We start from the raw sequence: 56,418 nt of genomic DNA, 5'->3' as shown, positions 1-56,418 counted from the left end.
GCCGGGTCACCGGGTCGTGCATCTGGAGATGGCGCAGCCGGTCCTGGAGCTCGCGCCGGTCGCTGATGTCCGCCACCGTCAGCAGCACCCGCGCGGGCTCGGCCGCCGAGGTCCCGGTCATCGGTACGACGGTGACCTCGGCCCACAGCGTGCGCCCGTCGGGGTGCTTGAGGCGGCGGGTGCAGCGGAACCGGGAGCGGCGGCCCTGGAGCACCTCGCGGTAGGCGTGCCAGGTGCGGTCATCGGACGCGAGGTCGACCAGCTCGGAGGCCAGCCGCTCGGCCAGCGCGCCGGGCGTCGCGCCGAGGAGGCCGCCGAGCGCCTCGTTGGCCCGCACGACATGGCCCCGGCCGTCCACGACGGCCATCGGGAGGGTGGCGGCGTTGAAGGCGGCGCGGTGGTCGCGCAGCTCGGTGGCGGCGGTGTCCGCCGCGCTCCGGACCGCCCCCGGGGATCGCGCCGGATGTCCTGGCGCCGCCCCCGGAGGTCGCGCCGGATGTCCTGTCGCATGACGCTCCGTGACCGGCGCGGGTGCGGCATCCGGGGTCGTGCCTGCCGGGGCCCTCGGCCCTTCGGACGTTCCGCTCACCGCTCGCTCCCGCTGTGAAGGTTGTCGTGAACAGGTGGGGTCGGACAGGGCTCCGGGTGGCGAACCCGTGAAGGGGCCCGATCCACGCGGGAAAGCGTGGTGAAGCATAGAGGGTGGTGCGTCGGCCGTTCCAGCTCGCATCCGGCCACAGGCTCCGGCGAGGTCATCCGAACGGCCGGTGCCCGGCGTTCCGCTTTGCCCGGTCCTGATCGTATCTGCGCGCATATGTCGGGGCAGGGTGCCACTCCTGACCGATGGTGACTTTCCGTGAAGGTGTGGGGTGTGATGTCGGGGCGGCGGGCCGACCCGTGTGACCGGAGGGGCTCACGTGACCCGAGTGGGGCAGCACAACAGGGCGGATCGCCATGAACCGGCACAGGGTGAACGAGACGTACCGCGTTTCCCCACCCGGAGGTCGATGTGCAGCGTCCGCTCGGTCCCGGTGCCGACCCTGAGGGTGTAGGCGGTCCCGGTGGCGACGCCGGGGGAGTGCGCGGTCCCGGCGGCGGCCCCGACGGCGTACGCGGCCATGGCGCCGACCCCGAGGAAGTGGAGCGGCCGAGGCTGCGCAGCCTGGCGGCCGCGCTGACCTCCCTCCTCGCGCTCGCCGCCACCTCGCTCGTCGCGGGCCCCGCCGTGGCGGCCGCACGGGACGCGACCCCGTGCGCCCTGCCCAGGACCGCCGCACACCACTCGCTGGGCCTGGACAGCTGGAACGGGGCCTACCCCCGCCCCGACCGCCGTCTCGACGCGGTCATGATCTTCCTTTCCTTCCCGGACTCCGAGCCCACGGTCACCCCCGAGACGCTGACCGCCGACCACTTCCCCTCGACCACCGACTTCTTCGAGCGGGCCAGCTACGGCAAGTTCACCCTGCGCCCCCACCCGCAACGGGCCTGGACGCGGATGCCGCGCGACTCCACCTGGTACGGCATAGAGCGCGACTGGAACCCCGAGCGGCGCACCGCCTACCTGCGCGACGCCATCGCCGCCGCCGACCCGGAGGTCGACTTCTCGGCGTACGACATCGTCTATCTGGTCGCGGACCCGGACGCCCCCGGCGTCGACTCCGACGCCACCAAGGTCGTCAACTTCGAACGCCCGCTGCGCGCGGACGGCTCCGACATCCGGCGCGTGGTCACCGTCTTCGAGCAGCACCCGCCCGACCGCAACGTCCTCGCCCACGAGACGGGGCACGTCTTCGACCTGGCCGACCTCTACCACCGGCCCACGGACGGCAAGGGGGACTGGGACACCCATGTGGGCGACTGGGACGTCATGGGCAGCCAGTTCGGGCTGGCCCCGGACCTGTTCGGCTGGCACAAGTGGAAGCTCGGCTGGCTCGACGGGAACCAGGTCGTCTGCGTCCAGGGCTCGGCCGACCTCACCCTGGAGCCGATCGCCGCCGCCCCCGTGCCCGGGATGTCGATCGGGACCCGGCTCGCCGTCGTCCGCACCGGCGAGGGCAGCGTCCTGGCCGTCGAGGCCCGCAGCGCCACCGGCAACGACCGGGGGACCTGCACCGAGGGCATCCTCGTCTACCGGGTCCGCAGCGGGACGGTCTCCGGCGGCGGCCCGGTCGAAGTGGTGGACACCCATCCGGAGACCGGCTCCTGCTGGGACCGCTCGGTCTACCCGCCGCTCGCCGACGCCCCGCTCACGGTCGGCGAGACCTTCACCGTGCCCGGCGAGCGCACCCGCGTGGAAGTCGCCGACCGCACCCCGTCCGGCTCCTGGACGATCCGGATCACCGCCGGCGTCTGAGCCGCGTACGCCCGCGTACGGCTTCGCGCACGTCCTCGTACGTCCGTGCACACGAAAAAGCCCCCCGCTTCCGCGAGGGGCTTTTCCCGTCTGTGCGCCGTCAGGGACTCGAACCCCGGACCCGCTGATTAAGAGTCAGCTGCTCTAACCAACTGAGCTAACGGCGCCTGCTGACGTCGTAGACATTAGCACCCTGATCCGCCCGGGGAAAAATCGAATGCCCGGCCGCCTGGGACGCCGCCGACCTGCTCACCCGCACACACGCCCAGAGCAGCACATCGGGGCCGGGCAGCCACGGGGTCCGGGTGTCGGGGGCCACCAGCCAGCGCGGCCCGGAACCACTGGACGGGCAGGTCAGGGGCGGTACGGTGACGGCGTCGCCGGTGCCGTGACAGAGCAGCGGCGGGACCTCTTCCCGCTGGGTGCGGGACCGCTCGCCGCCGCCGGATCCCCACTCCTCCCAGGCCAGCAGCGAGGGCAGCCGCTGGGCCGTTCCGGGGGTCGCGAAGAGCAGCATCCGGCCCCGGTGCACGGCGACGGGACCGGTGCCGGGGCCCTCGGCCCAGAGCCGCTCCAGCATCCGCCGCCCGAACAGCGCGGGAACGTTCACCACGTCGAACGCCGAGCCGCACGGCAGCACCCCCGGCGACGCGGGGCGCTCCCGCCACTGCGTGAGGGTGGAGCGCGGGTGGGCGGAGGCCCCCGCCAGCCAGGCGGCGCCGGCGATGGTCACCTGGGCGGCCTGCTGTCCACTCTGGTCCCGCAACAGGGCGAAGATGTCGACGGCGTGGTGCGCGGCTCCACCGGCCTGGAGGGTCGTTTCGTCTTTCAGCCATGCGCTCATGGAGGAAAGGTCTACCGGGAGTGACGAAGCTGATTCCGAGAGTTGCGGGAAACCGGGACAGGGCGGGAACGGAACGGGTATCTTGCCCCGCCGGAATATGCCACCGGACCTGACCTCCGGCTTGGGAACCGGGACCCGACGTTCGGCGCGGGGCCCGGACGCGGCCTCCGGCTCGGAGCCTGGCCCTGACGTTCGGCGCGGGGCCCGGACCCGGCCTCCGGCTCGGATCCTGGACCTGACGTTCGGCGCGGGGCCCGGACCTGACCTCCGGCTCGGAAAGCCCGGACCCGGCCTCCGGGCCGAGGACCGCAGCCCCCGTGAGCCGGGTGTCAGGCGGGCGAGGAGGCGTCCAGCAGGGACCGGCCGAACTCGATCATCTTCTTGGCGTAGTCCTCGGTCCACTCCGCGCGTTCGGCCACGTCCGCCGCCGTCAGCCGGTCGAACCGGCGCGGATCGGCGAGCTGCGCCGCCGCCATCGCCTGGAACTCCACCGACCGGTCCGTCGCCGCCCGGAACGCCTGCGTCAGCTCGGTCGCGCGGGCCAGCAGCTCGCGGGGGTCGTCCATCGACTCCAGGTCGAAGAAGTGCTCCGGATCGGCGGCCGCCTGAGACGGCTCGAAGAGCAGCGGCGCGGGGCGCAGCCGCTGCCGTTCGTTCCGCTCGGACTGTGTCATGTGCTGTTCCTTCCTCGACGACCCGGACGACCCGGACGGCCACCCTCCATTGTCCAACCCCGCGCAAGAGGGCCTACGGGGCCGGGGGCCGCCACCGCACCCGGTGCTCGGAGAGGTGGGCCAGCACCGCGTGGTTCGCCTCCCAGCCGTCCGGGAACTTCACCGTGACGCCCAGCTGGACCGGCTCCGTGGACGGGTGCTCGTCCAGCAGGTCCGCCACCCCCTCCCGGCACACCACGACGCACGCGTGCCGGTGGCGGGAGGCCAGCACGCACAGGCGGCCCGTCTCCAGGTGGAAGGCGGTGGCGTCGGGGCGGCCCGAGAGCGGGTGCAGGACCACCGTGACGTCGAACTCGCGGCCCTGGAGGCGGTTCGCCGTGTCCACCGCCACCCCCGTGACGCCCAGCTCCGCGAGGGCCGCCCGCACCGCCGCCGCCTGGTCGCGGTGGGCCGTGCCGACCGCCACCCGGTCCGCCGTCACCGGCACGGGCCGCTCGGCCCGCTCGCTGGTGGCCACGCCGCCCCGGTCCAGCAGCCGCCGGACCACCAGCGCCACCGCCCGTACCGCCTCGGGGTCCGTACGCGGGGTGTGCCGGGCCGGCAGCTCCAGCAGCCCCCACCCGGCCTCGGCCGCCTCGTCCAGCACCCGGTCCGGGCCCGAGCCGTCCGAGGGCGTCCCGAAGGAGAGCTTCCGGTCCCCGTGGTCCGTACCGCTGCGGAACGGCGTGTACGGGTAGAACGCGTCCGACACCAGCGGCGCGGCCGACGCCGGGAGCCGCCAGGAGACCGGCAGCCGGTGCTGCGGCAGCTCCGGGTTGTGCGCGAGCAGCGTGGAGACCGCGCTCGCGGACGGGTCGTAGCTCAGCCCCGCCCACTGGTCCGCGCCGACGATCGAGAACGGGTCCAGCTGCCCCGGGTCCCCGACGAAGAGCGCCCGCTCGAACAGCCCGGCCACGGCCAGCAGCGCGTCCGAGCGCATCTGGTACGCCTCGTCGACGATCGCGTGCCCCCACGGCTCCACGTTCTTCACGTGCGCCCACTTGGCGGCCGTGGAGATCACCACGTCGAGCCCGGCCAGGTCCGCCGCCTTCGCCGACTTCCGTACGTTGTCGAGGCCGTCGAGCACCTTGTCGTACGGGTCGGAGTCGTTGCTGTGCAGCCGGCCCACCGGCAGCTCGGGCTCCTTCTCCGCGAGCCGCACCACCAGGTCGTCGACCTGCGCGTTGGTCTGCGCGACCACCATCAGCGGGTGCCCGGCGGCGGCCAGCTCCAGGGCCGCCCGGACCACCAGGGTCGACTTCCCGGCCCCGGGCGGGGAGTCCACGACGATGCCGCGCGCACTGCCGCGCAGGGTGTCGTCGAGGATCGCCCCGGTCGCCCGGGCCGCCTCCGCGCCGGGGTCGAAGACGACGGTCACAGCAGGTCCTCCCTGATCGCGGTCGTCACAGCAGGTCCTCCGGGGTCACGGGGTCGGGGTGCTCCGCGCGGGCGGCGGCGTCCGCGCCCGGCGGGCCGCCGTGGGTCCACGGGGTCTCCTCCGGGTCCGGGAGCTTGGGCCCGCCGCGCTGGTCGTGCTCGAACAGGGTCCAGGCGATCCGCTCACCGGCCTCCGGCAGCGAACCGGGCGCGGGCTCCTTGCCCCGGCCCATCCGGTCCATGATCCGCAGCACGAGCAGGACCTCGCCGTCGCCCGGGTCCTGCGAGGCGTACCGCACGAACTCCGCCGTCTGCGGCTTGCCGTCCAGCGAGCGGTACACCTTGGTCCGCTCGCCCAGCTGCGGTCGCTCGTCCGTGCGAAGGGTGACGAGCGGGCGCGGGGACGGACGCTTGGACTCCGTGTACGCCATCTCCACCCCGGTCACCGTGCCGAGGAACGCCTCGCCCGCCAGCCGCCGCCCCGCCAGCACCAGCGGATCGTCCAGCGCCTCCTGGGCCTCCAACTGCGCCTGCGCGGTCTCCCGGGAGGCCAGCTTCTGCGCCGCCGTCACCGCGTCGTCGCGGCGCGGCTGCGGCGGCTCGCCGGAGCGCACCCGGTCCCGGTGCGCGGTGAACGACCAGCGGTCCCGGGTCCAGCGGTCCTCCGTCCGGGACCCCTCGGGCAGCTCCCGCAGCAGGTCGAGCCCCTGCCACACCTTGTCCCAGGTCGGCAGCAGCACCTTCGCGAGCAGCGAGCGGATCTCCCGCTCGGCGTCGCTGAGGCCGCCCAGGCGCTCGTCCGCCGCGAGCCCGTCCTCGGCCGCCGCGAGCGCGGTGCGCGCCCGGTCGTACCGCTCGATCGCGGGGGCGAGGAGCCGGTTGTCGAAGGCCGGGTCGGTGGCGGGCCCGGCGGGCGGGCACAGCAACTGCCCGTCCTGGTCCCGGGCCAGCTCCGCCCGCAGGGCGGCCTCCGCGCCGGAGGCGTCGCCCGGCGGGTCGATCCAGGCCAGCAGCGCCCCCAGGTGCTGGTCCTCCAGGCTGCTCTGGCCGGTCGCCCAGTGCCGGTTCAGCAGGTCCGTGGCGGCGAGCAGCAGCGAGGAGCCGGGCACCCGGGCCCGCTCCCCGTAATGCGTGAGCCAGCGGCCGAGCAGGGGGACGCGCGCCGGGGCCGGATAGGGCGTCTCCGGATCGTCCTCGGCGGTCCGGCGGAACCGCATCGACCGGCCCAGCAGCCGCACGAACTCGATGCCCGCCCGGCTCGGCACGATCAGCTGCGGGGCCTCGACGCAGAGCTCCACCTCGACCTTGGTCTTCTTGCCGGTCGCCGGATCGGTCTCGTTGCGCTCGGCCGGCTCGACCACGTCCGCGTACGCCTCGATGTGCGGCAGCACCGCCTCCGCCAGCTCGGCCAGGAACGCGAACCGCAGATCCCGGTCGCGCGGCTGGGCCACCGCGAGCAGCCGGGGCTGCTCGCGGTCCGTGCCGATCAGGGCCCCGAGCGGGGCCCCGGCCTCCCCGGCGGTGGTCAGCGGCACCAGGACGAGCGGCCGGTCGGTGAGACGGCGGTGGCGGACGGTCGCCAGCGGCTGGGCGCGCCCGGAGTCGACCGCCTCCAGCCGGGCGAGGGTGGTGATCAGCGACATGCGGCAGCACCCTCCAGCGCGTCGGCGCGCAGAGCGGCGGCCTGGTCCCGGGCCTCTTCCAGCGCCTCGGCGCGCAGGGCCGCGGCCCGGCGCAGCGCGGCCACGGTCGGGTCGGCCGGGTCGCCCTCCTTGCCCGCGGCGGCGGCCAGCACCCCGGCCACCGTGGTCAGCCCGCCCAGCTCGCCGCGCACTCCGCGGCCCAGCGACTCCACGGCCCCCTCGGCCCGGGACCGCCCCCGGCAGTGGAAGGCCAGCTCGCAGGCGGCCAGGCACTCGGGGGCGTACGCCGCGGTCACGGAGGAGACGGCGGACTCCAGCTCCTGCGGTGAGCACGCCGGGTCGAAGGTCGTGCCCTCGGGCAGGGCGTCCGCGATGTCCTCGACGCGCGTCAGCCGGGTGAGCTGGCGGCGGGTGACGGCGCGCTGCTTGCGGACGTCGACGACGGAGGCGGTCGGCAGGTTCGAGAAGTCCTTCGGGCAGACCAGCAGCACCCGGTGCCCGACCTCGGCCCCCTCGGTCACCGCCGCGACCCGCTCCAGCGCCAGCACGTACACCGCGGCCTGCCGGGCGGCGGCCCCGACCTTCGCGGCGTCGGCGGAGGCGTCGATCATCGGGAACGACTTGATCTCGACCACGGTCCAGCGGCCGTCGGGGTGCACCACCACCGCGTCCGGCTCCAGATAGGCGGGGGAGCCCGCCACCTCCAGGGCCAGCATGGGGTGGTCCAGCAGCGCCCAGCCGCCCGCCGCCGTCGCCTCCCGCAGGGCGAGCGCGGTCCGCGCGGCCCGGCCCTCGGGACCGGCGGCGCTCAGATCGGGCGTGGCGGCGTCCTGGTCCGGGGCGGGGGAGCCGCCGCCGAGGCGCTCGTACAGCAGGCGCAGCAGCTCCGCTCCGCCGTCCGCCTTGACCTTCGCCTCGAAGGCGTTGCCCCGCATGAAGGCGAACTGGGACTGGCCGAAGGGGGCGGGGGAGCCGAGCGCGGTGGCCAGCACGCCCTTGTCCACCCCGGCCCCGTCCAGCAGGGCGCGGCGCTTGCAGCCGGGGTTGGCGGCGAGGGCCGCCAGTGCGCGGGCGTCGAGCGGGTGCGGTGCGACGGAGGGGCCGCGCAGCTCAGCGAGCCGCTGCCGGAGCGTCGTCGTTCGCCGCGGAGCCTGAACCGCCTGCGGTGTCCGGGGCGTCGTCGGCCGCGCCTGCGACGCCGGCTGGGTCTGCCCCGCCACGGGCTGCCGCGGCGTCGGCTGCCGCACCGGGGGAATCTGCGGAGGAGGTCCGCTGGCCGGGGATTCGCTCACCCGCGGAAGTCTTGCATCCGGCACTGACAATCGGGGACTTCACCTGCTCGGAGGCCGTCGCCACGGCTGCCGACGCGATCCCCAGCCGGCTCTTGACCCGGTCGGCCAGCCGGATGAACGGCCTGGTCAGCAGGGCTCCGAGCGCCATCACGGCTGCGCCCGCGACCGCGTCCAGGAAATAGTGGTTGGCGGTGCCCATGACGACGATCGTGGTGATCAGCGGGTAGGCGACGCCCGCGGCCCGCAGGAGCGGGTGCCTGGCGTGACGCCACAGCAGGATGCCGCACCACAGGGACCAGCCGACATGCAGGCTCGGCATGGCCGCGTACTGGTTGGTCATCCCGCTCAGCCCACGCGGGGCGCTCGCGCCGGCGCCCCACCAGCCGTACGCGCTGTACTGCGCCATCGTGTCGACGAAACCGTGGCTCGCGTCCAGCAGCCGGGGCGGGCAGGTCGGCGCCAGGGTGAAACCGACGAGCCCCAGCAGGGTCGAGTTCATCAGCCAGACCCGGGCCGTCCGGTACACGGCCGACCTGCGCCGGAACATCCAGACCAGGACCGCCGGGGTGACCAGGTAGTGCAGGGACGCGTACGCGAAGTCGGCGGGTATCCCCACGGAGGGCGTGCTGGTGAAGAGACGATTCAGCGGATGCTCGGCGTTGAGGTACAGCGCCTGTTCGAAGCGGAGGATCGCCAGGCCGTTGTCGACGGCCGTCGACACGTCCCCCCGCACCAGCAGCCGGCCCACCGAGTACAGGCCGTACACCACCGCGATCAGCGGGAGCTCCGTCCACCAGCGGGGCCGATGACCGGTCGCGGGCGGGGCGATGGCGTGCGGCATCCGGTGGCTCTCCCCTTGTTCGTTCGGCCGACGACGAGCGTTCAACCGTACGGCGGCTACAGGCCGTCGTGTCCCCCGGGGGTCCCCTTGCGGACATCCCGCGCGCGAGCCGTTCCGCCGCTGGCGGGTGGCTGCTGTGAGAGGGACGCCGCTACGGCCCCGAAGGTTGCCCGCGGGGCCGGTGCGGGATGATGGAAGGCCCAGCACCACCGTTCCAGGGAGAGCCTTCATGGCACCGCGCATCCTGATCGCCCGGCATGGCAAGACCCAGTGGTCGGTCCAGGGCAGGCACACCGGCAGGACGGACATCCCGCTCCTGGACACCGGCCGCGCGGGCGCGAAACTCCTCGGCGAACGGCTGCACCGGGAGCCGTGGGCGGGGCTGTCCGGGGTCGAGGTCCGCACGAGTCCGCTGGTCCGGGCCGCCGAGACGTGCGAGCTCGCGGGGTTCGGGGAGCGGGCTGAGCCGTGGGACGCGCTGCTGGAGTGGGACTACGGGGCGTACGAGGGGCTGACGCCGGCGCAGATCAAGGCGGACCGGCCCGACTGGCTGATCTGGCGCGACGCCGTCCCGGAGGGGGAGTCCCTCGCGGAGGTCACGGCCCGCGCCGACGAGGTGGTCGGCTGGGCGCGCTCGGCCGACCGCGACGTCCTGGTCTTCGCCCACGGCCACATCCTGCGCGCCCTCGCCGCGCGCTGGCTGGGCGAGGACCTGTCCTTCGGCGCCCGCATCCGCCTGGAACCGACGTCGCTGTCGGTACTGGGGTGGGCGTACGGGGTTCCGGCGATGGAACGCTGGAACGACACGGGGCACCTGGAGTACGTCTGAGCGGTCCGGCGTTCGAGGACGGAACCGTGGTCCCACGTGGCCCCGTCACGTCAAGCCGGTCCGGCGTTCGAGGACGGAACCGTGGTCCCACGTGGCCCCGTCACGTCAAGCCCGTCCGGCGATTGAGGACGGAACCGTCGAGCACGTCCGGGTGCACCGCATGGCTCTCCCGCGCAACGGGGATCCGAGATTGCCCGCCCACCCGAGCAAGGGTTCCGTCCTCAAACGCCGGACGGGCCGGAAGCGGCAGGCTTCACGTGGCCCCGGCCGACTCCCGGTGGCGCGTCAGGAACGTCGCCGCCCCCCGCACTCCACCCGGCCGGGCCTCCAGCACCCCCGCCGCCCCCGCCAGCATCCCCCGGATCCGCGAGGACTGGACCAGGTCCAGCAGGTCCAGCACCCGGTGCCCCGTCTCCGCCGCCTCGTCGATCCGCCCCGCCCGCGCCAGATCCCCCGTCAGCTGCGCCCGGTACAGCGCCAGGTTCCGGGTGAAGTGCGCGTCCTGGAGCGCGACCGCCCGCCGCCCGTGCCGCGCCGCCCGCGACCAGTCGCCCAGCGACGACCAGCACTGCGCCTCCAGCAGCTCCAGCTCCGCCTCCCGGAAGAAGCTCATCCACTCCGGGTCCCCCGCGGCCGGCCCCCGCTCGAACGCCGCGTGCGCCCGCCCGATCGCCCGGTCGCACCCGGTACGGTCCCCGAGCCCCGCCCGGCCCCCCGCCTCCCGCAGCGCGAGCAGCGCCAGCAGCCGGGGCGAGCCCAGCGTGCGGGCCGCCCGCTGCCCGGCCTCCGCCGCCCGTACCGCCTCGCGGGGCCGCCCCGCGTCCCGGGCCAGGAACGACGTGTTGCAGAACGCGTGCGCCTCCAGACCCGCGTCACCGGACAGCCGCGCCGTGGCGAGCGCCTCCGCGTAGTACGAGCGCGCGTCGTCGAAGCGCCCCGAGTCGTGGGCCAGCCACCCCACCGAGATGGCCAGCTCACCCGCGCCCGCGTGCAGCCGGTCCGCGGTGGCCCGCCGCGTCGTGGTCCCGGCGTCCAGCAGCTCGTACGCCGCCCGCAAGGGCCGCGCGGCCTGCCGGAACAGCCCGTCCGCGCCGTGCCGGTCGTCCAGCAGCCGGATCCGCCGCACCGCCTGCTCGACGGCGCTCACCTCGCTCTCGCCGACGCGGCGCTGTGCGGGCAGGGAGGCCCGGGCGGCGTAGGCGGGCGTCCCGCCGAGACCCAGGGAAGCGGCGGCCACCGTGGCGGTGCCGCTCGTCATGAACACGCGACGCAGCACGTCGCTCTCCTCGTCGGTGTGGTCGGTGCCGCCGTGCGGGGCGGCAGGCTCGGACGGCGGAGCCGGCGGCGGCTCGGAGACGACCCGCGCCCCCCGCCCCCGCACGCTCTCGCGGGCCGAGAACCCCAGGTCGGCCAGGGCGGCCCCGGGGAACATGTGGAGGAAGACCCGTTCGTACGCGTAGTTGGGACAGCGGATCTCCCCGGACTCCACGCGTCCGATGTACCGGGCATCGCACGCGACCTGCTCACCGATCTCCCGCGCCGCCCTGCGGACGGCGGCCGCGAACTCCCCGGCGGAGCGCTGTCCGCGCAGCTGACGGAAGACGAGGTTGGGAACTGCCCCTGTCGACACCATGGCCGGTCCCTCTCTGGTGCGGCCGGGTTCTGCTTTCCGGTGTCCCGGCGGAGCAAGAACGTACCTGCTGTGACAGCGCGCACACACAGCGTTTCTTCACATAAGGGGCATCTCGCTCGCAATCCGCCATGAACTGCCACCCTTTGCGGCGGTGTGCCCCCGTAGCCCTTGACGCTTCGACGCCGTTGGTCCATGTGGAGACGGAGTGTGGCTCCGTTCGGCGATGAGAGGAGGGGTTCCCTTGCTGCATCTCGGCATGGAAACCGACTCACGGACGACCGCGACGACCCCGACGACGACCACGACCCCCACCACGGCCCCGGCCCCGGCGGACCAGCCCTGCGACCTCGTCACCGTCCCCGCCCGGCAGGGGCTGGAGGCCGTCGACATCCTCCGCCGGGGCCGGGACCACGAGGCCGTGGGCCCGGTCCTGCACAACGGGGCCTGCGACACCCTCGGCTTCCTCGTGCCGCCGGGCACCGCCGACGCCTGGGACGTACCGGGCAGCGCCTGTACGCGCACGGACGGCCGCGGACTGCGCATCCCCGCCGAGCCGCCCGCGGTCGGCAGCGGCTGGCTGCTCCCGCCCGCCGAGGACGCCCCCGTCACCGACCCCGCCGTGCTCCGCGCCGCCCTCGACCAGGCGGCCCGCCTGCTGAAGGCGGCGGACGGCTGCAACTGACCCCGAAGCCCGCGCCGGTCCCCGGGCCCGCGACCGGCCCCGCCGCCACGGGGGAGCCCGGGACCGCCGCCGCGCCCATAATGGCCGTACGGGCGGAGCCTCCGCCGCCGCCGGCATCCCGGGCCCCCACCAGCGAGGACCAGCGCACGTGGCACGTCGAAGAGCGTCCGCCGGAGGCGGGAACAAGGCGGGCGGGGACGGCAGGAAGGGACCCCGGGGCGGTAGGGGCGAGCGCGAACCCTTCTCCGCCCCCGTCGACAGCGGTCTCGCCGAGCTCCTACCCGACCCGGAGCGCCCGGACGGCTGGACCCTGCTGCTCGACGGCGCCCCGCAGTCCCATGTGGACCTCGGCGACCCCGCGCACCTCTCCTTCGCTTACCAGCGCAGGCTCGGCCACGTCATCGACCTCGCCGCGCCCCCGCTCCAGCCCCTGAACGTCCTCCACCTGGGCGGCGGCGCGTTCACCCTCGCCCGGTACGTCGCCGCGACCCGCCCCCGCTCCACCCAGCAGATCGTGGAGATCGACGCGGCCCTCGTCCAGGTCGTCCGCGACCGGCTGCCGCTGGACCCCCGGGCCCGGATACGGGTGCGGGCGACGGACGCCCGCGAAGGGCTCGGGAAGTTCCCGGACGGCTGGGCGGACCTGGTCGTCGCGGACGTGTTCGGCGGGGCCCGCACCCCCGCCCACCTCACCTCCGCCGAATTCCTCACCGAGGTACGCCGGGTGCTGAAGCCCTCGGGGCAGTACGCCGCGAACCTCGCGGACGGGCCCCCGCTCGCCCATCTGCGCGGCCAGGTGGCCACCGCCGCCGCCGTCTTCCCCGAACTGGCCCTCGCCGCCGACCCCGTGGTCTGGCGCGGCCGCCGCTTCGGCAACGCGGTGCTGGCCGCCTCCGCCCTGCCCCTCGCGGTCGCGGACCTCACCCGCCGGGTGGCGAGCGACCCGCACCCCGGCCGCGTCGAACACGGGCGGGCCCTCATCGACTTCACCGGCGGCGCGGCGGTCGTCACGGACGCGGCCGCCAGGCCGTCACCGGCGCCGCCGCCGTCCGTCTTCGAAAACCCCTGACCAGGTCTACGGCTCGACGATCTGCACCATCGGCGGCGTCCCGTTCCAGGTGCAGAACACCGAGTACGTCGTCCCGTCCGCCCCGCCCCCGTCGCTGAAGTCGACCCGGATCCAGGCGTCGTTCGTCCACACCTGCATCGACCAGCCCGGCTCCGGCGTCGCCGACACCAGCTTCGCCGAGCTCGCCCCCAGCTCGAACACGACCCGGCCGCCGTTGGTCCGGTACCCCTTCACCTCGCCGGAGTTCGCGGCCGCCCGGGGGGACGCCGACGACTTCGCCGGGGCGCTCGACGGCGTACGGGAGGGGCTCGCGGCCGAGGGCGAGGGGCTGCTCGGACCGTTGGCGCGCGCCGAGGGGGAGGGGGACGGCGAGGGCGACGCCTGGTGCGTCGACGAGACGACCGGCTCCTCGGTGGACTGCCCGATGCGCTTGGGGGTCCCCGAGTTCACGGAGATCGGCACGGCCCGGGGCGGGTCGTAGGCCGTCCCCGTCATGACCGTGTGCACACCCCACCACGACAACGTGACCGCCGCGCCGGTGGCGAGCGACCACGCGATCACGTGTACGAGTCCTCGTTGCATCGGGGACATCCTGCACCACCCGGACCTGCGCTGTCCCCCTCCGGTACCTTCCGTTCCGCTTTCCGCTCCGGGTCGTTGCCTCCCCGGGCCATGGCGTACGGTGCCGCCCATGGCAAGTGTGCTCGTGGTCGAGGACGACCAGTTCGTACGTTCCGCCCTCATCCGGCACCTCAGTGAGGCCCAGCACACGGTACGGAGTGTGGGCACCGCGCTCGAAGCGCTGCGGGAGGTCGCGCACTTCCGTTTCGACGTGGTCATACTCGATCTCGGGCTGCCCGACCTGGACGGCGGCGAGGCGCTGAAGATGCTGCGGTCCATCACCGACGTACCGGTGATCATCGCCACCGCGCGGGACGACGAGAGCGAGATCGTCCGGCTGCTCAACGACGGCGCGGACGACTACCTGACCAAACCCTTCTCCGTCGAGCACCTCTCCGCCCGCATGGCCGCCGTGCTGCGCCGCTCGCGCGCGGCCGGCGACCAGGCGCCGCCGCCCCGGGTCATCCGCGTCGGCGGGCTCGCCATCGACCCGCTGCGCCGCCGCGCCGAACTGGACGGAGCCGAACTCGACCTCACCCGCCGTGAGTTCGACCTGCTGACCTTCCTGGCCGGACGGCCCGGGGTGGTCGTCGCCCGCAAGGAGCTGCTGGCCGAGGTCTGGCAGCAGTCGTACGGCGACGACCAGACCATCGACGTCCACCTGTCGTGGCTGCGCCGCAAGCTGGGCGAGACCGCCGCCCGCCCGCGCTATCTGCACACCCTGCGCGGCGTCGGCGTGAAGCTCCAGCCGCCCGCCGGCGCCCCGCACCCCACCTCCCCGGCCGGGGAGCCGCCGGCATGAGATGGGCCCTGGTCAAGGTGTGTCTGGCGGTCACCGCGATGGTCGTCATCGCCTTCGCCGTACCGCTGGGCCTGGTCATCCGGGAGATGGCCAGCGACCGGGCCTTCTCCGACGCCGAACGCCAGGCCGCGATGATCGCCCCGGCGCTCTCCATCACCACCGACCGCGAGGAGCTGACCCGGGCCGTCCTGTCCACCGAACCCGGCGACGAGGGACGGCTCGCCGTCCACGTACCGGCTCCCGAACGGGCCGAGGACGGCGGCGAGGGCGAGGCCCTGCACATCGGCACCCGGCGTGCGGTCCCCAAGGACGTGGAGACCGTGCGCAAGGCGGGCCGCGCCTCCATCACCGAGGTCACCGGCGGCTTCGCGCTCCTCCAGCCCACCGCGCTGTCCACCGGGCACATCGCCGTGGTCGAGGTGTTCGTCCCCGAGGGCGAGGTCTCCAACGGGGTCGCCACCGCCTGGCTCATCCTGGCGGGCGTCGGCGTCGCCCTGATCGTCGGCTCGGTGGCGGTCGCGGACCGGCTCGGCGTACGGATGGTCCAGCCCGCCCAGCGCCTCGCGGGGGCCGCGCAGGACCTGGGGGAGGGGCGGCTCGGCACCCGGGTCCCCGAGGAGGGCCCCACCGAACTGCGGTCCGCCGCCGTCGCGTTCAACTCCATGGCCGACCAGGTCGTCCAGCTCCTGGCCAACGAGCGCGAGCTCGCGGCCGACCTCTCGCACCGGCTGCGCACCCCGCTCACCGTGCTCCGGCTGAACGCCGCGTCCCTCGGCGAGGGCCCGGCGGCCGAGCAGACCCGGGCGGCCGTCGAGCAGTTGGAGCACGAGGTCGACACGATCATCCGGACCGCGCGGGAACAACGGCCCCAGACCCAGGGCGTGCAGACGGGCCCGGGCGCGGGCTGCGACGCCTCCGAGGTGATCCGGGAACGCATGGGCTTCTGGTCGGCGCTCGCGGAGGACGAGGGGCGCGAGGTGCGGCTCGCGGGAGTGGACCGTACGGTACGCATCCCGGTGGCACGCCCCGAACTGGCCGCCGCCCTCGACGCGTTGCTCGGCAACGTCTTCCGCCACACCCCGGAGGGCACCGCCTTCGCCGTCGACGTCCACCACAGCGGCGACGCGGTGATCGTGCTCGTCTCGGACGCGGGCCCCGGGATCGAGGACCCGGAGGCGGCCCTGGCCCGGGGAACCAGCGGCGGCGGCTCCACGACGGGCGCGGTCGGCTCCACCGGGCTGGGCCTGGACATTGTGCGCCGGGTCGCGGAATCCACCGGCGGCGACCTGCGCATCGGCCGCTCCGTGCTCGGCGGCGCCGAGGTCCGGATCTGGATCGGCCTGCACGGCAGCCGCCCCGAGCGCGGCCGGCGCGGCCACGGCCGCCGGGTCGCCCGCCGCGTCGGCCGCCAGCGGCGCAAGGAGCCCCGGGACGCGGCCGGCCCCGGCCCCCTCCACCGGGGCGGGTCCGGCGACGCCCCTTAACCCGCGCCCATGCCTTCCTTAAGCGCACCCTAAGAACACCGACTCCCGCCCGTAAAGCCCTCTTCGCCCGTTTCACTGCCGCTAGCGTGTTCCCGCAGTCACCAAGCGATCCACCGGACATCCAACAGAACACAGAGGCAGGCAGGGCACGTTGATGGGTTCCCGTACACACCGCCGCACGGCGGGCACCCGCACCGAGGCGGTCGGCTCGGTCGTCGTCGGCGGTACGGTCCTCGCCCTGACCGGTACGGCGCAGGCGACCGCGCCCACTCCCACCCCCTCCGCCACTCCCACCGCGTCCGCGTCCCCCAGCGCGACCGCACCGACCCCCACGCCGACCCCCACCGCCACCGGTCGCCCCGGTGGCGGTGGGGAAACCGGCGCAGGAGCCGCCGGCCTCCACAAAGGCGTTCGCGGCCTGGCGGCAGGCCCCCGGACGGCCCACCGCTAGGCCCCCAGAAGACCACCCCGCGCCCCCCACGCGCGCGCCCCGGCCGGACCCCACCCCACCTCCGGCCGGGGCGCGCCCCTCTACCCCTGCTGGGCCCGCCACTCCTGCGCGTACTCGTCGAAGATCGCCCGCAGGTGGTGGCCGATCTTCAGGTAGTCCAGGTCGTCCAGGTTGGCCAGCGACACCCGTACCGACCACTCGGGCCCGTCGAACCCGCCGCCGTTCAGCAGCACCACCGACGTCTGCTCGGCCAGCCGGAACAGCGGGTCCACCGGCTCGTAGTTCGCCGCCAGGAAGTCCGCGAACGGCTTCCCGTGGACGCGTTCCGCCTCCGCCAGGAGGTCCAGCTCGATGTAGTACGCGGCCCGCTTCGGGTCCTCCGACACCTTCATGTGCACGCCCTCCAGGAGGAGTTCGAGCCGCTGCTGCACGATGGCGCGGATCCGGTGCTTGTACGCCTGGCCCTCGTCCAGCATGTCGAAGAGCGAGAACAGCGCCATCATCACCTGCTGCGGGAGCGACAGCCCCGCCGTGTGGTTCAGCGCCACCTGCCGCGAGTCCGCCACCATCCGGTCGATGAACCGCATCTTCTCCGGCTCCAACGACAGCGTCCCGTAACGCTTGTTGAGCCGTTCCCGCTGCTCCGCCCCCTGCTCCTTCAGCATCGCGTCGATCACGTTGTCGTCATGCAGCGCGATCACGCCCAGCCGCCAGCCCGTCGCCCCGTAGTGCTTGGAGTAGGAGTAGACCAGCAGCGTGTTGCGCGGCAGGTCGGCGGCGAGCGAGCGGAAGCCCTCGACGAACGTCCCGTACACGTCGTCGGTCACGATGATCAGGTTCGGGTTCCGCTCGCCGACGATGGAGACGATCTGCTCGGTGACCCGCGAAGAGAGCGCCAGCGAGGGCGGGTTGCTCGGGTTGACGCAGCAGACCATCTTCACCGAGGGGTCCGCCAGCTTGGCGATCTCCTCCTCCGGGTAGCGCCACTGCCGCACCCCGGTCTCGGTGAACAGGTTCGCCTCCACGTGGACCACGTCGAAGTCGTACGTGTCCAGCTCGGGAATCTCCAGGTACGGGGTGAACACCGGGACCATCAGGGCGATCCGGTCGCCCTTCGCCAGGATGCCGTTCTTCATCAGCGAGTCGAAGATGTAGCACATCGCCGCCGTGCCGCCCTCGGTCGCGAACAGGCTCAGCGTCTGCCCCTCGGGCGGCCGGTGGTCGAACATCTCGTCCGCGAGGTAGCCGCGCACGATCTCCTCGGTGTGGTGCAGGATCCGGTCCGGCACCGGGTAGTTGTCCCCGATCGAGGAGTCCGCCAGCTCGTGGACGAACGCGTCCCGGTCGAAGCCGAACCGCTTCACCGCCAGGTCCACGCTCGCCTTCAGCAGCTCGATGCCGGGCAGTTCGGGGTGCGTGCGGACGAAGCGCTCGAACCGCTCCGCGCACCCCGACTCCTCCGGCATCCCGCCGAGGTTGTCCGCCGTCCAGACCCGGCGGGACTCCGAGATCGCGAAGTAGCCGAGCGCGTGGTACGCCTCGCGGGGGCCGGTGGCGGTCCAGTTCGGGTTGCCCCGGCCGGCGTTGAGCATGGCCCGGGTCGTCTTGCCCTTCTGGCCGGGCTTGTCGCTCTGCGCCGCCGTGGCGATCTGGATGAACTTGTCCTTCAGCTCGAAGGGGGAGAGCTGGGCGAAGGACCGGATCTCCTCACGGCTGAGGCTGGTCTTGGGCATGGTGGTGTCCGCTCCCGTGCAGTGTCAGTGGTTGAGGATGACGATCACGGCGCCCCACACCGTCAGCAGGACATTGCCGACGGCATACGGAATCGTGTAACCGAGGGTGGGAATCTGGGATTTGGAGGTCTCGTTGACGGCTCCGATCGCCGCCGTGGTGGTCTGGCCGCCCGCCAGGACGCCCATCAGGATGGGGAAGCGGATCTTCTGGACGTAATGGCCGACCAGGAACCCCACGACCAGCGGGACCACGGTCGCCACCGCCCCGAGGACCAGCAGCCCCCAGCCCGCCGTCGACAGACCGCTGGTGAAGCTCGGCCCGGCGTTGATGCCGACGACGGCGACGAAGAGGCACAGGCCCAGGGTGTCCATGAACCACTGCGCGCCCGGCGGCACGTTCCCGTACGTCGGGTACTTCCCGCGGATCCACCCGAAGACCAGGCCCATGATCAGCCCGCCGCCCGAGGTGGAGAGCGAGATCGGCACCCCGCCCGCCGTCAGCGCCGGGATGCCCAGGCAGCCGCCGAGGAAGATGCCGAGGCCCACCCAGATCATGTCCGTGGCGAAGCTCGTCGGCACCGGCTTGCCGAGCGCCTTCGCCGCCGGGCCGACCAGGCGCTCCGGCCCGGTGAGGACCAGGGTGTCGCCGCGCTCCAGCGGCGTGGAGAGCCGGTAGGGGAACTCCGCGCCCGCCCGGTACAGCTTGTCGATGTACACGCCGACCATGAACGGCTCCCGGCGCAGCTCCTCGACGCTCCGCCCGAGATGCGCCCGCTCCGAGGCCACGACGTGCAGCGTCTCGGTGCGGTAGCCGAGGAGCCCGACGTCGTCCGCCTCGGCCCCGATGTGCGTACCGGGGTCGAAGGCCACCAGGTCGCCCCGCAGGGCGCTGACCGCGACGGTGTCGCCGCGCCGGAGCGTCCGGGACTGGTCGTGCTCCAGGACCGTCCCCTCGCGGCGGACGCCGGTGAGGTAGACGCGCCGCCCCAGCGCCTTCTGCTGCTCCTCGAAGTCCGCCACCGAGCGGCCTGCCAGATCGGGCCGGTCCACGCGGTACGCCCGGAGCACCACCTCGTAGTAGCCCGCCCCCTCGTCCGGGCTCTCGTCCGGCGCGTCCAGCTCGGCGGCGAGGGCGGCGCTCTCCTTCGCCAGGTCCCTGCGGTAGAGCCTGGGCAGGACGTTGGCCAGGAGCATCGCGCACAGGATGGTGCCGAGCGGATACGTCACCGCGTAGCCGACCGCCACCAGGTTCTCCTGGGTCTTCACCTCGGCGGCCGAAAGACCCGGCAGCGTGCCGATGGCGTCCTGGGCGACCCCGATCGCCGCCGACTGGGTGAGGGCCCCGCTCATCAGTCCCGCGCCGAGCCCGGGACCGTAACCGAGCAGGCTCGCGAAGAGCCACGAGACCAGCAGCCCGGTCACACAGACCACCACCGCGTTGACGACCTGCGGCAGGCCGTCCTTCCGCAGCCCCCGGAAGAACTGCGGGCCGACCCGGTAGCCCAGGGCGAACAGGAACATGATGAAGAACAGGTTCTTCACCGTGTCGTCGATCTGGATCTTGAACTGCGCCCCGAGCACCAGACCGGCCACCAGACAGCCCGTCACCGCGCCCAGCGCGATCGTCCGGTAGCGGACCCGGCCCAGCAGGAAGCCGAGCGCGATGACGAGGAAGACGAGCAGTTCGGGGTGGGGCTGGAACACGTTCCGGTTGAGGAAGTCGATCATGTCACGGCCCCCTCGGGCGTCTTGGCCGCCTCGCGCACCACCGTCACCTCAGGCCCCCAGCACGCCGACGAGGATGGGCCCGGTCAGCGGCAGCAGGAAGTTGGAGAGCGTGTACGTGATCGTGTAGCCGAGGAGCGGTACGGAGCTCTGGGCCACCTGGGTGATGGAGGTGATCGCCGGGGTCGAGCACTGCTGCCCGGCGATGGCCCCGATCAGCAGCGGCTTCTCGATCTTCAGCAGCTTGCGCCCGACGATGAGGGAGATCGTCGCCGGGACCAGCACCATCGCGATCCCCGCGAACGGCAGCAGCGCCCCGTACTCCTTGAGCAGCGGCCATGCCTGCGGCCCCGCCGCCAGTCCCGTACAGGCGATGAAGACGGCCAGGCCCATGTCCTTGAGCGTGGTCGCGGCCTGCGGCGGGAACGCGCCGAAGGTCTGCTTGCGGGAGCGGAACCAGCCGAAGACCAGGCCCGAGATCAGGCAGCCGCCGCCGGTGCCGAGCGACATCGGCACGTCCCCGAGCTTGACCACGATCTGGCCGAGCAGGGAGCCCGCGACGATGCCGAAGCCGATGTAGACGAAGTCGGTGGAGTCGTTCTTGACCACCGCGCCGATCTTGCCGACCAGCTTGTTCAGCCCGCCCCGCGCGCCGACCAGGGTGAGGACGTCGCCCCGACGGAGAGTCGTCTCGCCGCTGGCGGGGAGGTGCTGGTCGTTGCGGAGGACGTCGGTGATGTAGACGCCGTCCTGGCGGAACTCCGGGTGGGTCTTCTCCAGCCGGTCGATGGTCGCACCGTCGCTGGACTTCTCGGTGACGGCGACCTGGCGGGTGGCCAGCGGGGCGTCCAGCCCCGGCACGGCCGGGGTCTCCGGGCCGATCTCCCGGCCCGCCTCGATGATCGCCGCGCGCCGGCCGACGACCTGGATCAGGTCGCTGAGCGTCAGCTCCAGGCCGGGGGAGGGGGTCAGCAGCCTGCTGCCGCGCTTGACCCCCTCGACCGTGACGCGGCCGCCGAGCGCGGCCTCCAGGTCGCCGACCGTACGGCCGTCCGCCAGCGTCACCAGATAGGTGCGGCCGACCGTGCCGGGCAGCGCCTCGCGCTCGTCGGACTCCAGCCCGGCCTGGCCGCCGCGCATCTTCTCCCACAGCTCACGCGAGGCGTCCGCCAGATTGATGCGGAGCAGCATCGGCATGATCTGGCTGGTGAACAGGACGATGGTGATCAGGCCGAACAGATAGCAGACCGTGTACGCGGTCGCCACGTGCCCCTGGTACTGGGTGATCTGCTCGGAGGTCAGGTCGCCGAGCTTGCCGATGGCCTCCGTGGCCGTGCCGACGACGGCGGACTCGGTGGCCGCGCCCGCCAGGATTCCGGCCGCCGTGCCGACGTCCAGGTCGAAGACCTTGGCCAGCCCGTAGGCGATGCCGAGGACGCAGACCAGCTCGATCAGGCAGAGCGCGAAGAAGCGCAGGCTGCTGCGGTTGAGGTTGGCGAAGAACTGCGGCCCGGCCATGTAGCCGAGCGAGAAGATGAACAGGGCGAAGAAGACGGTCTTGACGTCGTCGTCCACGCTGACGTGCCGGGTGCCGATCAGCAGCGACACGATCAGCGTGCCGCAGATGCCGCCGAGCGTGATCGGGCCGACGCGGAGCTTGCCGACGAGATAGCCGGCGGCGAGGCAGAAGAAGAGGGCCAGTTCGGGATGGTCGCGCAGAACGCCCATCCCGCGTCACTCACCGAGTCTGGTGTCGGTGACCAGAATGATCAAAGGGGACATAAGGGCGAAATTAACAGGGGTGGACCCTCCCGGCACCTCGCCCCGCTCCACCCGTTCCCGTTCACTTTTCGACGGGTGGGTGGACGCGAAGTCCTCGCGTGACGCGGTGGACATGCTTCGGCAACGGAATCGTCTTCAACTCTTGACACCCACCCCCTTGAGGCAGGAACCTTCCGGCATCGGCGCATGGGAGCGCTCCCACATCAACGGGGAGGGGATCTCGCGCGCTTCCTTCCCGCAGCACGCCCCGGAACAAGGAGCAGTGGAATGCGCATCACCCGCAGCGTTGCCGGCCGACGCCGGAGAACCGCGATCGTGGCCACCACGGGCCTGACGGTCACCGCCCTTCTGCTCACCGGCTGCGGCGGCTCGTCCGACTCCGGCGACAAGGGGGCCGACGCGGACGGCGGCATCACGCTGACCGTGGCCGACTTCGGCCAGTTCGGGTACAAGGAGGCCGGGCTCTTCGAGAAGTACCACCAGCTGAACCCGAAGATCACGGTCAAGGAGGACACCACCGCCGAGGAGAAGAACTACTACCCCAAGCTGCTCCAGCAGCTGAACTCGGGCAGCGGCCTCGCGGACGTCCAGGGGATCGAGGTCGGCCGGATCAAGGAGATCGTCGACACCAAGGCGGACTCCTTCGCCGACCTCTCCAAGGTGATCGACGTCGACGAGTGGGTCTCCTGGAAGGCCAAGCAGGCCACCGCCCCCAGCGGCGCGGTGATCGGCGCGGGCACCGACATCGGGCCGATGTCCCTCTGCTACAACCGCGAGCTGTTCGAGAAGGCCGGTCTGCCCACCGACCGCGCGGAGGTCGCGAAGCGGACGGCCGGCGGCTGGGAGGACTACCTCGCGCTGGGCGAGGAGTACAAGAAGAAGGCCCCCGAGGGCACGCACTTCATGGACTCCGCGAGCGCCATGTTCAACGCGGTCGTCAGCTCCAGCCCCGAGCAGTACTACGACGCGGGCGGCAAGCCGGTCTACAAGGAGAGCGCCGGCGTCAAGAAGGGCTGGGACCTCGCCGCCGACGCCGCGTCCAAGAAGCTCACGCAGGGCCTGGCCCAGTTCGAGGACCAGTGGCAGGCGGCGCTGCGCAAGAGCACCGTCGCCACCGTCGTCTGCCCCGCCTGGATGGCCGGCCAGATCTCCACGTACGCCGGTGACGCCAACAAGGGCAAGTGGGACATCACCAGCGCCCCCGGCGCCACCGCCGCCAACTGGGGCGGCTCCTTCCTCGCCGTGCCGAAGTCCGGGAGACACGTCGACGAGGCCGCCAAGCTCGTCAAGTGGCTGACCGCGCCCGAGCAGCAGGCCGCCGTCTTCAAGGCGATCGGGGTCTTCCCGTCCAACAAGGGCGCGTACGAGCTGCCCGACGTGAAGAGCGCCACCCTGCCGTACTTCAACGACGCCCCCATCGGCCAGATCTACGCGGACGGGGCGAAGTCCATCCCCGAGGCGGTGCTCGGCCCGAAGGACGGCGCGATCAAGGACGCGATCTCCACGCAGATCAACAACATGGAGCAGCGCGGCACGAAGCCGGACGCGGCGTGGGACGCGGCGACCCGGACGATCGACAAGGCGATCGGCTGAGCCGAGCCGATTCCGCGCAGCGGGCCTGAGCCGGTCCTCGCGCGACCGGCCTGATCCGGCCGCGCGCCGGGGGCGGGCGGGCGACCCCTGCCGCGGCGGCCCGCCCCGGCCGGTCCCCGCCCGGCCCGCCCGCCCCGGCCGGTCCCCGCCCGCCCGGCCCGCCCGCCCCGCCCGGCCCCCCGCCCCTTCATACATTCCGCCCGCCCGTCCCCCGCCGGCGGAGCGCCTCCAGGGAAGGACTCCCGCCCGTGGCAACCTCGACCCCCACCCGGGACGCTCACGCAGCCCCGCCCCGCGAACCGCAGAAGGAACCACCGTCCGAGCGGCGGCAGTTGTGGCGCAGCCGGCTGTGGCGGTTCGACGACAAGGCGTCCCCGTACGCGTACATCGCGCCGTTCTTCCTCGTCTTCGGGGCCTTCGGCCTCTACCCGCTGCTCTACACCGGCTGGATCGCCCTGCACCGGGTGGAGATGACCGGCCTCGACAGCATGGAGTGGGTGGGCTGGGAGAACTTCGACAAGATCCTCAGCGACCCGGAGTTCTGGACCTCGGTCAGCAACACCTTCCTGATCGGCGTCATCTCGACCGTCCCGCAACTCCTGGTCGCCCTGGGCCTCGCCCACCTGCTCAACTACCGCCTGCGCGCCAGCACGTTCTGGCGCACGGTCATCCTCACGCCGTACGCGACCTCGGTCGCCTCGGCCGCCCTCGTCTTCGCGCTGGTCTTCCGGGCGGACGGCGGACTGCTCAACTGGGCGCTGGGACTGGTCGGCTTCGACGACACCAACTGGGCCAACGGGCACTGGACTTCGAAGATCGCCATCTCCGTCATCGTGATCTGGCGCTGGACCGGCTACAACGCGCTGATCTACCTCGCGGCGATGCAGGCGGTTCCCAACGACCTGTACGAGGCGGCCTCGTTGGACGGCGCATCGCGCTGGCAGCAGTTCCGCAAGGTCACCATCCCCTCGCTGCGGCCGACGATCCTGTTCACGATCGTCATCTCGACGATCGGGTCCATGCAGCTGTTCGGTGAGCCGCTGCTGCTGGAGGGCGGCGCGCTCGGCGCGACCGGCGGCAACGAGAACCAGTACGAGACGCTCAGCATCTACCTCTACAACTACGGCTGGAACCTGGGACACCTCGGTCCGGCCGCCGCCGTCGCCTGGGCGATGCTCGCGCTGCTGCTTCTCATCGCGGCAGTCAACTGGCTCATCGGCCGCTACGTCGTCCGCACGTCCGACTCCGCGGTCCGAAAGGGTGCGACCCGATGACCATGACCAGCCCCGCGCCCACCGCCCCCGCGAAGCTCGCACCGGCCCCGAGGAGCGGCGGACCGACCCGCCCCGGCCGCTTCAGGATGGGCGCCGGCCAGCAGATGAAGGGCGGCCCGTTCGCGTACGTCGCGCTCGCCGTCGTCGGCTTCGGCTCGCTGCTTCCGCTGTACTGGACCCTGGTGGCGGCCTCCCGCACCCAGGACGAAGTCCTCGCGTCCACACCGCCGTTCTTCCCGGGCGGCAAGCTTGTGGAGAACGTCCAGACGGCCTGGGAGCAGGCCAACCTGGGCAAGGCGATCGTCAACAGCGTCATCGTCTCGGCGTCCATCACGGCCGCGACGCTCTTCTTCTGCACGCTCGCCGGATACGCGTTCGCCAAGATGCGCTTCCGGGGCCGCGGTTGGCTGATGACCGCCGTCATCGCCACGCTCACGATCCCGCCGCAGCTCAGCGTGGTCCCGCTCTTCATGATGATGTCCGGCCTCGGCTGGGGCGGGCAGCTCGAATCGGTGATCTTCCCGACGCTGGTGAGCGCGTTCGGCGTGTTCTTCATGCGCCAGTACCTGATCGAGGCGCTGCCGTACGAGCTCATCGAGGCGGCCAAGATCGACGGGGCGAACAACTTCCGCATCGTGGTGAGCGTGGTGCTGCCGGTGGCCCGCCCCGCGATGATGGTGCTCGGGATGCTCACCTTCGTACAGGCGTGGAACGACTTCTTCTGGCCCTACCTCGCCCTCAACCAGCAGAACCCGACCCTCCAGGTGGCCCTCGGCCAGCTCAGCGCCTCGTACACCCCCGACCAGTCCATCGTCATGGCGGGAGCGCTGATCAGCACGCTGCCGCTGCTGCTGGTGTTCGTGGTCTTCGGCAAGAAGATCGTGGGCGGGATCATGTCGGGCGCGGTCAAGGGCTGAGCCCCTCCCGCGGCGCGGTCGCCCCGACCGCGCCGCACTTCCCCCTACCCCTCCACCTCACACTCCCTGGGAGCGCTCCCATATGACACTCGTACGACCTGACACAGCCCCGAGGCAGGCCCCCGAGGCCCCGGCCCCCTTCCCGGCCGGCTTCGTCTGGGGGGCCGCCACGGCCGCGTACCAGGTGGAAGGGGCGGCGGCCGAGGGCGGCCGCACCCCCTCCATCTGGGACACCTTCAGCCACACCCCCGGCAAGGTCCTCGGCGGCGACACCGGGGACGTGGCCGCCGACCACTTCCACCGCTACCGCGACGACGTCGCCCTGATGAGGCGGCTCGGCCTGAAGGCGTACCGCTTCTCCGTCTCCTGGTCCCGGGTCCAGCCCACCGGCCGGGGCCCCGCCGTCGAACGCGGACTGGACTTCTACCGGTCGCTCGTCGACGAGCTGCTGGAGGCCGGCATCACGCCCGTCGCCACGCTCTACCACTGGGACCTGCCGCAGGAGTTGGAGGACGCGGGCGGCTGGCCCGAGCGCGCGACGGCCGAACGGTTCGCGGACTACGCGGCCATCATGGCCCGCGCGCTCGGCGACCGGGTCGGCATGTGGACGACGCTGAACGAGCCCTGGTGCTCGGCGTTCCTCGGTTACGGCTCCGGGGTCCACGCCCCCGGCCGCACCGAACCGGCCGCCGCGCTGCGGGCCGCCCACCACCTCAACCTGGCCCACGGCCGGGCGACCGAGGCGCTGCGCGCCCACCTCCCCGCCACCGCGCAGACCTCGGTCACCCTCAACCTCCACCAGGTGCGCCCGCTGACCGGCGGCGAGGCGGACGCGGACGCGGCGCGCCGGATCGACGCGGTGGGCAACCGGATCTTCACGGGCCCGATGCTGCGGGGCGCGTACCCGGAGGACCTGCTGAAGGACACCGAACGCCTGGTGAACTGGCCCGAGTTGATCAAGGACGGCGACCTCACCGCCATCGCCCGCCCGATCGACGTACTGGGCGTCAACTACTACACGCCCACGATCGTCTCCACGCCCGTGTCCGGCGCGGGGGACACCCGTGACGACGGCCACGGCAACAGCGACCACTCCCCGTGGCCCGGCTCCGAGCACGTGGCGTTCCATCTCGCCGAGGGCAAGCCGCGCACGGCCATGAACTGGTCGGTCGACCCGGACGGCCTGCACGCCCTCCTCATGGATGTCTCCCGCGAGAACCCGGGCCTGCCCCTGATGGTCACCGAGAACGGGGCCGCCTTCGAGGACGCCCCGGACGCGGACGGCCGGGTCCACGATCCGGAGCGCATCGCCTACCTGCACGGCCATCTGGCCGCCGTACAGCGGGCGGTGGCGGACGGGGCGGATGTCCGCGGCTACTTCCTCTGGTCGCTGATGGACAACTTCGAGTGGGGGTACGGCTACGCGAAGCGGTTCGGCGCGGTCCACGTGGACTACGCGACCCAGCGCCGTACGCCCAAGTCCAGCGCGCACTGGTACAGCGAGGTGATCGCCCGCCACGCGCTGCCCCCGGAGCCGGCCGGGGAGTCCTGAACCAACCCCGGTCCACCGGGCCCCGGTCGCCGCCGACCGGGGCCCGACGCGTGTGCCCCCCGCGTCCTGGGAGCGCTCCCAGAAATCCCCCCGTACGCTCGCCGGAGTGAAGAATGCAGGACTTGGATTGACTGTACGGCTGTGAGAAATTGACCGGGAACGGGGAGGCGGCCATGGCGGCAGCGCGAGTACGGAGTGGCGGGCGGCCCACGCTCGAAGAGGTCGCGGCCCGGGCCGGGGTCGGCCGGGGCACCGCCTCCCGGGTCATCAACGGCTCGCCCCGGGTCAGCGAAGCGACCCGCGAGGCGGTCGAGGCGGCCGTGGCCGAGCTGGGTTACGTGCCCAACCGCGCCGCCCGCGCCCTCGCCGGCAACCGCACCGACGCCATCGCGCTGGTGGTGCCGGAGCCGGAGACCCGGTTCTTCGCGGAGCCGTACTTCTCCGCCATAGTGCGGGGCGTCGGCGCGGCCCTGGCCGACACGGACATGCAGCTGCTCCTGACCCTGGCGGGCAACGACCGGGAGCGCCGCCGGCTGGCCCAGTACCTGACCGCGCACCGGGTGGACGGGGTCCTCCTGGTCGCGGTGCACGCGGACGACCCGCTGCCGGAGCTGCTGGAGCAACTGGGCATGCCGTGCGTGATCAGCGGCGCCCGGCACGCGGCCGAACCGCTGGCCTCGGTCGACTCGGACAACTTCGAGGGGGCCCGGGCCGCCGTCGAGCACCTGGTCTCCCGGGGCCGCCGCTCGGTCGCCACGATCACCGGCCGCCTGGAGGTGTACGGAGCCCAGCGCCGCCTGGACGGCTACCGCGCCGCCCTCGCCGCCGCGGGCCTGCCCCCGGACGAACGCCTCATCGCCCCCGCCGACTTCACCGAGGGGGGCGGCGCGAGAGCGATGCGCGACCTGCTGGCCCGCCGCCCCCGCCTGGACGCGGTCTTCGCCGCCTCCGACGTGATGGCGGCGGGCGCCCGCCAGGTCCTGCGCGAGGCGGGCCGCCGCATCCCCGAGGACGTGGCCCTGATCGGCTTCGACGACTCGGTGGTCGCCCGCCACATGCACCCGCCCCTCACCAGCGTCCGCCAGCCGATCGAGGAGATGGGCCGCCGGATGACCCAGCTCCTGCTGGAGGAGATCGCGGGGCGGACGGGGGAGGAGCGACCCGCGGTGGTGCTGCCTACGGAGCTGGTGGTGCGGGAGTCGTCCTGAGGGGGCGAGCCACCCGACCGCACCGCTTTCAGTGGTATGGACATGACCAAAACGCAGGACTAGCCTCGTCTTGGTCTAGACCAAGTGCGACGAGCCGTCGCCCGGTCCGGTCGCCCGATCCGGCTGTCCGCACGCTCCACCCCCCTCACCCCAGGAGCACCACATGCGCAGGAAGATCACCTCCTTACTCCTCGGCCTCGGCGTCGCCGGGGTCTCCCTGCTGGCCACCTCCGGCAGCGCGCAGGGTCACGGGTACACCGACTCGCCCGTCAGCCGGCAGCAGCTGTGCGGCAACGGGACCGTCCGCAACTGCGGGCAGATCCAGTGGGAGCCGCCGAGCGTCGAAGGGCCCAAGGGGTTTCCGGCCGCAGGTCCCCGTGACGGGCTGATCTGCTCCGGAGGCAACCAGCGGTTCGCCGAGCTGGACGACCCGCGTGCCGGGGCCTGGCCCGCGTCCGCCGTACGGGCCGGGCAGAGCCACACGTTCCGGTGGCAGATCACCGCCCGGCACGCCACGACCGACTTCCGGTACTACGTCACCAAGGACGGCTACGACCCGAGGAAGCCGCTCGCGCGGGCCGACCTGGAGCCGCAGCCCTTCCTCACCGTGCCGTTCGGCGGGCGGCTCCCCGAGTCCACGGTCAGCCACGCGGGCGTCCTGCCGCAGAAGACGGGCAAGCACCTGATCCTCGGCGTCTGGACCGTCTCGAACACGGGCAACGCCTTCTACGCCTGCTCCGACGTCACGTTCTGACCCCGGCGGGAGAGCGCCGCGAGAAGAACAACCCCGTGAAGAACAACCCCGTGAAGAAGCGCGCATGAAGAAGGGCCCCGGTCCAAAGACCGGGGCCCTTCCCTCAGGGTGAGTAACGGGACTTGAACCCGCGACATCCTGGACCACAACCAGGTGCTCTGCCAGCTGAGCTATACCCACCATGTCGTCCGGTCGTTTCCGACCGGCCGAGAAAAAGTGTACAGGGTCCGGGAGGGTGCTCGCGCCCCCGTTTCCCCGGGGCCGTCCGTAGCCCCTCGCGCGGCCGTGACCAGCAGGTTTCCACCGGTCGGCCGGTGGGCTGCGGCCGTCCGCCCCTACGGCTCGGCGCGGACCACGTGGCGCGCCGCGATCTCCTTGGCGCGGTCCGAGTCCGGGCCGGGCTGCGGGACGAACACCGCTTCCCGGTAGTAGCGCAGCTCCGCGATGGACTCGCGGATGTCCGCCAGCGCCCGGTGGTTGCCGCTCTTGTCCGGGCTGTTGAAATACGCCCGGGGGTACCAGCGGCGGGCCAGCTCCTTGATCGAGGACACATCCACGATCCGGTAGTGGAGGTAGCCCTCCAGCTCCCGCATGTCCCGCGCCAGGAAGCCGCGGTCCGTGGAGATCGAGTTTCCGCAGAGCGGGGCCTTGCCCGGCTCCTTCACGTGCTCGCGTACGTAGGCCAGGACCTGCTCCTCGGCGTCGGCCAGGGTGGTGCCCCCGGCCAGCTCGTCGAGGAGACCCGAGGTGGTGTGCATCTGCCGCACCACCTCGGGCATGGTCTCCAGGGCCGCGTCCGGCGGGCGGATCACGATGTCCACCCCTTCGCCGAGCACGTTCAGCTCCGAGTCGGTGACCAGGGCGGCCACCTCGATGAGTGCGTCGTCCGTCAACGAGAGCCCGGTCATCTCGCAGTCGATCCACACCATGCGGTCGTTCATGCGCCCCACCCTACGGGGCGCTCCGCTGTCCCGGCAGGGCCGGGCGTCCGGGAGCGTACGCGTCAGGGCCCGGCAGCGAGTGCTCCGAGGAGCCCGCCGACGCCGACACGCCGATCGCCGCGGAGGACATCGGCGTACCCCTGCGGCCGGACGGCGAACCCTGGCTGGGCACCACCGTCTCGATCACCGCCGCGGCGCTCTCCGCCACCCCCTGCGGACGACGGGCCCGGTAGGCGGCCCGGTACGCGGCGGGGGAGGAGCCGAGCTGGCGGCGGAAGTGCCCGCGCAGCGCGACCGGGGAGCGGAAGCCGCAGCGGCCGGCGACCTCGTCGACCGAGTAGTCGGAGGTCTCCAGCAGCCGCTGCGCCTGTAGCACCCGCTGGGTGATCAGCCACTGGAGCGGCGCGCTCCCGGTGAGTGAGCGGAACCTGCGGTCGAAGGTCCGCCTGCTCATATAGGCGCGCGCGGCGAGCGTCTCCACGTCGAACTGCTCGTGCAGATGCTCCAGCGCCCAGGCCACGACCTCGGCGAGCGGGTCGGACCCGATCTCCTCCGGCAGGGACCTGTCCAGGTAGCGTTCCTGCCCGCCACTGCGCCGCGGCGGCACGACGAGCCTGCGGGCGAGCGCGCCCGCCGCCTCCGTGCCGTGGTCGGTGCGGACTATATGGAGGCAGAGATCGATGCCGGCGGCCGTGCCGGCCGAGGTGAGCACATCGCCGTCGTCCACGAAGAGTTCGCGCGGATCGACGTGCACCGACGGATAGCGCTTGGCCAGCGTCGGCGCGTACATCCAGTGTGTGGTGGCAGGCCGGCCGTCCAGCAGGCCGGCCGCCGCGAGCACGAAGGCTCCCGTGCACAGGCCGACGATGCGGGCGCCCTCCTCATGGGCGCGGCGCAGCGCGTCCAGTGCCTCGGCGGGCGGCGGCGAGGTGATCGACCGCCAGGCGGGCACCACCACGGTGCCTGCCCTGCTGATCGCCTCCAGGCCGTACGGCGTGGTCAGTTCGAGCCCGCCCGTCGTGCGCAGCGGTCCGTCCTCGCCGCCGCAGACCAGCAGGCGATAGCGGGGAACTCCCGCGTCCTGCCGGTCGATTCCGAAAACGGAGAGCGGAATGGAGCTCTCGAAGATAGGGCCGCCGCTGAAGAGCAGCACGGCAACGACTTCCCGGCGTCGCCGCCCGGTCAGCTTGCGTGCGGCCTCCGTCGCGGTGGCGGAGTCCTGGCTCATGACGCTAAGCCCCCCTTGGTGTTCGCGTCTCCCTGGTCCTTACGGGCCTGTCGCTCCTGCACGTTTCCCCTCGGTGTCGCACGGGACCCCAGCCTTCGATTCCCAAGATCGAATCTACTGCGTCCCGTAGTCCCGCCATGACACCTTCCCCCACCGGCGTTAAGTCGATAAGGAAACGTGGCGTGAAGCGTTCGATCACGAAGCGTTTCACCCGCGAAGCACACTGGGAAGTGCACTCCACGAACGTGGCCCGTCCGCGTCGGGTGAAAGCGTACCGCGCGGTCTCTTCCTGCCAGGTGGTAGGTGGGTTGTTCGGCCATCTCGCGAAGGGTTCGGCTGAGATGCGAAGTTGGCTGAAAACCAGCGGTTGTGTGCGCCCGATCCAGTCACGCCGGGCGCACAACTGCCCCCCACCGTCCGCGCTGGTGCGCCCCCTCGGGCCCGGGGAGAGCATGGCGCGTTCGGGTCTCCGGGGCGGTGCCGGCACGGCTCCGGGGCGGATCGGGGCCCCGGGAGGAAGTGGTCGCATGACCGACCGCCGCGCCCGGGGCCCCGACCGGGGAAGGCGTGGCCAACGGAGACCCCCTCCCGAGGTCGGTTTCGCGGCGGGCTCCGGGGCACGCCACGGCCGCGGGGCGGAGCGGAAAACAGGGCGATCGTCCCCGTCCGGACCGTCCCAGGCCCGTGTACGACACAACCGGCATTGCCATCGCGGACCGCCTCGGGCATGCTCCCCCCAACGTCACGCGTGCTTTTGCGGGGGTCTGGGCAGTGAAGGAGTGACGCCGTATCCTTGGGGGTATGGGGTTGGGAAGATGATTCCCGGACAGAGCTCACCACCTGCCGAGGCGCCTGAGCCGAAGCACCTTTCGCCCGCTCCTCCCGAAACCGCTCCCTCCTCACCAGGACTCTCTTCGCCGAGAAACCGATGGCCGGTCACGAAATCCCTGAACCCGCAGACCGCAAGCAGGTAGCCGACCCCCGGTCGGAGCCGCGGCCGGTCGAAGAAGCACGCCATGCGTGCGATCCCGCCTTCCGGCACGGAGTGGTGGTCGGTTTCGACGGTTCCACCTCCAGCGAGCGGGCCCTCGCCTACGCGATCGGCATGGCCGGACGGTCGGGCTCCGGCCTGATCATCGTCCATGTCGCCAACCGGCTCCCGACGACGGTCTGGGCGGGCTGCGAGCCCCCCGTCTTCGTCGACGTGCCCGACCACCGCACCGAGGTCCTCGGCCTGGAGCTGGCCTGCGCGGACTACCTCTCCGACGTTCCCTGGGTGCTCGTCGAGCGCGGCGGCGACATCTGCCACGAGCTGGAGGAGGTCGGCCGCGAGTATTCCGCCGACGCCATCGTCGTCGGCTCCACCCACGGCATCGTCGGCCGGATCTTCGGCTCGGTCGCGGGCCGCCTCGCCCGCCGCGCCCAGCGCCCCGTCATCGTCATTCCCTGAGGCCCCTGGGCCCCTGAAGTCCCCTGAGTGCTCCGAGCCCCCTGAGTCCTGCGAGCCCCGTGGGCCTCCTGAGTCCCCCCTGGGCCGTCAGCCCCGTACGCAGCCCGCGTGCCGCCCGTGTGCGGCCGTAAGCAGCCCTGAGGGCACGCCAGGAACTTCCGCAGCACGACGAGTTGGGCCCCGCCCCGTCATCACGACGGGACGGGGCCCACTGGCGTACTGACACGCCTTACACGAGCACCGCCGCCTACTCCACCGTCACCGACTTCGCCAGGTTGCGCGGCTTGTCGATGTCCCGGCCCATCGCGAGGGCCGTGTGGTACGCGAAGAGCTGGAGCGGGATGCCCATCAGGATCGGGTCGAGCTCGTTCTCGTTCTTCGGTACGACGATGGTGTGGTCGGCCTTCTCCTGGACCTGGTGCGCCACGGCGAGGATGCGGCCGCTGCGCGCCTTGATCTCCTCCAGCGCGGCCCGGTTCTTCTCCAGCAGGTCGTCGTCCGGCACGATCGCCACGGTCGGCATCGCGGGCTCGATCAGCGCGAGCGGGCCGTGCTTCAGCTCGGAGGCCGGGTACGCCTCGGCGTGGATGTACGAGACCTCCTTCAGCTTCAACGACGCCTCACGGGCCACCGGGTAGCCCCGCACCCGGCCGATGAACATCATCGACTTGGCGCCCGCGTACTCCGCCGCCAGCCGCTTGATCTCGTCCTCGCCCGCCAGGATCTCGCTGATCTGCTCCGGCAGCCTGCGCAGCCCGTCGATGATCCGCTTGCCGTCCGCGACCGACAGGTCCCGGATCCGGCCCAGGTGCAGGGCCAGCAGCGCGAAGGCGACCACGGTGTTGGTGAAGCACTTGGTGGAGACCACGCAGACCTCCGGGCCCGCGTGGACGTACGTACCGCCGTCCGCCTCCCGGGCGATCGCGGAGCCGACCACGTTGACCACGCCGAGGACGCGCGCGCCCTTGCGCTTGAGCTCCTGGACCGCGGCCAGCACGTCGTACGTCTCGCCCGACTGGGAGACCGCCACGTACAGGGTGTCGGGGTCCACGACCGGGTTGCGGTAGCGGAACTCGGAGGCCGGCTCGGCGTCGGCGGGGATGCGGGCGAGCTCCTCGATCAGCTGCGCGCCGATCTGGCCCGCGTGGTAGGAGGTGCCGCAGCCGAGGATCTTGATCCGGCGCACCCCGCGCGCCTCGCGGGCGTCCAGGTTGAGGCCGCCCAGGTGCACGGTGGAGAACCGGTCGTCGATCCGGCCGCGCAGCACCCGGTCCACCGCGTCGGCCTGCTCGGAGATCTCCTTGTGCATGTACGTGTCGTGGCCGCCCATGTCGTACGACTCGGCCTCCCACTCCACGGTGGTGGGCGTGGCCGTCGTGGTCGAGCCCTCCGTCGTGTACGTACGGAAGTCGTCGGCCTTCAGGGTGGCCATCTCGCCGTCGTCCAGCGTGACGACCTGGCGGGTGTGGGCGACCAGGGCGGCGACGTCCGAGGCGACGAACATCTCCTTCTCGCCGATGCCGAGGACGACCGGGGAGCCGTTGCGGGCGACCACGATGCGGTCGTTGAAGTCGGCGTGCAGGACGGCGATGCCGTACGTGCCCTCGACCGAGCGCAGCGCCTCGCGGACCTTCTCCTCCAGGGTGTCCGCCTGGGCGCGGGCGATCAGGTGGACCAGCACCTCGGTGTCGGTCTCGGAGAGGAAGACGACGCCGTCCGCGGTGAGCTTGGCGCGCAGCTCGGTGGCGTTGTCGATGATGCCGTTGTGGACGACGGCGACCTTGCCCTCCGCGTCCAGGTGCGGGTGGGCGTTCTCGTCGCTCGGGGCGCCGTGGGTGGCCCAGCGGGTGTGGGCGATGCCGGTGGTGCCGGAGAACCGCTTGGGGACCCTGGCCTCCAGCTCGCGGACCCGGCCCTTGGCCTTGACCGTCTTCAGCGTGCCGGGCTTGCCCGCCGCCGCCTTGCCGGTGATGGCGATGCCCGCGGAGTCGTAACCCCGGTACTCCAGCCGCTGAAGCCCCTCCAGCAGCAGCGGAGCCACATCACGACGTCCGATATATCCAACGATTCCGCACATGGATTCTCTGCCCCTCCATCGACGTACACATACCTGCATGCGCTCGGCCCCTCCGCACGGGGCGGCCGCTCAGCCGTAGACGATGCGGCGCAACTGGCGGAGCGAGAGCTCCGGCGGCGCCACGGCGCGGTGCGGCAGCTCGGCCGCGATCCGCTCGAAGATCTCCGTGTTGACCAGGCCGCCGGACCGCAGTTCGCGGTGGCGGCGGCGGACGAAGTCGTCGGTGCTCTCGTCGAAGTACGCCAGCACGTCGAGGACCACCCGGGCCGCTTCGCCGCGCTGGAGCGCGGTGGAGCGGACGAGGTGGTCGATGAGGTCGTCATGTGACGGGCGGCGTTCAAGCACGCGTCGATATTGCGGGTCCGCGCGCGCTTACGCAAGAAATCTGCCCGATATCGGGCAGGCAGGACCCCGGAATGTCGCTCTACCCGGTCACATACGGCTCAGAATCGCCTGCTTCGCCGTGCTGAACTCCTCGTCGGTGAGGACCCCCGCCCGGTGCAGCTCGCCCAGCTCCCGCAGCCGGCGCAGCAGCACGTCGTGATCGTCCGCGTCCGGTACGGCGGCGGGCGCGGCGCCCGGGGCGGGTGCGGCAGCCTTGGTGAGGGCCGGGGGTCCGTCCGGCGCGTCCACGGCCCTGCGGGCCCCCGGCAGCCGCGTGAGCACCGCCGCCGCGACCACGACCGCCGTGTACTCCTTCTTGGACAGCCCCCACAGCTCCAGGGAGTACGTGTCGTACTTCGGCGGGGCCGAGACCGGCCCGTCGACCGGCTCGAACCGCAGATAGCCGTTCTCCAGCCCCATCGAGGGCATCCAGCGCACCCCCGCGATCCGCGACAGCGGGAAGGACACCGGGCCGCCGGCGGTCTTGGCCTCCTCGGCCTTCCAGTTCCAGGTGAGCCGGACGCTCTCGCCGTCGAAGGACGCCGTGCCGTCCCCGCCCCCGCCGGAGACCGGCAGCGAGGGCCCCGGCAGCAGGAAGCGGTCCACCGGGCCGTCCGGGACCTGCTCGATCAGCAGCGCGTTGCGGACCTCGTCGACGAAGTACTCGGCGACGCCCGTACGGTCCTTCTCCACGGCCAGGACATAGGGGTCCGCGCCGTCCTTGAGACGGCCGTCCGCGGCCCGCAGCACCGGGCAGGCCCCGCCGCGCAGCCGGAGCCGCAGTCGGCCGCCCCTGCGTTCGGCTTCGAACGCGATGCCCGCCACCGCATGTACGGGGACGGCGAGTTCACCCAGTGCCAGCCGCAGTGGATGCGCCTTGCCCCCGGGCACGATGCGTACGGTCTCGCCGTCGAACGTCCACGTACCGTCGCGCTGGATGATTTCTGCCATGTACGCGATTCTGCCAGCCGGCCGCCCACGACGACCCCCGGTCCTTGACCCCTCCACGGCTCCGCGATAGGGATGGTCGGCGTTCGGTTGCCCGAGATCCACCGGTAGGACCCATCGAAGGGACAGGCTCGTGCGACAGCGACGTCTTGTGCGACAGCGGCGTGCGGATCGGCGGCAGGCTCCACGCTCCACCGCCCGGCGCGGACCCCTCTCCCGGCTCCTGGGCACCCTGCTGATCGTCGTGGCGGCGGCCCTCTCCTCCACCGCCGCGACCTCCTCCGTCGCCGCGGACTCCGCGCCCCGCCCCCTCGGGCAGCTCGTCCCCGTCCCCGCCGAGGTGGCCCCCGGTGGCTCCCCGTACGCCATCACCTCCACGACCCCGATCAGGGTGGCGGGCGGCCCGGGCTCCGGCTCCGGCGAGGTGCGGCGGATCGGGACGTACCTGGCGGAGCTCCTGCGCCCCGCCACCGGCTACGCGCTGCCCGTCACCGACCGGCCGGGCCCCGGGGGCATCCGGCTGGAGCTGGGCTCCCGGGACCGGAGCCTGGGCGAGGAGGGCTACCGGCTGCGCTCCACCCCCGACGCGCTGACCATCACCGCCCGCGCCCCGGCCGGGCTCTTCCACGGCGCCCAGACCCTGCGCCAGCTCCTCCCGGACCGGATCGAGGCCGACAGTCGCCGGACGGGGCCCTGGAAGGTGGCGGGCGGCACCATCACGGACGCGCCGCGCTACGGCTACCGGGGCGCGATGCTGGACGTCTCGCGCCACTTCTTCACGGTCGCCGAGGTGAAGCGCCACATCGACCAACTCGCCCTCTACAAGGTCAACAAGCTGCATCTGCACCTCTCCGACGACCAGGGCTGGCGCCTCGCCATCGACTCCTGGCCCCGGCTCGCCACGCACGGCGGCTCCACCGAGGTCGGCGGCGGGCCCGGCGGGTACTACACGAAGCAGCAGTACCGCGAGATCGTCCGCTATGCCGCCTCCCGCTACCTGGAGGTCGTGCCGGAGATCGACCTGCCCGGCCACACCAACGCCGCGCTCGCCTCCTACGCCGAGCTGAACTGCGACGGGGTCGCCCCGCCCCTCTATACCGGAACCAAGGTCGGATTCAGCTCACTGTGCGTGTCCAAGCCGGTGACGTACGACTTCGTGGACGACGTGCTGCGCGAACTGGCCGCGCTCACCCCGGGGAAGTACCTCCACATCGGGGGCGACGAGGCGCACGCCACCAGCCATGAGGACTACGTGGCGTTCATGGCGAAGGCCCAGGCGGTGGTCGGCACGTACGGCAAGACGGTGATGGGCTGGCACCAGCTGACCGGCGCGGTGCCGGTGAAGGGGGCGGTGGCGCAGTACTGGGGGTACGACCGTACGGGCGCCGCCGAGCGCAAGCAGGTGGCGGACGCGGCGAAGGCCGGCGCCAAGCTGGTGCTCTCCCCGGCCGACCGGGTCTACCTCGACATGAAGTACACCAAGGACACCAAGCTGGGCCTGAAGTGGGCCGGTCTGGTGGAGGTGCGGAGGTCGTACGACTGGGACCCGGCGACCTACCTGGAAGGGGCCCCGCAGGAGGCCGTCCTCGGGATCGAGGCGCCGATCTGGACCGAGACGCTGGCCGACACCACGGAAGTCGATCAGATGGCCTTCCCGAGGCTGCTGGGCGCCGCCGAGATCGGCTGGTCGCCCGCGGCGGCCCGTGACTGGGAGACGTACAAGGTGCGGCTGGCCGCCCAGGGGCCCCGGCTGACCGCGCTGGGGATCGACTTCTACCGCTCCCCGCAGGTGCCCTGGAGCTGATGCGGGGAAGGGGTGAGCGCCCGAGGGACCGTCCTCGGGCGCTCACCGGTCCATGGGGCCGCTCACGGCCCCGGAGGGCCGCTCACGGTCCAGGAAGGACCGCTCAGAACTTCGCGATCGGGTTCTTCAGCCGGCCCACCAACTGGAGCGCGCCCGCCGGGTCGTTCAGGTCCACCATCTGCTGGTTGTCGCGCAGCTGGAGGCGGTTGAGGCAGGAGAGCGCGAACTCCTCCTGGAACAGGTCGTATTCCTTGAACTTGTCCGCGAGGTAGGGCACCGACTCCTGGTAGTCGCGCGCGCAGGCGGCGACCGTCTGCCAGAAGGTGTCCTCGTCCAGGATCCCTTCGGTGGCCAGGCCCGCGCCCAGGAAGCGGAAGAAGCAGTCGAAGACGTCGGTGAAGACCGACAGGAGCTTCATGTCCTCGGGGACCTCGGCGCGGATGCGCTCGACCCGCGGCGGCAGCACCGCGTCCGGGTCCATCACCGCGATCTCCTCGGCGATGTCCTTGAAGATCGTGCGGGTGACGACGCCGTCCTCCACGACCAGGATCACGTTCTCGCCGTGCGGCATGTAGACCAGGTCGTAGGCGTAGAAGCTGTGCAGCACCGGCACCAGGTAGGCGTCCAGGTAGTGCCGCAGCCACACCTGCGCGTCGAGTCCGGACTCCTCGATCAGGACCCCGGCGACCGAGCGGCCCTCGTGGTCGGTGTGCAGCAGGGACGCCATGGTGGCGACCCGCTCGCCCGGCTCCAGACCCGGCACGGGGCTCTCGCGCCACAGCGCGGCGAGCATCTTCCGGTAGGGGGAGCCCTTGGCGGTGGCCGTCTCGTACGCCCGATGGTGGTAGCCGATCGCGGCCCGCTCCCGGATGATCGAGAACCGGGCCCCGCGCAGCAGGGCGTCGCGCTCGATGAGCCCGGCCAGCCAGTCGTTGATGGCGGGCGTGGCCTCCATGTAGGCGGCCGAGAGCCCGCGCATGAAGCCCATGTTCAGGACGGACAGGGCCGTCTTGACGTAGTGCTTGCCGGGGTGGTCGGTGTTGAAGAACGTACGGATCGACTGCTGGGCCAGATAGGCGTCCTCGCCCTCCCCGAGCACCACCAGGCGCCGTTCGGCCAGCTCGCCGGCGAAGGTGACGGCGAGCTTGTTCCACCACTGCCAGGGGTGTACGGGCAGGAGGAAGTACGCGTCGGGGTCGAGGCCCAGAGAGCGCAGCGCGGCGGCGAACCGGTTGCGGGTCTCCTCGCTGAGCTCCGCCTCGACCAGCGCGTCGTAGTCCAGTCCGGCGCCCGCCGTGAAGGTGGCCCGGTCGCGGCGGGCGGCCAGCCACACCAGCCGGATCTCCGAGGCGGCCTCGGGGGCGTACGCACGGTACTCGTCCACCCCGAAGCCGAGCCGCCCGTTGTTGGCCACGAAGCACGGGTGGCCCTCGGTCATCCCGGTCTCGACGGCCTGGAAGCCGGCGGCGACGAGCTGGCCGGAGGTGGCCGGTTCTTTGGTGAGTTTGTAGGCGGTTCCGGCCAGGGTGGAGGAGACCTCCTCCAGGTAGACCGGGAGGATCTCCTCGGTCAGCCCGAGGGCGGTCCGCAGTTCGATGAAGAACTCCAGGGCGTCCAGGGGGATTTCGGTGCCGTGCCGGTGGCGCGTGATCGACTCCGCCTCGACCTGCCAGTGGTCCAGGGCGAAGACGCGGGCGGTGAAACGGTACTCCGTCGCGGCGTCGTCGCTACGGAGGGTGTAGCGGTCTTCGCCCAGCGGAGCAGGGGTGAGGAGGCGCTCGTGGCTGAATTCCGCCAGTGCTTTGCGGACCAGGAGTCGGTTTGCGGTGGCCCAGCGGCCGGGGGAGAGGTGGGCGGCGCTGTCGGTGAGGGCGGTGGTCATCGGTCGTTACCTCCGGTCGCTGCTTCGAACTGCTCGCGGGTGCAGGCGCTGAGCAGCGCGTTCTTCTCCGGTTTGGCGATCTCCCGCAGTACGTCGAAACCGACCGCCTTGTTGAGGGCGTGCACGGCGCTGTTGGTGACGTCGGGCTCGACGACGACCCGGCGCACGGACGGGTCGGCGAACAGCGTCTCCATCACGGCGGTGATCACGGCGCGGGTGAAGCCGTGCACCGGGGTGTCGGTCGGCGCGACCAGGAAGTGCATCCCGATGTCGCCGGGCTCCGCCTCGTACAGGCCCTTGAGCTCCACCTCGGCAGGGTCGTACCGCTCCATCAGGAAGACGGGCTCGCCGTCGTGCAGGCCGATGAAGGCGTCGTGGTGGGGGTGGGCGGCGATCGCCATGTACTCCCGCTCCACGTCCTGGAGTTTCGCCCCGCCCATCAGCCAGAACGCGGCCTTGGGGTGGGTCACCCAGCCGTGCACCAGCTCGGCGTCGGCGAGGGGGTCCAGCGGCCGGACGGTGAACGCGCCCAGGCCGCCGGGGCGGTTCGTGCCGGTGGCGGCGGTCCCGGGGCGGCTCATATCGCGAACTCCTGGAAGGCGATGGACTTCTCGACCGGGTAGTACTCACGGCCGAGCAGTTCGCCGATGATGTACGCGTTGCGGTACGCGCCCATGCCCAGGTCGGGCGAGGTGATCGAGTGGGTGTGCACCCCGGCGTTCTGGAGGAAGATCCCGCGCCCGGTGGTGTCGATGCTGTAGTTGCGGGCCACGTCGAAGCGGCCCCGGCTGTCGTGGCGCAGCCGGCCGGTGACGCCGGCGAGGAAGGCGGGCGCCTCGTAGCGGTAGCCGGTGGCGAGGATCAGGCCCTCGGTGGTCAGGGAGTAGTCCTTGCCCTGTTCCTCCTGGCGCAGCCCCAGGCTGTACGCGCCGCCCTCCTCGTCGTAACGCGTGCTGATCAGCGCCGAGTTGGTGAGCAGTCGGGTGGGCGCGGGGCCCGGCAGGTTCTTCTGGTAGAGGAGGTCGAAGATCGCGTCGATCAATTCCCCGTCGATGCCCTTGAACAGCCCCTTCTGCCCGGTCTCCAGCCGGTAGCGGGTCTCCTCGGGCAGTGCGTGGAAGTAGTCGATGTACTCCGGCGAGGTCATCTCCAGCGTGAGTTTCGTGTACTCCAGCGGGAAGAACCGCGGGGAGCGCGTCACCCAGTTGAGCCGGTAGCCGTATGTGTCGATCTCGGACAGCAGGTCGTAGTAGATCTCCGCCGCGCTCTGCCCGCTGCCGATCAGGGTGATCGACTTCTTCTTCTGGAGTTCGGCTTTCCCCTCCAGATAGCGGGAGTTGTGCAGGAAGTCCCCGCCGAGGCCGTGGCACGCCTCGGGGATGTACGGCGGTGTCCCGGTGCCGAGGACCAGCCGCCGGGAGCGCAGGAGGGCGCCGGCGGCGGTGGTGACGGTGTAGAGCGCCTCGCCCTCGTCGTACGTCACGCTCTCCACGGTCTCGTTGAACCGGATGCTGCTCAACTTGGCTGCGGCCCAACGGCAGTAGTCGTTGTACTCGGTCCGCAGCGGGTAGAAGTTCTCCCGGATGTAGAAGGAGTAGAGCCTGCCGCGCTCTTTGAGGTAGTTGAGGAACGAGTACGGCGAGGTCGGGTCGGCCATGGTGACCAGGTCCGACATGAACGGCGTCTGGAGATGGGCCCCTTCGAGGAACATCCCGGAGTGCCACTCGAAGTCCGGCTTGGACTCCAGGAAGACGCCGTCGAGTTCGTCGATCGGCTCGGTCAGGCAGGCCAGTCCGAGATTGAACGGGCCGAGCCCGATCCCGATGAAGTCGTGGGGTTCAGGAAGCGCGGACAAGGGAGTCTCCCAGGTACTGCTCGGCGTGGCCGGAGATCAGGTCGAGGACCGCGGCGATGTCGTCCACGGTCGTTTCGGGGTTGAGCAGGGTGAACTTCAGGTACTGGCGTGCGCCGACCTTGGTGCCCGCGACGATCGCCTCGCCGGAGGCGAACAGCGCCTTGCGGGCGTAGAGGTTGGCGCGGTCGATCTGGTCCGGGGAGGTGACGCCGGACGGGATGTGGCGGAAGACGAGCGTGGAGAGCTGCGGCTGCACCACCACGTCGAAGCGCGGGTCGGCGGTGAGCAGCTTCCAGCCCTCGGCGGCCAGGTCGCAGACCTCGTCGAACAGCTCGCCGATGCCGTCCGCGCCCATGACGCGCAGCGTCATCCACAGCTTGAGCGCGTCGAACCGGCGGGTCGTCTGGAGGGACTTGTCGACCTGGTTGGGTATCCGCTCCTCGGCCATCCGGCGCGGGTTCAGATACTCCGCGTGATACGTGGCGTGGCGCAGGGTCGCCCGGTCGCGCACCAGCAGCGCCGACGAACTCACCGGCTGGAAGAAGGACTTGTGGTAGTCGACGGTCACCGAGTCGGCGTGTCCGATGCCTTCGAGGAGGCCGCGCCGCTCTCGGGAGGCCAGCAGCCCGCAGCCGTACGCGGCGTCCACGTGCATCCAGGTGGCGAACTGCTCGCAGAGCGCGGCGATCTCGGGCAGCGGGTCGATGGAGCCGAAGTCCGTGGTGCCGGCGGTCGCGACGACGGCCATGGGCACGGCGCCCTCGGCCACGCACTGCTCCAGGGCGTGGGCGAGGGCCACGGCCTGCATGCGCTTGTTGCTGTCGACGGGGACGGAGATCACCGCGTCCGGGCCGAGGCCGAGGAGTTTGGCGGACTTCTGCACGCTGAAGTGGCTGCACTCGGAGGCGAAGATCCGCAGCCGGGTGTAGTGCTCGGGCCGGACCTTCGCCTCGTCGCGGGCCAGCAGCAGGGCCTGGAGGTTGGACTGCGTACCGCCGCTGGTGAAGATCCCGTCGGCGGCCGGGCCGAGGCCGATGCGCTCGGTGGTCCAGTCGATGAGCCGGCGCTCGATGAGGGTGCCGCCCGCGCTCTGGTCCCAGGTGTCCAGGGAGGAGTTGATCGCGGAGAGCACCGCCTCGCCGAGGACGGCGGGGATGACGACCGGGCAGTTGAGGTGGCCCAGGTAGCGGGGGTGGTGGAAGTAGACGGCGTCGCGGAGGTAGACCTCGCCGAGCTCGTCGAGGGCGGCGGCGGCGTCGCCCAGCGGCTGGTCCAGGTCGATCGCGTCGACGACGGGGGAGAGTTCGTCGACACCGACCCCGCTGAAGGGGCGCTCGGTGGCGGCGAGTTGGGCCGCGACCCGTTCCACTCCTGCGGTGACGGTGCGCCGGTAGTGCTCCGCAGTCGTGTTGTTGAGCAGGTGCGAACGCATGAAGGGGTCCTCCCGGGTGAGGGGAACTTCATCGCGGCCCTCCGGGCAGGAAAGGGGGACGAGGGACGCGATGTCGAAGTGAGGTTAGCCTAACCTAACTCGATCACTGACCCTCTCCCGCCCCTGGCGGGTGTGGATGTTGCCCGCTTTGATCCCTTTTTGGGGAGGTGTATGTGGGCGGAGGGGCTGGGGAGCTAGTCCACGGCCCCGGCCCGCGCGATCGTCTCCGCCCGGAGCTGCTCCTCGCTGAGCCCGCGCCGCCAGTACCCGACGAAGGTCACCCGCTTGCGGTCGAAGCCGCGCTCCTGGACCAGGTGGCGGCGGAGCGCCCGCACCTCGGACGACTCGCCCGCGATCCAGACGTACGGGACGCCCTCGGGCAGTTCGGCGGCGCGCACGGCCTCGACGCCGGTGGCGGCCCCCTCGCTCCGGACGAGCCAGCTGATCCGGGCCTTGGCCGCGGTGTTGAGGGCCTGCCGGTCCTCCGTCTTCGGCACGTCGAGCCAGACCCGGGCCGGCATCCCGGCGGGCAGCCACTCCAGGGCGGCGGAGGCGGCGGGGAGGGCGGTCTCGTCGGCCCAGATCAGCACCCAGTCGGTGCCCTTCGGCGGCCGGAACCGCACGGAGGTGTTGTCCCGGACGGCGGGCCCCAGCACCTTCAGCCGCTCGCCGGGCGCGGCGGTCAGCGCCCACCGGGAAGCGGGCCCGCCGTCGCCGTGGAGCGCGAAGTCGATGTCCACCTCGGTGGAGCCGTCCGGCAGCACGCGCTGGGCCCGCACGGTGTAGGACCGCATCACCGCCCGTACGTCCTCGGGCAGCGCCCGCCACTTCGGGTACCAGGCCCCGTCCTCGCCCTCGGGTACCACGGCCTCGCTCTGCCCGGGGTGCGGCAGGAAGATCGACAGGCTCTGGTCCCGCCCCCCGGCGCTGAACCCCTCGGCCCCGGGCCCGCCCAGGGTGATCCGGAGCATGGTGGGCCCGAGCCGCCTGGCCCGCAGGACGGTCAGGTCGAAGAAGCGGAACGGGGCGACACGGGGAACGGCGGCGGTCGTCGTCAACGAGGGCTCCTCCGGAACGGGCCAGGAGCGGCGGACGGACGGGCCCGGCTCCGGCGAGGGCGGTCCGGAGGAAGGTTAGCCTAACCTTGCTAGGCGGTCACGGTGTCGGGCGGGCCCGGCGGCCCGGGTGTGCGAAGGGTTGCCCGCCCGGGTGGACTCCGTACGGGTGGACTCCGTACGGCGGACTCCGTCCGCACCCCCGGCCCCTCCGCTTCCGCCCCCTCCGTCACCGCCCCTCCGCCATCGCCGGAGCCGCTACCCCCCGAAGTCCGCCCGGCAGGCGTCCAGCCCCTCCACGGTGACGTCGACGCTCCGGTGCTTCTCCCACCCGGCCCGGTCCAGCCGCAGGCGCTGGAGGGTGGCGGGAGCCCCGCGCACCGCCTCCACCTGGAGGCCGTCCGGGACGTATCCGAGCCGGCGTGAGACGCCGAGCGAGCGCGGGTTGTCCGTCATGGCCTCCGAGACGGCGTACCGGGCGCCGAGTCCGTCGAAGGCCAGGTGGAGGGCGGCGGCCCGCATCTCCGTGCCGATGCCCCGGTCCTGGTGGGCGAGGCCGAGCCACGACCCGGTCAGTACCTCGCCCCGTACGCCGAACTCCCGGCCCATCAGGTCCTGCCGCCCCACGACCGCGCCCTCGTGGAGGACGGCGAGGGAGAGCGTCCAGTCGCGGGGCGACCACCCGGCGACCGTGCCCAGCACGTGCTGGTAGACGGCCCGGCCGACCTCGTCCGGCTCGCCGTCCGTCCACGGGAAGACGAACGGCATCCGGTCCCGGCCGTGCACCCCGCCGGCGGCGACCGAGGCCAGCTCGTCGAGGAGTCCCTCGTCGGGCAGCCGCAGTTCGAGGCGGGGTGTACGGACCCTGAGCCCGCGGAGGGGCCAGTATCGGTGGCTCATGCAGGAACTTTGCCGGAGGGGAGGTCGGCTTGTCGACCGGATTCCGGCGCGGTGTCGGACGGGCTTCCGGTCGGGCCTTCGACCGGACCCCCGGCCGGACCCTCATCCGCGCTGCCGACCGTGCCCGCGGACCGGTGTCGCAGTCCGAAGGCGCTGACGGCGGCGGCGATCAGGGCGGCGACCAGCGGGACGACGAGCGCCGCCCGGTAGCCGTCGAGCAGGGCGTCCGGTGAAGTCCCCTCGGTGGCGGCGATGTTGACGGCGGCGACAGCGGACAGGCCGAGCGCCGCGCCGAACTGGAAGGACGTGTAGAGCAGCCCGCCCGCCACGCCCTGCTCCTCCTCGGCGATGCCGTCGGTGGCGGTGATCGTCAGCGGTCCGTACACGAGCGAGAACGCCACACCCAGCAGGAGCAGGCTCGGGAACATCGCCAGATAGACCCAGTCGGCGGTGATCGGCAGGAAGAGGGCGTACGAGAGGGAGGCGAGGAGCAGTCCGAAGAAGATGACGCGCGCGTTGCCGAACCGCGCCACGAGCTTCGGCGTGAGCAGCGGGGAGAGGATCGCGTCCACGCCGATGACGATCAGGGCGAAGCTCGTCTGGAGCGACGACCAGCCCCGCAGCTCCTGGAGGTAGAGCACGGCGATGAACTGGAAGCCGAAGAACCCCGCCGCGAAGAGCAGCCCCGACACATTGGCGCGGACCAGCGACCCGCTGCGGAAGATGCTCAGCCGCACCAGCGGCGAGGCCGAGCGGCGCTCGATGAGGACGAACCCGAGGAAGAGGAGGAGCGAGGCGCCGATCGTGCCGGTCGTCCAGGCGGCCGAGGCGTGCGTGGCCCGCTCGACGCCGAAGACGAGGAGCAGGATGCCTCCGGTGACGGTGATCGCCCCGGCCAGGTCGACGCCCTGCCCGGTGCGGTCCGGGCGCGGCGACTTGGGGACGAGCACCAGCGCGGCGACAAGGATGCCGAAGGAGAGGATGACCGGGGCGAAGAAGACCCAGCGCCAGTCGATCGCGGACAGCAGGCCGCCGACGACCAGGCCGATGGAGAAGCCGCCCGCCGCGGTGCCGGAGTAGACGAGCAGGGCCTTGTTGCGCTGCGGGCCCTCCGGGAAGCCGGTGGTGATGATCGACAGGCCGGCCGGCGTCATGAAGGCCGCGGAGACCCCCGTGACGAACCGGGCGACGATCAGCATCCACCCTTCGGTGGCCAGTCCGCCGAGACCGGAGAAGAGCAGGAAGACCACGAGCCACAGGACGAACATCCGCCGCCGCCCGAACAGGTCGGCCGCCCGGCCGCCCAGCAGCATGAAGCCGCCGTAGCCGAGGACGTACGCGCTCATCACCCACTGGAGGGTGCCGGTGGACAGCCCCAGGTCGGCGCGGATCGCGGGCATGGCCACGTTCAGCATGGCCACGTCGATGCCTTCGAGGAAGATCGCACCGCAGAGCACGAACAGCACGCCCCACGCGCGCTTGGTCATGCGGACGGCGCCGCTGCTCGAAAGGGGTGGTGGTGTGGACACGGGACTTCTCCTAGGGCGAGGAAGACGATGAGGACGAGGAATCGGGCACGGCGAACCGCCGCAACAGCGGTCCGTGGTAAGGGATCAGAGGAGGAGGAACCAGCAACAGGCGTGCAGGAGAACCCGAGTTACTGAAGTGCTGGTCGGTTCCCTCTTGTAACCACTCGAAGCATGCGGCACGCTGGGGGACCATGGAAGAAGGCACTTTGAAGTCACCGAGTAACTGCCGCGATACCAGGGCTGAGCAGGACTTCGACATCAGCAACTGGGACGTCCGCGAAGGCTGCGAGGTGCGGCAGATCCTCGACCGCGTCGCGGACAAGTGGTCGCTGCTCGCCATAGCGCACCTGGAGCGCCGGACGCTGCGCTTCTCCGAGCTCCGCCGGCTGATCGACGGCATCAGTCAGCGCATGCTGACGGTGACCCTGCGCCAGCTCGAACGCGACGGCCTGGTGCGGCGCACGGTCTATCCGGTGGTCCCGCCGCGTGTGGAGTACGAGCTGACGCCGATGGGCGCGACCCTGCACACGACGATCCGGACCCTGGTCGACTGGACGGAGGGCCACCAGCAGGAGATCGCCAGGGCGCGGTCGGAGTACGACAGCCGTCAGGCCGGGGAAGAGGCCGCCGCCTGACGCGTCCTCGTGACGTCTGGGGGGCGGTGCTGTGGGCCGGCGGCGCGGGGACGGCTGACCGGCTGGGGGCCGTACGCCGGGAGTCGCGGTGAGTGCCGCCGTACGGCCCCGGCCCGCAGGGTGCCGCCCCAGGTGGCCCCCGAGGGCAAGCGGCACTGTCCCCGGCCACGGCCCCGGCGCTCTGCCGCCGTCAGCCGTAGCGCCGTAATGTTGATCCCTTGTTCATCCCGTGTTGATTCCTTCCCGCGCCCCCTGCGCGGATTCCGTACCGATGGGAGTGGCCCATGCGCGCGCGTGAAGAGGCGGAAGAGGGCCGCCGATCGCTCAGGCTCCCGCAGACGGCGGCCCTTGCGGCGTCGACGTCCGCCGCGTCCGCCGCGTCTTCCGCATCGCCGCGGCCGACCGGCGCCGGCATGATGGAGCTCCAGCGCTCGGCCGGGAACGCCGCCGTGTGCCGCATGCTCGACAGCCGGGCCGCGCTGCCGGTGCAGCGGATGCCGGGGGAGAACTCCCAGGAGCCGGCAGCGAGCGCGAGCGGCCAGGCCCCCACGGTGATCAGCGGACACGGCCGGTTCGGCGACCCTCAGCGTCTGCCCAAGAACCCCGACAACCCGCGCAGCCGTGCGCTCAAGGCGACCTTCACCGTGCCGGAGGGCATCGAGCTGGTCGTCTACGCGCCGCCCGGCGCATGGCTGGAGAACGAGGTGGCGAAGCTCGTCGAGTCCGGCGAGCCGCCCGCCGCGGACGACCTCGAAATGGTCGACCACAGAAACAAGCGCAAGCCGATGCCTGACGGGTTTCCCAAGACCTACACAGCGGGCGAGGAGGTCATCAACTACAAGTTGATGCCTCTGGCGGCCAAGCACCTGGCCGAGGGTGCGACCTCGGTCGAGGGCGGCACGCTGAAGGACAAGGTGGCCGAACTCGCGGCGGCCCACGCGGGGCAGGAGGGCGATGACGCACTGACCGTCCACTACGCCTGCTGCGGGGTGGGCTCCTCCAGCACCCCGGAGATCGACCGGCTCTTCACACACCGCAACTACACGGTGATGCTCCGCGCCACGTCTCCGTCCCCCTCACCGGAACCGGAGAAGCCGGCCAAGCGCCCCCGGAAGTAGGCGTGGTGTTGTCCGGAGTCCACCTCCACGCCGGCCTCATCGAGGAGGGCCCGCGAGAAGCGGAGGTCGCCATTCCCTGGCGTCGAGCGCACGACCGAGCGTCGCAGGCTGCCTCGACCTCCCCGGCTGCCTCGATCTTCCCGACCGCCTGGACCTTCCCGACCGCCTGGACCTTCCCCGACCGCCTCGACCTTCCCGGCCGTCATGAGCGAATCCACGGCGGCCGGGGCGGCAGTCGGAACGTCGAGGGGATCAGGCCGGCAGCCCCAACTCCCGGGCGATCAGCATCCGCTGGACCTCGCTCGTTCCCTCGCCGATCTCCAGGATCTTCGAGTCGCGCCACATCCGGGCCACCGGGTACTCGTTCATGAAGCCGTAGCCGCCGTGGATCTGGGTCGCGTCGCGGGCGTTGTCCACCGCGACCGTCGAGGAGTACAGCTTCGCGATCGCCGCCTCCTTCTTGAACGGTTCGCCCGCCACCAGGCGTGAGGCCGCGTCGCGCCAGCCGATGCGGGCCATGTGGGCGCGCATCTCCATGTCGGCGATCTTGAACTGGATCGCCTGGTTCGCGCCGATCGGCTTTCCGAACGCGTGGCGCTCGGCCGCGTACTTCACCGACTCGTCCACACACCCCTGGGCCAGGCCCGTCGCCAGGGCCGAGATCGCGATGCGGCCCTCGTCCAGGATCCGCAGGAACTGCGCGTAGCCCCGGCCCTCCTCGCCCAGCAGGTTGGCGGCGGGGACGCGGACGTCGGCGAAGGAGAGCTCGCGGGTGTCGGAGGCGTTCCAGCCGACCTTGGAGTAGGGGGCCGCGACGGTGAAGCCGGGGGTTCCGGAGGGGACGATGATCGCGGAGATCCGGGGGCGGCCGTCCTCCTTGCGGCCCGTCACGGCGGTGACCGTGACCAACTCCGTGATGTCCGTGCCCGAGTTGGTGATGAAGCACTTCGAGCCGTTGATGACCCACTCGTCTCTCGCCTCGTCCAGCACCGCCGTCGTGCGCGTGCCGCCCGCGTCCGAGCCGCCGTCCGGCTCGGTCAGGCCGAACGCGCCCAGCGCCTCGCCCGCGCACAGCTTCGGCAGCCACTGCCGCTTCTGCTCCTCGGTGCCGAAGAGATGGAGCGGCATCGCGCCCAGCGAGACCCCGGCCTCCAGGGTGATCGCCACCGACGAGTCGACCCGGGCCAGCTCCTCCAGGGCGATCCCGAGCGCGAGGTAGTCGCCGCCCATCCCGCCGTACTCCTCCGGGAACGGCAGCCCGAACAGGCCCATCCGGCCCATCTCGCGCACGATCTCGTACGGGAACTCATGGCGCTCGTAGAGGTCGCCGATCTTCGGCGCGATCACATCGTGCGCGAACTCCTCGACGGTGCGGCGCAGTTCCTCGTGCTCGGCGGTCAGCCGGTGGTCCAGGGACATGGGGTGACTCACTCCTTGTGGGAGGGGGGAGAGGAAGAAAGGGAAGGGGTCAGGGCGCGGACCGTGCGGGATGGGCTCGGTCGGCCCAGATGTCCGGCCAGCCAGACGCTGGTCGCGGTCAGGGCGTCCAGGTCGACGCCCGTCTCGATGCCCAGGCCGTCGAGCATCCACACCAGGTCCTCGGTGGCGAGATTGCCCGTGGCGCTCTTCGCGTACGGGCAGCCGCCCAGGCCGCCCGCCGACGCGTCCACCGTGCTCACTCCGTGCTGGAGCGCCGCCAGGGTGTTGGACAGCGCCTGGCCGTACGTGTCGTGGAAGTGGACGCCGATCGCCTCCGTGGGGACGGCGGAATCGTTCAGCGCCGTCAGCAGCGCCGTCACGTGGCCCGGCGTCGCCACCCCGATCGTGTCGCCCAGCGAGAGCTCGTCGCACCCCAGGTCCATCAGCGCCTTCGCGACCCCGACCACCTGGGCGACGGGGACCGCGCCTTCCCACGGGTCCCCGAAGCACATCGACAGGTACCCGCGGACGTGGACCTTCTCCGCCTTCGCGCGGGCCACCACCGGCTCGAACATCGCCAGCGACTCGTCGACGGTCCGGTTCAGGTTGCGCGCGGCGAACGTCTCCGTGGCCGAGCCGAACACCGCGATCGACCGGGCCCCGAGCGCCAGCGCCCGGTCCAGGCCGCGTTCGTTCGGCACGAGGACCGGCAGGGATACGTCACCGACGTCCGCGACCTCGCCCAGGAGCGGGAACAGCTCCTCCGCGTCCGCCAGTTGGGGCACCCACTTCGGGTGCACGAAGCTCGTCGCCTCGATCGTGGTCAGGCCCGCCACGGCCAGCCGGCGGATGAACTCCGCCTTCACCGGCGTCGGGACGGTCTCCTTCTCGTTCTGAAGCCCGTCCCGCGCCCCCACTTCGTGGATGCGGACCCGGGCCGGCAGGCCGGGCGCCGGGACCTTCATGGGGAGCGTGGTCATGAGTCCTCCCGAGGGGTCACTACCGCCAGGATCTGGTCCATCGCCACCGTCGCGCCCGCCGTGACGTCCAGCTCGGACACGGTCCCGGCGTGCGGGGCGGAGATCACGTGCTCCATCTTCATCGCCTCCACCACCAGCAGGCTCTGACCCGCCTCGACCTCGTCCCCGACCGCTGCCTTCACCACCGTGACCGTGCCCGGCATGGGGGCCGCCAGCGTGTCCGCCCCGCTCCGGCCCGCCCCGCTCAGGGACGCCTCCACCGGGTCGTGGTCCTGCACGTGCCAGGTGTCGCCGTCCCGGCCGAGCCAGGGGCCGCTGCGGTGGAAGTGCCCCACCGTGCCGTCGAGTTCGACCGTGACCCGGTCGGCCGTGACCGTCGCGGAGGCCGGGGCCCCGTACGTCACCGGGTCCGCGCCCGACACCCGTAGCGGGAACACCAGCGGCGCCCGCACACCCCCCGTCCGCCACCCGTTCGGCACCGAGAACGGGTCCGTCCAGCCCCCCGCGTCCGGCCGGGGGGCCAGGGCGTCGAGGCGCACCGCCGCGGCCGCCGCGTACACCTCGTCCGGTACGCCGTCCGGCACCAGGCTCTGCGCCTCGCGCTCCACCAGCCCCGTGTCCAGGTTCCCCGCGACCACGTCCGGGTGCGCCAACAGGCGGCGCAGGAAGCCCGCGTTGGTCGGGACGCCCAGGATCACCGTGTCCGCGAGGGCCGCCCGCAGCTTGCGGAGGGCGCTCGCGCGGTCGGGGCCGTACGCGATGACCTTCGACAGCATCGGGTCGTACAGGCTGCCCACCGGCACGCCCTCGCTGAGCCCCGAGTCCGTCCGGACCCCGCCGCCCTGCGGTTCGCGCAGCGCCAGCACCGTACCGCCGGAGGGCAGAAAGCCGCGGGAGGGGTCCTCGGCGCAGACGCGGGCCTCGATCGCCCAGCCGGTGAGTGTGATGTCCTTCTGGGCGTACGGGAGTTGCTCGCCGGACGCCACCCGCAGCTGCCATTCCACCAGGTCCAGGCCGGTGATCAGCTCGGTGACCGGGTGCTCGACCTGGAGGCGGGTGTTCATCTCCATGAAGTAGTACGAGGCCGGGTCGTTGCCCGGGACGATGAACTCCACCGTCCCCGCGCCGACATAGCCGCAACTGCGCGCCGCCTGCACGGCCGCCTCGCCCATCGCCGCCCGGGTCTGCTCGTCGAGCAGGACCGAGGGCGCCTCCTCGATGATCTTCTGGTGGCGGCGCTGGAGCGAGCACTCCCGCTCGCCCAGGTGGATCACGTTGCCGTGGGCGTCGGCCAGCACCTGGATCTCGATGTGGCGGGGGCGGTCGATCCACCGCTCCACCAGCAGGGTGTCGTCGCCGAAGGAGGCCCGGGCCTCGCGCCTCGCCGCCGCGATCTCCTCCGCCAGCACCTCCGCGTCACGGACCAGGCGCATGCCCTTGCCGCCGCCGCCCGCCGAGGGCTTCAGCAGGACCGGGGTGCCGATCTCCCTCGCCGCCGACTCCAGTTGGGCGTCGGTGAGGCCGCTGCCTGACGAACCCGGCACGACCGGGACTCCGGCCGCCGCGACCGTCTCCTTGGCCCGGATCTTGTCGCCCATGAGGGAGATCGCGGAGGCGGGCGGGCCGATGAAGACCAGCCCCGCCTCCGTGCAGGCGGCGGCGAACTCGGCGTTCTCCGCGAGGAATCCGTAACCGGGGTGCACGGCCTGCGCCCCCGTGCGGCGGGCCGCCTCCAGGAGCGCGGGCACCGACAAGTAGCTCTCGGCGGCGGGCGGCGGGCCGATCCGTACCGCCGTGTCCGCCTCCCGTACGTGCCGGGCGTCCGCGTCCGCGTCGCTGAAGACCGCGACCGAGCGCACGCCCTGCTCCCGAAGGGTCCGGATCACCCGGACGGCGATCTCGCCGCGGTTGGCGACCAGAACGGTGTCGAACATCGTCATCTGTTCCTCACATCCGGAAGACGCCGAAGGCGGGCCCGGCCGGGTCCTTCTGGGGCAGCGGGGCATTGGCGCAGGCGGTCAGGGCCAGGCCCAGCACCTGCCGGGTGTCCACGGGGTCGATCACGCCGTCGTCCCAGAGCCGGGCGGTGGCGTAGTACGCGTTGCCCTGGGTCTCGTACTGGGCGCGGATCGGGGCCTTGAACGTCTCCTCGTCCTCCGCGCTCCAGTCGTCGCCGAGCTGGTCGCGCTTGACGGTGGCCAGCACCGAGGCCGCCTGCTCGCCGCCCATGACGGAGATCTTGGCGTTGGGCCACATCCACAGGAAGCGGGGGCTGTAAGCCCGGCCGCACATCGAGTAGTTGCCCGCCCCGTACGAACCGCCGACGACGACCGTCAGCTTCGGCACCCGCGTGGAGGCCACCGCCGTGACCATCTTCGCGCCGTGCTTGGCGATGCCGCCCGCCTCGTAGTCGCGGCCGACCATGAAGCCGGAGATGTTCTGGAGGAAGACGAGCGGGATGCCGCGCTGGTCGCACAGCTCGATGAAGTGCGCGCCCTTCTGGGCCGACTCGGAGAACAGGATGCCGTTGTTCGCGACGATCCCCACCGGGTGGCCGTGGATGCGGGCGAACCCGGTGATCAGCGTCGTACCGTACTCCGCCTTGAACTCCTGGAAGCGCGAGCCGTCCACCACCCGGGCGATCACCTCGCGTACGTCGTACGGAGTGCGGGAGTCCACCGGCACCGCCCCGTACAGCCCCGCCGGGTCGACCTTCGGCTCCTCGGCCGGCTCGACCGACCAGGGGAGCGGGGCGCGGTCCGGGAGGGTCGCCACGATGTTGCGGACGATCCGCAGGGCGTGCGCGTCGTCCTCCGCGAGGTGGTCGGTGACCCCCGACGTACGGGAGTGGACCTCGCCGCCGCCCAGTTCCTCCGCCGTGACGACCTCACCGGTCGCGGCCTTCACCAGCGGCGGGCCGCCGAGGAAGATCGTGCCCTGGCCTCGGACGATCACGGCCTCGTCGCTCATCGCCGGGACATACGCCCCGCCCGCCGTGCAGGAGCCCAGCACCGCCGCGATCTGCGGGATGCCCGCCCCCGACATCCGGGCCTGGTTGTAGAAGATCCGCCCGAAGTGGTCCCGGTCGGGGAAGACCTCGTCCTGCATCGGGAGGAACGCGCCGCCGGAGTCGACCAGGTAGAGGCAGGGGAGCCGGTTCTCCAGCGCCACCTCCTGCGCGCGCAGGTGCTTCTTCACGGTCATCGGGTAGTACGTGCCGCCCTTGACGGTCGCGTCATTGGCGACGATCACGCACTCGCGGCCGGACACCCGCCCGATGCCGGCGATGACGCCGGCCGCGGGGGCCTGGTCCCCGTACATCCCGTTCGCCGCCAGGGGGGCCAGCTCCAGGAACGGCGAGCCCGGGTCGAGGAGGGCGTCCACCCGGTCCCGGGGGAGCAGCTTGCCGCGCGCCTCGTGGCGGGCCCGCGCCTTCTCACCCCCGCCCAGCCGTGCCGTGGCGAGCCGCGCCGCCAGCTCGTCGGCGAGCGCGTGATGCGCCGCCTCGTTGGCCTGCCAGGCCCCCGAGGCGGGATCGGCCGCGCTCGCCAGGACCGGTGCCTGCTGCATCGTGTCGAGCCCCCTTGCCCGTACCGCGATAGTGAGCCGCTGCTGTTAATGAGCGTTAACGCGTCTCCTTCAGGTTAACGAGCGCTAACGGCCCTGTCTAGAATGAATCCTCATGAGCACCCATGCCGCCGCCCGCGTCGCGGCCCCCACCCGCCGTGAGCAGATCCTGCGGGAGGCGGCCCGCCTCTTCGCCGAGCGCGGCTTCCACGGTGTCGGCGTCGACGAGATAGGCGCGGCCGTCGGCATCAGCGGCCCCGGCCTGTACCGCCACTTCCCCGGCAAGGACGCGATGCTCGCCGAGCTGCTCGTCGGGATCAGCGAACGGCTCCTGGAGGGGGGCCGCCTGCGGGTGTCGGAGGACGAGGCCCGGGGCGACGGCTCCCCGGCGGCGCTCCTGGACGCGCTCATCGAGGGCCACATCGACTTCGCCCTCGACGACCGCCCCCTGATCACCCTCCACGACCGTGAGCTGGACCGGCTGCGCGACACGGACCGCAAGCGGGTGCGGCGGCTCCAGCGCGAGTACGTGGAGGTCTGGGTCGGCGTCGTCCGCGCCCTCTATCCCGGCCTGCCCGAGAACGAGGCCCGCGTCACCGTGCACGCCGTCTTCGGCCTGCTGAACTCCACCCCGCACCTGGCCCGCCCCGAGGCCCGGCCCGGCCGCGAGGCCACCGCCGCGCTGCTGCACCGGCTGGCGCGCGGCGCGTTCGCGGCGGCCGTGGAACCCGCCTGAGCGGCGGGTTCGTTCGCTGGGCAACCCGGGGCGGGTTCTTCACGTCTGTCCGATCAGGACGAAGAGAACGGGGAGCCTCGCCATGGCCGTCTCACTGGGCGAAGAGATCATGCTGCTGTCGCTGGACGACACGACCGGCGCGGCGAAGGGGGAGTCGGCGGCGCGCTGGGGCGTGGCCGCGGGCATGCTCCTGGAGCTGGTCATGGCGGGCCGCGTCACGGTGAAGGGCGGCCGCGTCGAGGTCTTCGACCCGTCCCCGACCGGGGACGCCCTGCTGGACGGGCGGCTGGACCGGCTGGCCCGCTGGGTCCACGGGGCCTCCAGCAGCCGCAAGGTGATCGACTGGCTGGCCCGCGAGCACGCCAAGGGCTCGCAGGACGTCGTGGGCAGCCTCTGCGCCCGCGGCCTGGTGACCGAGGAGCGGCACCGGGCCCTCGGCGTCTTCCCCGTACGCCGCTACCCGGAGGCGGACGGCTCCGTGGAGCGGGAGCTGCGCGCCCGGCTGGCGGCGGTGGTGCTGCACGGGGCCGAGCCGGACGTCCGCACCTGCGCGCTGATCGCGCTGCTGCACGCCACGGGGATGCACCCGCAGACCTTTCCCGGGCTGCCGAAGAAGCAGGTGGCCCCGAGGATGGCGGAGGTCGGCGACGGGCACTGGGCGGGCGTGAGCGTGCGGGAGGCGATCCGCAACCTCCAGGCGGTGATCTCCACGGTGACCGTGGTGACGGTCCTGTCCGTGGTGTCCTGACCCTGCGGGGTCGCCTGAGCGGCCACGCGGTACGCGGCAGGGGTCAGGGGCCGTCCGCGCGCATGTCCTGGAGCTCGCTCAGCCGCCGGGCGACGGCGATGGTCAGTCCGGCGCCCGGGATGCACAGGAGATTCAGGAAGATGGCCCAGCGGTTGGCCGTGAGCATCCCCTCGAAGTCGATGCCGTTCGGATAGTCGACGGCGTTCCTCATCACATCGGGGAGGAAGAGGACGACGGTGACGCTGACGCTGAAGACGACGGTGAGCGCCCACCACCAGCTGAGCATCCGCCGCCCGTGCCAGCGCCTGTTCGTCTGCCGGCTTCGTTCGCCGGGCCTGCCGCGGAGCCGGTTCGGGAGCGAGGCGTACCAGATGTCGAAGGCCATCTTCCCCGGGATGACCCAGTGGGCGACCGGGATGAACCAGCCGCCGATCGCCATGCCGGGGGAGTAGCGCTGCTCACTCGGGGCGAACACCTCCGCGTTGCTGCGCACGCGCCAGAACCAGACCACCGTGGTGACGGTTGCCGCGAGTGCCAGGAGGGTGTCGAACAGGACCA

48 protein-coding genes and 2 tRNA genes (2 of these 50 only partly in view) are annotated in these 56,418 nt (G+C 72.1%); 19 read left to right on the top strand and 31 right to left on the bottom strand.

Features of this window, described 5'->3' with window-relative positions; all coding sequences use genetic code 11:
- Positions 1-589, bottom strand: the beginning of a protein-coding gene (locus tag ACLJPL_RS04055; protein ID WP_411079247.1) for a putative bifunctional diguanylate cyclase/phosphodiesterase. 1,343 nt of this gene lie to the left of the window's left edge; only the first 589 of its 1,932 coding nucleotides appear in the window; its start codon is at positions 587-589; its stop codon lies off the left edge, out of view.
- A gap of 549 nt (positions 590-1,138) precedes the next feature.
- Here ACLJPL_RS04055 and ACLJPL_RS04050 point away from each other — a divergent pair.
- Entirely contained in the window at positions 1,139-2,353 is a 1,215-nt protein-coding gene (locus ACLJPL_RS04050) for a M6 family metalloprotease domain-containing protein (protein WP_411079456.1), read from the top strand.
- A 93-nt stretch (positions 2,354-2,446) separates the two neighbouring features.
- On the opposite strand, the gene ACLJPL_RS04045 is transcribed toward ACLJPL_RS04050, so the two are convergent.
- From ACLJPL_RS04045 to ACLJPL_RS04015, 7 genes are all read right to left on the bottom strand, one after another.
- A tRNA-Lys gene (locus ACLJPL_RS04045) sits at positions 2,447-2,520 on the bottom strand.
- Entirely contained in the window at positions 2,511-3,197 is a 687-nt protein-coding gene (locus ACLJPL_RS04040; RefSeq protein ID WP_411079246.1) for a bifunctional DNA primase/polymerase, read from the bottom strand. The genes ACLJPL_RS04045 and ACLJPL_RS04040 overlap by 10 nt, the downstream gene beginning before the upstream one ends.
- A 329-nt stretch (positions 3,198-3,526) precedes the next feature.
- Complete coding sequence (locus tag ACLJPL_RS04035; protein WP_411079245.1) at positions 3,527-3,871, bottom strand: hypothetical protein; 345 nt, start codon at positions 3,869-3,871, stop codon at positions 3,527-3,529.
- Positions 3,872-3,944: 73 nt separating this feature from the next.
- The gene (locus ACLJPL_RS04030) at positions 3,945-5,288 is read right to left on the bottom strand and encodes an AAA domain-containing protein (protein WP_411079244.1); all 1,344 of its coding nucleotides are present in this window, start codon (positions 5,286-5,288) and stop codon (positions 3,945-3,947) included.
- A 25-nt stretch (positions 5,289-5,313) separates the two neighbouring features.
- Entirely contained in the window at positions 5,314-6,930 is a 1,617-nt protein-coding gene (locus ACLJPL_RS04025; protein WP_411079243.1) for a hypothetical protein, read from the bottom strand.
- On the bottom strand, positions 6,921-8,150 hold the full coding sequence (locus ACLJPL_RS04020) for a hypothetical protein (RefSeq protein WP_411079455.1): 1,230 nt from the start codon (positions 8,148-8,150) through the stop codon (positions 6,921-6,923). Before ACLJPL_RS04020 ends, ACLJPL_RS04025 begins: the two co-directional genes overlap by 10 nt.
- Positions 8,041-9,063 carry a phosphatase PAP2 family protein gene (locus ACLJPL_RS04015; protein WP_411079242.1) on the bottom strand — a complete coding sequence of 341 codons (1,023 nt, stop codon included), beginning with the start codon at positions 9,061-9,063 and terminating at the stop codon, positions 8,041-8,043. The genes ACLJPL_RS04020 and ACLJPL_RS04015 overlap by 110 nt, the downstream gene beginning before the upstream one ends.
- Before the next feature lie 229 nt (positions 9,064-9,292).
- On the opposite strand from ACLJPL_RS04015, the gene ACLJPL_RS04010 reads away from it, so the two are divergent.
- Complete coding sequence (locus ACLJPL_RS04010) at positions 9,293-9,892, top strand: histidine phosphatase family protein (RefSeq protein ID WP_411079241.1); 600 nt, start codon at positions 9,293-9,295, stop codon at positions 9,890-9,892.
- Positions 9,893-10,145: 253 nt separating this feature from the next.
- Here the strand turns inward: ACLJPL_RS04010 and ACLJPL_RS04005 are convergent, their stop codons facing one another.
- Entirely contained in the window at positions 10,146-11,525 is a 1,380-nt protein-coding gene (locus ACLJPL_RS04005; RefSeq protein WP_411079240.1) for a tetratricopeptide repeat protein, read from the bottom strand.
- A 256-nt stretch (positions 11,526-11,781) separates the two neighbouring features.
- On the opposite strand from ACLJPL_RS04005, the gene ACLJPL_RS04000 reads away from it, so the two are divergent.
- Entirely contained in the window at positions 11,782-12,207 is a 426-nt protein-coding gene (locus ACLJPL_RS04000; protein WP_411079239.1) for a hypothetical protein, read from the top strand.
- A 148-nt stretch (positions 12,208-12,355) separates the two neighbouring features.
- Positions 12,356-13,276 (top strand): spermidine synthase, encoded by a 921-nt coding sequence (locus tag ACLJPL_RS03995; RefSeq protein ID WP_411079238.1) that lies wholly within the window; start codon positions 12,356-12,358, stop codon positions 13,274-13,276.
- Positions 13,277-13,282: 6 nt separating this feature from the next.
- Here ACLJPL_RS03995 and ACLJPL_RS03990 read toward each other — a convergent pair whose 3' ends face one another.
- The gene (locus ACLJPL_RS03990) at positions 13,283-13,858 is read right to left on the bottom strand and encodes a hypothetical protein (protein ID WP_411079237.1); all 576 of its coding nucleotides are present in this window, start codon (positions 13,856-13,858) and stop codon (positions 13,283-13,285) included.
- A 109-nt stretch (positions 13,859-13,967) separates the two neighbouring features.
- On the opposite strand from ACLJPL_RS03990, the gene ACLJPL_RS03985 reads away from it, so the two are divergent.
- The 3 genes from ACLJPL_RS03985 (at position 13,968) to ACLJPL_RS03975 (ending at position 16,634) form a co-directional block, all read left to right on the top strand.
- Entirely contained in the window at positions 13,968-14,699 is a 732-nt protein-coding gene (locus ACLJPL_RS03985) for a response regulator transcription factor (RefSeq protein WP_411079236.1), read from the top strand.
- A complete protein-coding gene (locus ACLJPL_RS03980) occupies positions 14,696-16,183 on the top strand; it encodes an ATP-binding protein (RefSeq protein ID WP_411079235.1) in 1,488 nt (495 codons plus the stop codon). Before ACLJPL_RS03985 ends, ACLJPL_RS03980 begins: the two co-directional genes overlap by 4 nt.
- Positions 16,184-16,337: 154 nt before the next feature.
- Positions 16,338-16,634: a hypothetical protein gene (locus ACLJPL_RS03975; RefSeq protein WP_411079234.1), complete on the top strand. Its 297-nt coding sequence runs from the start codon at positions 16,338-16,340 to the stop codon at positions 16,632-16,634.
- Positions 16,635-16,714: 80 nt separating this feature from the next.
- On the opposite strand, the gene ACLJPL_RS03970 is transcribed toward ACLJPL_RS03975, so the two are convergent.
- Genes ACLJPL_RS03970 through aspT (ACLJPL_RS03960) form a run of 3 tightly spaced genes read right to left on the bottom strand, consistent with a single transcriptional unit; the run spans position 16,715 to position 21,820 of the window.
- A complete protein-coding gene (locus ACLJPL_RS03970; RefSeq protein WP_411079233.1) occupies positions 16,715-18,367 on the bottom strand; it encodes a bifunctional aspartate transaminase/aspartate 4-decarboxylase in 1,653 nt (550 codons plus the stop codon).
- Between the two features lie 24 nt (positions 18,368-18,391).
- Positions 18,392-20,095, bottom strand: coding sequence for an aspartate-alanine antiporter (gene aspT / locus ACLJPL_RS03965; protein WP_411079232.1), 1,704 nt, complete (start codon positions 20,093-20,095; stop codon positions 18,392-18,394).
- Positions 20,096-20,143: 48 nt separating this feature from the next.
- Positions 20,144-21,820, bottom strand: coding sequence for an aspartate-alanine antiporter (gene aspT, locus ACLJPL_RS03960; protein WP_411079231.1), 1,677 nt, complete (start codon positions 21,818-21,820; stop codon positions 20,144-20,146).
- 321 nt (positions 21,821-22,141) lie between these two features.
- Here aspT (ACLJPL_RS03960) and ACLJPL_RS03955 point away from each other — a divergent pair, with 321 nt between their 5' ends.
- From ACLJPL_RS03955 to ACLJPL_RS03930, 6 genes are all read left to right on the top strand, one after another.
- Entirely contained in the window at positions 22,142-23,467 is a 1,326-nt protein-coding gene (locus ACLJPL_RS03955) for an extracellular solute-binding protein (RefSeq protein ID WP_411079230.1), read from the top strand.
- 248 nt (positions 23,468-23,715) lie between these two features.
- A complete protein-coding gene (locus tag ACLJPL_RS03950) occupies positions 23,716-24,741 on the top strand; it encodes a carbohydrate ABC transporter permease (protein WP_411079229.1) in 1,026 nt (341 codons plus the stop codon).
- Positions 24,738-25,658 (top strand): carbohydrate ABC transporter permease, encoded by a 921-nt coding sequence (locus ACLJPL_RS03945; RefSeq protein WP_411079228.1) that lies wholly within the window; start codon positions 24,738-24,740, stop codon positions 25,656-25,658. The genes ACLJPL_RS03950 and ACLJPL_RS03945 overlap by 4 nt, the downstream gene beginning before the upstream one ends.
- 82 nt (positions 25,659-25,740) lie before the next feature.
- Positions 25,741-27,210, top strand: a complete 1,470-nt coding sequence (locus tag ACLJPL_RS03940) for a GH1 family beta-glucosidase (protein ID WP_411079227.1) — start codon at positions 25,741-25,743, stop codon at positions 27,208-27,210.
- 173 nt (positions 27,211-27,383) lie between these two features.
- Complete coding sequence (locus tag ACLJPL_RS03935; protein ID WP_411079226.1) at positions 27,384-28,418, top strand: LacI family DNA-binding transcriptional regulator; 1,035 nt, start codon at positions 27,384-27,386, stop codon at positions 28,416-28,418.
- A gap of 163 nt (positions 28,419-28,581) precedes the next feature.
- A complete protein-coding gene (locus tag ACLJPL_RS03930) occupies positions 28,582-29,172 on the top strand; it encodes a lytic polysaccharide monooxygenase (RefSeq protein ID WP_411079225.1) in 591 nt (196 codons plus the stop codon).
- Between the two features lie 107 nt (positions 29,173-29,279).
- Here the strand turns inward: ACLJPL_RS03930 and ACLJPL_RS03925 are convergent.
- The 3 genes from ACLJPL_RS03925 to ACLJPL_RS03915 all read right to left on the bottom strand — a co-directional run bounded on the left by ACLJPL_RS03925 (position 29,280) and on the right by ACLJPL_RS03915 (position 31,341).
- A tRNA-His gene (locus ACLJPL_RS03925) sits at positions 29,280-29,352 on the bottom strand.
- Positions 29,353-29,507: 155 nt separating this feature from the next.
- Positions 29,508-30,113: an oligoribonuclease gene (gene orn, locus ACLJPL_RS03920; protein ID WP_411079224.1), complete on the bottom strand. Its 606-nt coding sequence runs from the start codon at positions 30,111-30,113 to the stop codon at positions 29,508-29,510.
- A 10-nt stretch (positions 30,114-30,123) separates the two neighbouring features.
- On the bottom strand, positions 30,124-31,341 hold the full coding sequence (locus tag ACLJPL_RS03915; protein WP_411079223.1) for a helix-turn-helix domain-containing protein: 1,218 nt from the start codon (positions 31,339-31,341) through the stop codon (positions 30,124-30,126).
- Positions 31,342-32,269: 928 nt separating this feature from the next.
- Here ACLJPL_RS03915 and ACLJPL_RS03910 point away from each other — a divergent pair.
- Positions 32,270-32,791, top strand: a complete 522-nt coding sequence (locus ACLJPL_RS03910; protein ID WP_411079222.1) for a universal stress protein — start codon at positions 32,270-32,272, stop codon at positions 32,789-32,791.
- Positions 32,792-33,038: 247 nt separating this feature from the next.
- Here ACLJPL_RS03910 and glmS read toward each other — a convergent pair whose 3' ends face one another.
- From glmS to ACLJPL_RS03895, 3 genes are all read right to left on the bottom strand, one after another.
- On the bottom strand, positions 33,039-34,868 hold the full coding sequence (gene glmS / locus ACLJPL_RS03905) for a glutamine--fructose-6-phosphate transaminase (isomerizing) (protein ID WP_411079221.1): 1,830 nt from the start codon (positions 34,866-34,868) through the stop codon (positions 33,039-33,041).
- 69 nt (positions 34,869-34,937) lie between these two features.
- A complete protein-coding gene (locus tag ACLJPL_RS03900; RefSeq protein WP_411079220.1) occupies positions 34,938-35,213 on the bottom strand; it encodes a hypothetical protein in 276 nt (91 codons plus the stop codon).
- A gap of 87 nt (positions 35,214-35,300) precedes the next feature.
- Positions 35,301-36,203 (bottom strand): DUF4429 domain-containing protein, encoded by a 903-nt coding sequence (locus ACLJPL_RS03895; RefSeq protein WP_411079219.1) that lies wholly within the window; start codon positions 36,201-36,203, stop codon positions 35,301-35,303.
- Between the two features lie 148 nt (positions 36,204-36,351).
- Between ACLJPL_RS03895 and ACLJPL_RS03890 the strand changes: the two genes are divergently transcribed.
- The gene (locus ACLJPL_RS03890; RefSeq protein WP_411079218.1) at positions 36,352-38,004 is read left to right on the top strand and encodes a beta-N-acetylhexosaminidase; all 1,653 of its coding nucleotides are present in this window, start codon (positions 36,352-36,354) and stop codon (positions 38,002-38,004) included.
- 103 nt (positions 38,005-38,107) lie between these two features.
- On the opposite strand, the gene ACLJPL_RS03885 is transcribed toward ACLJPL_RS03890, so the two are convergent.
- The 7 genes from ACLJPL_RS03885 to ACLJPL_RS03855 all read right to left on the bottom strand — a co-directional run bounded on the left by ACLJPL_RS03885 (position 38,108) and on the right by ACLJPL_RS03855 (position 46,615).
- Complete coding sequence (locus ACLJPL_RS03885; RefSeq protein WP_411079217.1) at positions 38,108-39,886, bottom strand: IucA/IucC family protein; 1,779 nt, start codon at positions 39,884-39,886, stop codon at positions 38,108-38,110.
- Positions 39,883-40,467 (bottom strand): GNAT family N-acetyltransferase, encoded by a 585-nt coding sequence (locus tag ACLJPL_RS03880; RefSeq protein WP_411079216.1) that lies wholly within the window; start codon positions 40,465-40,467, stop codon positions 39,883-39,885. The genes ACLJPL_RS03885 and ACLJPL_RS03880 overlap by 4 nt, the downstream gene beginning before the upstream one ends.
- Complete coding sequence (locus tag ACLJPL_RS03875) at positions 40,464-41,741, bottom strand: lysine N(6)-hydroxylase/L-ornithine N(5)-oxygenase family protein (RefSeq protein ID WP_411079215.1); 1,278 nt, start codon at positions 41,739-41,741, stop codon at positions 40,464-40,466. Before ACLJPL_RS03875 ends, ACLJPL_RS03880 begins: the two co-directional genes overlap by 4 nt.
- On the bottom strand, positions 41,725-43,173 hold the full coding sequence (locus ACLJPL_RS03870) for a pyridoxal phosphate-dependent decarboxylase family protein (RefSeq protein WP_411079214.1): 1,449 nt from the start codon (positions 43,171-43,173) through the stop codon (positions 41,725-41,727). The genes ACLJPL_RS03875 and ACLJPL_RS03870 overlap by 17 nt, the downstream gene beginning before the upstream one ends.
- A gap of 194 nt (positions 43,174-43,367) precedes the next feature.
- Positions 43,368-44,231, bottom strand: coding sequence for a siderophore-interacting protein (locus ACLJPL_RS03865; RefSeq protein ID WP_411079213.1), 864 nt, complete (start codon positions 44,229-44,231; stop codon positions 43,368-43,370).
- A gap of 255 nt (positions 44,232-44,486) precedes the next feature.
- Positions 44,487-45,128 (bottom strand): GNAT family N-acetyltransferase, encoded by a 642-nt coding sequence (locus ACLJPL_RS03860; RefSeq protein WP_411079212.1) that lies wholly within the window; start codon positions 45,126-45,128, stop codon positions 44,487-44,489.
- Positions 45,125-46,615 carry an MFS transporter gene (locus tag ACLJPL_RS03855; RefSeq protein ID WP_411079454.1) on the bottom strand — a complete coding sequence of 497 codons (1,491 nt, stop codon included), beginning with the start codon at positions 46,613-46,615 and terminating at the stop codon, positions 45,125-45,127. Before ACLJPL_RS03855 ends, ACLJPL_RS03860 begins: the two co-directional genes overlap by 4 nt.
- Positions 46,616-46,848: 233 nt before the next feature.
- Here ACLJPL_RS03855 and ACLJPL_RS03850 point away from each other — a divergent pair, with 233 nt between their 5' ends.
- Together ACLJPL_RS03850 and ACLJPL_RS03845 are read left to right on the top strand one after the other, a co-directional pair.
- The gene (locus tag ACLJPL_RS03850; RefSeq protein ID WP_411079211.1) at positions 46,849-47,292 is read left to right on the top strand and encodes a winged helix-turn-helix transcriptional regulator; all 444 of its coding nucleotides are present in this window, start codon (positions 46,849-46,851) and stop codon (positions 47,290-47,292) included.
- Positions 47,293-47,576: 284 nt separating this feature from the next.
- Positions 47,577-48,410: a putative adhesin gene (locus ACLJPL_RS03845; RefSeq protein WP_411079210.1), complete on the top strand. Its 834-nt coding sequence runs from the start codon at positions 47,577-47,579 to the stop codon at positions 48,408-48,410.
- Between the two features lie 252 nt (positions 48,411-48,662).
- Here ACLJPL_RS03845 and ACLJPL_RS03840 read toward each other — a convergent pair whose 3' ends face one another.
- From ACLJPL_RS03840 to ACLJPL_RS03825, 4 genes are read right to left on the bottom strand one after another with little or no spacing between them, the layout of a single operon-like run.
- Entirely contained in the window at positions 48,663-49,829 is a 1,167-nt protein-coding gene (locus tag ACLJPL_RS03840; RefSeq protein WP_411079209.1) for an acyl-CoA dehydrogenase family protein, read from the bottom strand.
- Positions 49,830-49,837: 8 nt separating this feature from the next.
- Positions 49,838-50,809, bottom strand: coding sequence for a hydroxymethylglutaryl-CoA lyase (locus ACLJPL_RS03835; protein WP_411079208.1), 972 nt, complete (start codon positions 50,807-50,809; stop codon positions 49,838-49,840).
- Positions 50,806-52,749, bottom strand: a complete 1,944-nt coding sequence (locus ACLJPL_RS03830) for an acetyl-CoA carboxylase biotin carboxylase subunit (RefSeq protein WP_411079207.1) — start codon at positions 52,747-52,749, stop codon at positions 50,806-50,808. The genes ACLJPL_RS03835 and ACLJPL_RS03830 overlap by 4 nt, the downstream gene beginning before the upstream one ends.
- A gap of 7 nt (positions 52,750-52,756) precedes the next feature.
- Positions 52,757-54,379, bottom strand: coding sequence for a carboxyl transferase domain-containing protein (locus tag ACLJPL_RS03825; protein ID WP_411079206.1), 1,623 nt, complete (start codon positions 54,377-54,379; stop codon positions 52,757-52,759).
- A 112-nt stretch (positions 54,380-54,491) separates the two neighbouring features.
- Between ACLJPL_RS03825 and ACLJPL_RS03820 the strand changes: the two genes are divergently transcribed.
- Both ACLJPL_RS03820 and ACLJPL_RS03815 read left to right on the top strand, forming a co-directional pair.
- The gene (locus ACLJPL_RS03820; protein ID WP_411079205.1) at positions 54,492-55,112 is read left to right on the top strand and encodes a TetR/AcrR family transcriptional regulator; all 621 of its coding nucleotides are present in this window, start codon (positions 54,492-54,494) and stop codon (positions 55,110-55,112) included.
- Positions 55,113-55,194: 82 nt separating this feature from the next.
- Complete coding sequence (locus tag ACLJPL_RS03815) at positions 55,195-55,860, top strand: GOLPH3/VPS74 family protein (protein ID WP_411079204.1); 666 nt, start codon at positions 55,195-55,197, stop codon at positions 55,858-55,860.
- A 43-nt stretch (positions 55,861-55,903) separates the two neighbouring features.
- Here the strand turns inward: ACLJPL_RS03815 and ACLJPL_RS03810 are convergent, their stop codons facing one another.
- A protein-coding gene (locus tag ACLJPL_RS03810; RefSeq protein ID WP_411079203.1) for a protein kinase domain-containing protein crosses the window boundary here: on the bottom strand, positions 55,904-56,418 show its end. It continues 1,537 nt past the right edge of the window; only the last 515 of its 2,052 coding nucleotides appear in the window; the start codon falls outside the window, past its right edge; the stop codon is at positions 55,904-55,906.

This window comes from Streptomyces sp. cmx-18-6 (assembly GCF_046548915.1).
Taxonomy (GTDB): Bacteria; Actinomycetota; Actinomycetes; order Streptomycetales; family Streptomycetaceae; genus Streptomyces.
Note: the sequence above shows the minus strand (reverse complement) of the source record. Positions and strands in the feature narration are given on the sequence as shown.

Coding starts and splice junctions, on each gene's coding strand:
- ACLJPL_RS03910 (WP_411079222.1), top strand. CDS start 32,270: ATGGCCGGTCACGAAATCCCTGAACCCGCAGACCGCAAGCAGGTAGCC.
- ACLJPL_RS03885 (WP_411079217.1), bottom strand. CDS start 39,886: ATGACCACCGCCCTCACCGACAGCGCCGCCCACCTCTCCCCCGGCCGC.
- ACLJPL_RS03915 (WP_411079223.1), bottom strand. CDS start 31,341: ATGAGCCAGGACTCCGCCACCGCGACGGAGGCCGCACGCAAGCTGACC.
- ACLJPL_RS04015 (WP_411079242.1), bottom strand. CDS start 9,063: ATGCCGCACGCCATCGCCCCGCCCGCGACCGGTCATCGGCCCCGCTGG.
- ACLJPL_RS03870 (WP_411079214.1), bottom strand. CDS start 43,173: ATGCGTTCGCACCTGCTCAACAACACGACTGCGGAGCACTACCGGCGC.
- ACLJPL_RS03990 (WP_411079237.1), bottom strand. CDS start 13,858: ATGCAACGAGGACTCGTACACGTGATCGCGTGGTCGCTCGCCACCGGC.
- ACLJPL_RS03860 (WP_411079212.1), bottom strand. CDS start 45,128: ATGAGCCACCGATACTGGCCCCTCCGCGGGCTCAGGGTCCGTACACCC.
- ACLJPL_RS03930 (WP_411079225.1), top strand. CDS start 28,582: ATGCGCAGGAAGATCACCTCCTTACTCCTCGGCCTCGGCGTCGCCGGG.
- ACLJPL_RS03895 (WP_411079219.1), bottom strand. CDS start 36,203: ATGGCAGAAATCATCCAGCGCGACGGTACGTGGACGTTCGACGGCGAG.
- ACLJPL_RS03855 (WP_411079454.1), bottom strand. CDS start 46,615: ATGACCAAGCGCGCGTGGGGCGTGCTGTTCGTGCTCTGCGGTGCGATC.
- ACLJPL_RS03840 (WP_411079209.1), bottom strand. CDS start 49,829: ATGTCCCTGGACCACCGGCTGACCGCCGAGCACGAGGAACTGCGCCGC.
- ACLJPL_RS03945 (WP_411079228.1), top strand. CDS start 24,738: ATGACCATGACCAGCCCCGCGCCCACCGCCCCCGCGAAGCTCGCACCG.
- ACLJPL_RS03880 (WP_411079216.1), bottom strand. CDS start 40,467: ATGAGCCGCCCCGGGACCGCCGCCACCGGCACGAACCGCCCCGGCGGC.
- ACLJPL_RS04005 (WP_411079240.1), bottom strand. CDS start 11,525: ATGGTGTCGACAGGGGCAGTTCCCAACCTCGTCTTCCGTCAGCTGCGC.
- ACLJPL_RS03975 (WP_411079234.1), top strand. CDS start 16,338: ATGGGTTCCCGTACACACCGCCGCACGGCGGGCACCCGCACCGAGGCG.
- ACLJPL_RS03955 (WP_411079230.1), top strand. CDS start 22,142: ATGCGCATCACCCGCAGCGTTGCCGGCCGACGCCGGAGAACCGCGATC.
- glmS (WP_411079221.1), bottom strand. CDS start 34,868: ATGTGCGGAATCGTTGGATATATCGGACGTCGTGATGTGGCTCCGCTG.
- aspT (WP_411079232.1), bottom strand. CDS start 20,095: ATGATCGACTTCCTCAACCGGAACGTGTTCCAGCCCCACCCCGAACTG.
- ACLJPL_RS03845 (WP_411079210.1), top strand. CDS start 47,577: ATGCGCGCGCGTGAAGAGGCGGAAGAGGGCCGCCGATCGCTCAGGCTC.
- ACLJPL_RS04010 (WP_411079241.1), top strand. CDS start 9,293: ATGGCACCGCGCATCCTGATCGCCCGGCATGGCAAGACCCAGTGGTCG.
- ACLJPL_RS03940 (WP_411079227.1), top strand. CDS start 25,741: ATGACACTCGTACGACCTGACACAGCCCCGAGGCAGGCCCCCGAGGCC.
- aspT (WP_411079231.1), bottom strand. CDS start 21,820: ATGGGCGTTCTGCGCGACCATCCCGAACTGGCCCTCTTCTTCTGCCTC.
- ACLJPL_RS03985 (WP_411079236.1), top strand. CDS start 13,968: ATGGCAAGTGTGCTCGTGGTCGAGGACGACCAGTTCGTACGTTCCGCC.
- ACLJPL_RS03935 (WP_411079226.1), top strand. CDS start 27,384: ATGGCGGCAGCGCGAGTACGGAGTGGCGGGCGGCCCACGCTCGAAGAG.
- ACLJPL_RS03830 (WP_411079207.1), bottom strand. CDS start 52,749: ATGACGATGTTCGACACCGTTCTGGTCGCCAACCGCGGCGAGATCGCC.
- ACLJPL_RS03820 (WP_411079205.1), top strand. CDS start 54,492: ATGAGCACCCATGCCGCCGCCCGCGTCGCGGCCCCCACCCGCCGTGAG.
- ACLJPL_RS03850 (WP_411079211.1), top strand. CDS start 46,849: ATGGAAGAAGGCACTTTGAAGTCACCGAGTAACTGCCGCGATACCAGG.
- ACLJPL_RS03825 (WP_411079206.1), bottom strand. CDS start 54,379: ATGCAGCAGGCACCGGTCCTGGCGAGCGCGGCCGATCCCGCCTCGGGG.
- ACLJPL_RS04035 (WP_411079245.1), bottom strand. CDS start 3,871: ATGACACAGTCCGAGCGGAACGAACGGCAGCGGCTGCGCCCCGCGCCG.
- orn (WP_411079224.1), bottom strand. CDS start 30,113: ATGAACGACCGCATGGTGTGGATCGACTGCGAGATGACCGGGCTCTCG.
- ACLJPL_RS04040 (WP_411079246.1), bottom strand. CDS start 3,197: ATGAGCGCATGGCTGAAAGACGAAACGACCCTCCAGGCCGGTGGAGCC.
- ACLJPL_RS03980 (WP_411079235.1), top strand. CDS start 14,696: ATGAGATGGGCCCTGGTCAAGGTGTGTCTGGCGGTCACCGCGATGGTC.
- ACLJPL_RS03815 (WP_411079204.1), top strand. CDS start 55,195: ATGGCCGTCTCACTGGGCGAAGAGATCATGCTGCTGTCGCTGGACGAC.
- ACLJPL_RS03970 (WP_411079233.1), bottom strand. CDS start 18,367: ATGCCCAAGACCAGCCTCAGCCGTGAGGAGATCCGGTCCTTCGCCCAG.
- ACLJPL_RS03835 (WP_411079208.1), bottom strand. CDS start 50,809: ATGACCACGCTCCCCATGAAGGTCCCGGCGCCCGGCCTGCCGGCCCGG.
- ACLJPL_RS04000 (WP_411079239.1), top strand. CDS start 11,782: ATGGAAACCGACTCACGGACGACCGCGACGACCCCGACGACGACCACG.
- ACLJPL_RS04025 (WP_411079243.1), bottom strand. CDS start 6,930: ATGTCGCTGATCACCACCCTCGCCCGGCTGGAGGCGGTCGACTCCGGG.